At 47.5% G+C, this 57,671-nt stretch carries 58 protein-coding genes, 1 rRNA gene and 2 riboswitches (1 of these 61 running past the window's edge); of the genes, 3 read left to right on the top strand and 56 right to left on the bottom strand.

The window, feature by feature from the left end:
* The 26 genes from nadB to AC1TPC_RS22255 form a co-directional block, all read right to left on the bottom strand.
* On the bottom strand, positions 1-323 hold the start of the coding sequence (gene nadB, locus AC1TPC_RS22380) for an L-aspartate oxidase (RefSeq protein ID WP_482069013.1). The gene continues 1,291 nt to the left of window position 1, outside the view; 323 of the gene's 1,614 nt are visible here — the first part of the coding sequence; its start codon is at positions 321-323; the stop codon falls past the left edge of the window.
* Between the two features lie 130 nt (positions 324-453).
* Positions 454-1,392, bottom strand: coding sequence for a quinolinate synthase NadA (nadA, locus tag AC1TPC_RS22375; protein ID WP_482069012.1), 939 nt, complete (start codon positions 1,390-1,392; stop codon positions 454-456).
* Positions 1,393-1,714: 322 nt separating this feature from the next.
* Positions 1,715-2,677 (bottom strand): ABC transporter permease, encoded by a 963-nt coding sequence (locus AC1TPC_RS22370; protein ID WP_482069011.1) that lies wholly within the window; start codon positions 2,675-2,677, stop codon positions 1,715-1,717.
* 1 nt (position 2,678) lies between these two features.
* Positions 2,679-3,761 carry an ABC transporter permease gene (locus tag AC1TPC_RS22365; RefSeq protein WP_482069010.1) on the bottom strand — a complete coding sequence of 361 codons (1,083 nt, stop codon included), beginning with the start codon at positions 3,759-3,761 and terminating at the stop codon, positions 2,679-2,681.
* 5 nt (positions 3,762-3,766) lie between these two features.
* Positions 3,767-5,311: an ABC transporter ATP-binding protein gene (locus AC1TPC_RS22360; protein ID WP_482069009.1), complete on the bottom strand. Its 1,545-nt coding sequence runs from the start codon at positions 5,309-5,311 to the stop codon at positions 3,767-3,769.
* A 130-nt stretch (positions 5,312-5,441) separates the two neighbouring features.
* Positions 5,442-6,494, bottom strand: coding sequence for a BMP family lipoprotein (locus AC1TPC_RS22355; RefSeq protein ID WP_482069008.1), 1,053 nt, complete (start codon positions 6,492-6,494; stop codon positions 5,442-5,444).
* Positions 6,495-6,840: 346 nt separating this feature from the next.
* Complete coding sequence (ftsH, locus tag AC1TPC_RS22350) at positions 6,841-8,841, bottom strand: ATP-dependent zinc metalloprotease FtsH (RefSeq protein ID WP_482069007.1); 2,001 nt, start codon at positions 8,839-8,841, stop codon at positions 6,841-6,843.
* 106 nt (positions 8,842-8,947) lie between these two features.
* Complete coding sequence (hpt, locus tag AC1TPC_RS22345; protein WP_482069006.1) at positions 8,948-9,487, bottom strand: hypoxanthine phosphoribosyltransferase; 540 nt, start codon at positions 9,485-9,487, stop codon at positions 8,948-8,950.
* A gap of 51 nt (positions 9,488-9,538) precedes the next feature.
* The gene (gene tilS, locus AC1TPC_RS22340) at positions 9,539-10,951 is read right to left on the bottom strand and encodes a tRNA lysidine(34) synthetase TilS (protein ID WP_482069005.1); all 1,413 of its coding nucleotides are present in this window, start codon (positions 10,949-10,951) and stop codon (positions 9,539-9,541) included.
* 41 nt (positions 10,952-10,992) lie between these two features.
* Complete coding sequence (locus AC1TPC_RS22335) at positions 10,993-11,916, bottom strand: serine/threonine protein kinase (protein WP_482069004.1); 924 nt, start codon at positions 11,914-11,916, stop codon at positions 10,993-10,995.
* Entirely contained in the window at positions 11,900-12,625 is a 726-nt protein-coding gene (locus AC1TPC_RS22330; protein WP_482069003.1) for a vWA domain-containing protein, read from the bottom strand. The genes AC1TPC_RS22335 and AC1TPC_RS22330 overlap by 17 nt, the downstream gene beginning before the upstream one ends.
* 563 nt (positions 12,626-13,188) lie before the next feature.
* Complete coding sequence (spoIIE, locus tag AC1TPC_RS22325; protein ID WP_482069002.1) at positions 13,189-15,681, bottom strand: stage II sporulation protein E; 2,493 nt, start codon at positions 15,679-15,681, stop codon at positions 13,189-13,191.
* Between the two features lie 500 nt (positions 15,682-16,181).
* Positions 16,182-16,703 carry a S1 domain-containing RNA-binding protein gene (locus AC1TPC_RS22320; protein WP_482069001.1) on the bottom strand — a complete coding sequence of 174 codons (522 nt, stop codon included), beginning with the start codon at positions 16,701-16,703 and terminating at the stop codon, positions 16,182-16,184.
* 146 nt (positions 16,704-16,849) lie between these two features.
* A complete protein-coding gene (locus tag AC1TPC_RS22315; RefSeq protein WP_482069000.1) occupies positions 16,850-17,158 on the bottom strand; it encodes an FtsB family cell division protein in 309 nt (102 codons plus the stop codon).
* Positions 17,159-17,166: 8 nt separating this feature from the next.
* A complete protein-coding gene (gene yabQ, locus AC1TPC_RS22310) occupies positions 17,167-17,775 on the bottom strand; it encodes a spore cortex biosynthesis protein YabQ (RefSeq protein ID WP_482068999.1) in 609 nt (202 codons plus the stop codon).
* Positions 17,772-18,059, bottom strand: a complete 288-nt coding sequence (yabP, locus tag AC1TPC_RS22305) for a sporulation protein YabP (protein ID WP_482068998.1) — start codon at positions 18,057-18,059, stop codon at positions 17,772-17,774. Before yabP ends, yabQ begins: the two co-directional genes overlap by 4 nt.
* 165 nt (positions 18,060-18,224) lie before the next feature.
* Positions 18,225-18,971: a DUF7847 domain-containing protein gene (locus AC1TPC_RS22300; RefSeq protein WP_482068997.1), complete on the bottom strand. Its 747-nt coding sequence runs from the start codon at positions 18,969-18,971 to the stop codon at positions 18,225-18,227.
* 101 nt (positions 18,972-19,072) lie between these two features.
* Entirely contained in the window at positions 19,073-19,363 is a 291-nt protein-coding gene (locus AC1TPC_RS22295; RefSeq protein ID WP_169090051.1) for an RNA-binding S4 domain-containing protein, read from the bottom strand.
* Between the two features lie 3 nt (positions 19,364-19,366).
* On the bottom strand, positions 19,367-19,639 hold the full coding sequence (locus tag AC1TPC_RS22290; RefSeq protein WP_053373361.1) for an HU family DNA-binding protein: 273 nt from the start codon (positions 19,637-19,639) through the stop codon (positions 19,367-19,369).
* 180 nt (positions 19,640-19,819) lie between these two features.
* Positions 19,820-21,310 (bottom strand): bifunctional methyltransferase/pyrophosphohydrolase YabN, encoded by a 1,491-nt coding sequence (yabN, locus tag AC1TPC_RS22285; protein WP_482068996.1) that lies wholly within the window; start codon positions 21,308-21,310, stop codon positions 19,820-19,822.
* An 884-nt stretch (positions 21,311-22,194) separates the two neighbouring features.
* Positions 22,195-24,390, bottom strand: coding sequence for a polysaccharide biosynthesis protein (locus AC1TPC_RS22280; protein WP_482068995.1), 2,196 nt, complete (start codon positions 24,388-24,390; stop codon positions 22,195-22,197).
* A 153-nt stretch (positions 24,391-24,543) separates the two neighbouring features.
* On the bottom strand, positions 24,544-25,086 hold the full coding sequence (gene spoVT / locus AC1TPC_RS22275) for a stage V sporulation protein T (protein WP_482068994.1): 543 nt from the start codon (positions 25,084-25,086) through the stop codon (positions 24,544-24,546).
* A gap of 300 nt (positions 25,087-25,386) precedes the next feature.
* A complete protein-coding gene (locus AC1TPC_RS22270; protein WP_482068993.1) occupies positions 25,387-25,581 on the bottom strand; it encodes a hypothetical protein in 195 nt (64 codons plus the stop codon).
* 18 nt (positions 25,582-25,599) lie between these two features.
* On the bottom strand, positions 25,600-26,373 hold the full coding sequence (locus AC1TPC_RS22265) for an ABC transporter ATP-binding protein (RefSeq protein ID WP_482068992.1): 774 nt from the start codon (positions 26,371-26,373) through the stop codon (positions 25,600-25,602).
* A gap of 51 nt (positions 26,374-26,424) precedes the next feature.
* A riboswitch (guanidine-I (ykkC/yxkD leader) is annotated at positions 26,425-26,585 on the bottom strand.
* 229 nt (positions 26,586-26,814) lie between these two features.
* Positions 26,815-27,006 (bottom strand): type II toxin-antitoxin system antitoxin, encoded by a 192-nt coding sequence (locus tag AC1TPC_RS22260; RefSeq protein ID WP_482068991.1) that lies wholly within the window; start codon positions 27,004-27,006, stop codon positions 26,815-26,817.
* A 12-nt stretch (positions 27,007-27,018) separates the two neighbouring features.
* Complete coding sequence (locus tag AC1TPC_RS22255) at positions 27,019-27,891, bottom strand: SPFH domain-containing protein (protein ID WP_482068990.1); 873 nt, start codon at positions 27,889-27,891, stop codon at positions 27,019-27,021.
* Positions 27,892-28,057: 166 nt separating this feature from the next.
* On the opposite strand from AC1TPC_RS22255, the gene AC1TPC_RS22250 reads away from it, so the two are divergent.
* Positions 28,058-28,534, top strand: coding sequence for a hypothetical protein (locus AC1TPC_RS22250; protein WP_482068989.1), 477 nt, complete (start codon positions 28,058-28,060; stop codon positions 28,532-28,534).
* A gap of 205 nt (positions 28,535-28,739) precedes the next feature.
* Here AC1TPC_RS22250 and AC1TPC_RS22245 read toward each other — a convergent pair whose 3' ends face one another.
* The 19 genes from AC1TPC_RS22245 to AC1TPC_RS22155 all read right to left on the bottom strand — a co-directional run bounded on the left by AC1TPC_RS22245 (position 28,740) and on the right by AC1TPC_RS22155 (position 48,427).
* Complete coding sequence (locus AC1TPC_RS22245; protein WP_482068988.1) at positions 28,740-29,582, bottom strand: hypothetical protein; 843 nt, start codon at positions 29,580-29,582, stop codon at positions 28,740-28,742.
* A 464-nt stretch (positions 29,583-30,046) separates the two neighbouring features.
* Positions 30,047-31,096 (bottom strand): peptidylprolyl isomerase, encoded by a 1,050-nt coding sequence (locus AC1TPC_RS22240; protein WP_482068987.1) that lies wholly within the window; start codon positions 31,094-31,096, stop codon positions 30,047-30,049.
* Between the two features lie 71 nt (positions 31,097-31,167).
* A complete protein-coding gene (gene mfd / locus AC1TPC_RS22235; protein ID WP_482068986.1) occupies positions 31,168-34,695 on the bottom strand; it encodes a transcription-repair coupling factor in 3,528 nt (1,175 codons plus the stop codon).
* Between the two features lie 110 nt (positions 34,696-34,805).
* The gene (gene fin, locus AC1TPC_RS22230; protein WP_482068985.1) at positions 34,806-35,036 is read right to left on the bottom strand and encodes an anti-sigma-F factor Fin; all 231 of its coding nucleotides are present in this window, start codon (positions 35,034-35,036) and stop codon (positions 34,806-34,808) included.
* A 63-nt stretch (positions 35,037-35,099) separates the two neighbouring features.
* Complete coding sequence (gene pth, locus AC1TPC_RS22225) at positions 35,100-35,660, bottom strand: aminoacyl-tRNA hydrolase (protein ID WP_482069029.1); 561 nt, start codon at positions 35,658-35,660, stop codon at positions 35,100-35,102.
* Positions 35,661-35,837: 177 nt separating this feature from the next.
* Positions 35,838-36,488, bottom strand: a complete 651-nt coding sequence (locus tag AC1TPC_RS22220) for a 50S ribosomal protein L25/general stress protein Ctc (protein WP_482068984.1) — start codon at positions 36,486-36,488, stop codon at positions 35,838-35,840.
* A gap of 291 nt (positions 36,489-36,779) precedes the next feature.
* Positions 36,780-38,177, bottom strand: a complete 1,398-nt coding sequence (gene glmU, locus AC1TPC_RS22215) for a bifunctional UDP-N-acetylglucosamine diphosphorylase/glucosamine-1-phosphate N-acetyltransferase GlmU (RefSeq protein WP_482068983.1) — start codon at positions 38,175-38,177, stop codon at positions 36,780-36,782.
* A 175-nt stretch (positions 38,178-38,352) separates the two neighbouring features.
* A complete protein-coding gene (gene spoVG / locus AC1TPC_RS22210) occupies positions 38,353-38,634 on the bottom strand; it encodes a septation regulator SpoVG (protein WP_028609566.1) in 282 nt (93 codons plus the stop codon).
* Between the two features lie 130 nt (positions 38,635-38,764).
* Positions 38,765-39,163 carry a RidA family protein gene (locus tag AC1TPC_RS22205; protein ID WP_482068982.1) on the bottom strand — a complete coding sequence of 133 codons (399 nt, stop codon included), beginning with the start codon at positions 39,161-39,163 and terminating at the stop codon, positions 38,765-38,767.
* A gap of 52 nt (positions 39,164-39,215) precedes the next feature.
* On the bottom strand, positions 39,216-40,043 hold the full coding sequence (gene purR / locus AC1TPC_RS22200; RefSeq protein ID WP_482068981.1) for a pur operon repressor: 828 nt from the start codon (positions 40,041-40,043) through the stop codon (positions 39,216-39,218).
* A gap of 82 nt (positions 40,044-40,125) precedes the next feature.
* Entirely contained in the window at positions 40,126-40,980 is an 855-nt protein-coding gene (ispE, locus tag AC1TPC_RS22195) for a 4-(cytidine 5'-diphospho)-2-C-methyl-D-erythritol kinase (protein ID WP_482068980.1), read from the bottom strand.
* A 137-nt stretch (positions 40,981-41,117) separates the two neighbouring features.
* Positions 41,118-41,303, bottom strand: coding sequence for a small, acid-soluble spore protein, alpha/beta type (locus tag AC1TPC_RS22190; RefSeq protein ID WP_482068979.1), 186 nt, complete (start codon positions 41,301-41,303; stop codon positions 41,118-41,120).
* A gap of 206 nt (positions 41,304-41,509) precedes the next feature.
* Complete coding sequence (gene veg, locus AC1TPC_RS22185) at positions 41,510-41,785, bottom strand: biofilm formation stimulator Veg (protein WP_053373389.1); 276 nt, start codon at positions 41,783-41,785, stop codon at positions 41,510-41,512.
* A 228-nt stretch (positions 41,786-42,013) separates the two neighbouring features.
* Positions 42,014-42,898 (bottom strand): sporulation peptidase YabG, encoded by an 885-nt coding sequence (yabG, locus tag AC1TPC_RS22180; RefSeq protein ID WP_482068978.1) that lies wholly within the window; start codon positions 42,896-42,898, stop codon positions 42,014-42,016.
* A gap of 56 nt (positions 42,899-42,954) precedes the next feature.
* Positions 42,955-43,896: a 16S rRNA (adenine(1518)-N(6)/adenine(1519)-N(6))-dimethyltransferase RsmA gene (gene rsmA / locus AC1TPC_RS22175; RefSeq protein WP_482068977.1), complete on the bottom strand. Its 942-nt coding sequence runs from the start codon at positions 43,894-43,896 to the stop codon at positions 42,955-42,957.
* 3 nt (positions 43,897-43,899) lie between these two features.
* Positions 43,900-44,448: a ribonuclease M5 gene (gene rnmV, locus AC1TPC_RS22170; RefSeq protein ID WP_482069028.1), complete on the bottom strand. Its 549-nt coding sequence runs from the start codon at positions 44,446-44,448 to the stop codon at positions 43,900-43,902.
* Between the two features lie 124 nt (positions 44,449-44,572).
* On the bottom strand, positions 44,573-45,721 hold the full coding sequence (locus AC1TPC_RS22165; protein WP_482068976.1) for a ubiquitin-like domain-containing protein: 1,149 nt from the start codon (positions 45,719-45,721) through the stop codon (positions 44,573-44,575).
* Positions 45,722-45,969: 248 nt separating this feature from the next.
* Positions 45,970-46,154: riboswitch (cyclic di-AMP (ydaO/yuaA leader) on the bottom strand.
* Between the two features lie 183 nt (positions 46,155-46,337).
* Entirely contained in the window at positions 46,338-47,105 is a 768-nt protein-coding gene (locus AC1TPC_RS22160) for a TatD family hydrolase (protein WP_482069027.1), read from the bottom strand.
* A 23-nt stretch (positions 47,106-47,128) separates the two neighbouring features.
* The gene (locus AC1TPC_RS22155) at positions 47,129-48,427 is read right to left on the bottom strand and encodes an HD domain-containing protein (RefSeq protein WP_482068975.1); all 1,299 of its coding nucleotides are present in this window, start codon (positions 48,425-48,427) and stop codon (positions 47,129-47,131) included.
* 273 nt (positions 48,428-48,700) lie between these two features.
* On the opposite strand from AC1TPC_RS22155, the gene AC1TPC_RS22150 reads away from it, so the two are divergent.
* The gene (locus AC1TPC_RS22150) at positions 48,701-48,955 is read left to right on the top strand and encodes an AbrB/MazE/SpoVT family DNA-binding domain-containing protein (RefSeq protein ID WP_028609554.1); all 255 of its coding nucleotides are present in this window, start codon (positions 48,701-48,703) and stop codon (positions 48,953-48,955) included.
* 130 nt (positions 48,956-49,085) lie between these two features.
* Here AC1TPC_RS22150 and rsmI read toward each other — a convergent pair whose 3' ends face one another.
* From rsmI to AC1TPC_RS22100, 10 genes are all read right to left on the bottom strand, one after another.
* The gene (gene rsmI, locus AC1TPC_RS22145) at positions 49,086-49,967 is read right to left on the bottom strand and encodes a 16S rRNA (cytidine(1402)-2'-O)-methyltransferase (protein ID WP_482068974.1); all 882 of its coding nucleotides are present in this window, start codon (positions 49,965-49,967) and stop codon (positions 49,086-49,088) included.
* Complete coding sequence (locus tag AC1TPC_RS22140; protein WP_482069026.1) at positions 49,964-50,632, bottom strand: tRNA1(Val) (adenine(37)-N6)-methyltransferase; 669 nt, start codon at positions 50,630-50,632, stop codon at positions 49,964-49,966. Before AC1TPC_RS22140 ends, rsmI begins: the two co-directional genes overlap by 4 nt.
* Positions 50,633-50,796: 164 nt before the next feature.
* Positions 50,797-51,198 carry an initiation-control protein YabA gene (locus AC1TPC_RS22135; protein ID WP_482068973.1) on the bottom strand — a complete coding sequence of 134 codons (402 nt, stop codon included), beginning with the start codon at positions 51,196-51,198 and terminating at the stop codon, positions 50,797-50,799.
* Between the two features lie 62 nt (positions 51,199-51,260).
* Complete coding sequence (locus tag AC1TPC_RS22130; protein WP_053373398.1) at positions 51,261-52,064, bottom strand: PSP1 domain-containing protein; 804 nt, start codon at positions 52,062-52,064, stop codon at positions 51,261-51,263.
* 3 nt (positions 52,065-52,067) lie between these two features.
* On the bottom strand, positions 52,068-53,045 hold the full coding sequence (holB, locus tag AC1TPC_RS22125; RefSeq protein ID WP_482068972.1) for a DNA polymerase III subunit delta': 978 nt from the start codon (positions 53,043-53,045) through the stop codon (positions 52,068-52,070).
* Positions 53,046-53,078: 33 nt separating this feature from the next.
* Entirely contained in the window at positions 53,079-53,522 is a 444-nt protein-coding gene (locus AC1TPC_RS22120) for a YaaR family protein (RefSeq protein WP_482068971.1), read from the bottom strand.
* Between the two features lie 16 nt (positions 53,523-53,538).
* Positions 53,539-53,868, bottom strand: a complete 330-nt coding sequence (locus AC1TPC_RS22115) for a cyclic-di-AMP receptor (protein WP_056634702.1) — start codon at positions 53,866-53,868, stop codon at positions 53,539-53,541.
* Positions 53,869-53,932: 64 nt separating this feature from the next.
* Positions 53,933-54,601, bottom strand: coding sequence for a dTMP kinase (gene tmk, locus AC1TPC_RS22110; RefSeq protein WP_482068970.1), 669 nt, complete (start codon positions 54,599-54,601; stop codon positions 53,933-53,935).
* Positions 54,602-54,716: 115 nt separating this feature from the next.
* Positions 54,717-56,231 carry an aminotransferase class I/II-fold pyridoxal phosphate-dependent enzyme gene (locus AC1TPC_RS22105; RefSeq protein WP_482068969.1) on the bottom strand — a complete coding sequence of 505 codons (1,515 nt, stop codon included), beginning with the start codon at positions 56,229-56,231 and terminating at the stop codon, positions 54,717-54,719.
* Positions 56,232-56,334: 103 nt separating this feature from the next.
* Complete coding sequence (locus tag AC1TPC_RS22100; RefSeq protein WP_053373403.1) at positions 56,335-56,526, bottom strand: sigma factor G inhibitor Gin; 192 nt, start codon at positions 56,524-56,526, stop codon at positions 56,335-56,337.
* A 229-nt stretch (positions 56,527-56,755) separates the two neighbouring features.
* On the opposite strand from AC1TPC_RS22100, the gene AC1TPC_RS22095 reads away from it, so the two are divergent.
* Positions 56,756-57,286, top strand: coding sequence for a transposase (locus AC1TPC_RS22095; protein WP_482068968.1), 531 nt, complete (start codon positions 56,756-56,758; stop codon positions 57,284-57,286).
* Between the two features lie 113 nt (positions 57,287-57,399).
* Here the strand turns inward: AC1TPC_RS22095 and rrf are convergent.
* Positions 57,400-57,516, bottom strand: a 5S ribosomal RNA gene (gene rrf / locus AC1TPC_RS22090).
* Positions 57,517-57,671: the final 155 nt, after the last annotated feature.

The following is a 57,671-nucleotide window of genomic DNA, read 5'->3' as shown; positions in this document are numbered from 1 at the left end:
ATCAGGCTGCGAACGCCCTTTGGTCCTTCATGAACGAGCACATCAACCGCTTCGTTCGAGCACAGGCCAGCCCCTGCAACGAGTGTATCCTGCCTGTGGTAAGCGGGCGAATCCTCGTCCGATATAACAGCAGCGATACCGCCTTGCGCGTAGCGCGTGTTGCTGTCGAGCAGCGATTTTTTGGTAATCATAAGAACGGAATGATGCTCGGTTGACCGTATAGCTGTAAAAAGACCGGCAATGCCGGCCCCGATAACGATGACATCTTTTTCAATAACAGGCAGCTCACTCAACTGCACATCGACTAAATATCTGGGAATCATTATGGCTCCTCCAAGCGTAAACGGCAAAAGCCGGCTTTGGCTTTGTTGCTTTCGTTTCGTGGTGAAATATAAGCATAATAGGAAATGAGTACGAATAAGTCTTATATTTCAAACATAGGAGTAGCGCATACTACTTCACGAGTAGCATGCGCTCCAAGGACAAACGTGCTTGATCCGCAACATGCGGCGGTACATAAATTTGAGGCTGCATCGTCTCCAAGCATTTTACGAGCTTCTTCAAATTATTTACCTTCATGTTAGGACATACCAAATATTTAGATGCAAAATGGAATGTTTTGTCTGGGCTGTCTAGTCGAAGCTGGTAGCCTGTACCGTCCTCTGTGCCTACGATAAACTCCTGGCACTCCGATTCTTTACAATATTTGATAATTGCGGTTGTACTGCCTACAAAATCGCCAAGCTCGACAACCTCAGGACGGCATTCCGGGTGAACAACAAACTGTGCGTTCGGATATTTCGCTTTCATTTCTTCTACGTCTTTCACGGTAAGCATGTCATGCGTGTTGCAGTAGCCTTCCCAGATAATCATTTTCTTATCGGTGTTCTGCTGCACATAGTGACCAAGGTTTTTGTCCGGTACCCAGATGATCTCGTCACCTTCAACCGAATTAACAACCTTAACCGCATTCGCCGACGTACAGCAAATATCAGTCTCAGCCTTGATTTCCGCAGACGAGTTGATATACGTAACGACCTTTGCATTTGGATGCTGCGCTTTCAGCTTGCGCAAGCCGTCCACGCTTACCATGTCTGCCATCGGGCAGCCTGCACGCTCGTCGGGAATGATGACCGTCTTGTTTGGCGCCAAAATCTTTGCGCTCTCGCCCATGAAGTGAACGCCGCAGAATACGATAACATCGGCATCCGTTTGGGCTGCCTTCTGAGCAAGCAGGAAGGAATCTCCGCGGAAATCAGCTACCTCTTGAATTTCATCACGCTGATAATAATGGGCTAAAATGATAGCATTCCGTTCTTTCTTCAACTGTAACAACCGTTCACGCAGCTCACGGTTTTGCTCCGCCTTGCGTTCCAGTGCCAGTGCTTCCACAGTAAATCCTCTCCTCTTATGAGGGATGGGGGATAATGCCCATTCCGTTATACGGCAAGCTGAACTTTGTGAATTGATGCACAAACTTAGAAAGTCGCTTACCTATAGTTTAAACCAAAAGGGATAAATTCATTTGATTAAGATTTAATTTACACGTGGTAGATGCTACTGTCAATGTATTAAAGGCCATTTTCGGGCAGCAATTTAAAATTAATTAACAAGTAGGCTATCTGATAGCAAAGTTCAACTTCATTAGGTGTTCAAAAATGAATAAAAGGCCTCCATCCATAATGGAATAGAGACCTTTGCATCTTTAATGACACTACCGCTTAGCCGGATCGTAAGGCTGTCCAAGTGCTGAAGGAGCGTTCGAGCGGCCGACCGCGCCTGCCAGAACGATTAGCGTCAATACGTAAGGCAGCATGTAGAAAAACTCAACTGGAATTTGCTTCGAGAATTCAAACAGCTGCGCGAAGCTTCTTAGTGCTTGTGCAAGTCCAAAGAACATGGCTGCTCCAACGACGCCAAGGGGATTCCATTTGCCGAAAATGAGCGCTGCCAGCGCGATAAAGCCTTGCCCGGAAATCGTATTATGCGCAAAGCTGCTCGTCGTAGTCAACGTAATCGTTGCACCGCCGAGACCTGCGAGCGCTCCGCTGAGCAATACACCGATGTAACGATATTTCGTAACGCTGATTCCGACAGTGTCCGCAGAGCTAGGATGCTCGCCCACCGCGCGAAGTCTTAAGCCAAATGGCGTGCGGAAAAGAACGAAATAGCTGACAACTGCAAGAATGATGACGATATATGTTGTTGGATAAGCAGTAAAGATCGCTTTGCCAAGCAGCGGTATATCCGATAAGAAAGGTATTTTCATTTTGTGAAATACGTTTGCAAGCTGCGGCGTTTGTCCCGAACCGTCAAATAAGCTTTTGGTTAAGTAAAGCGACAAGCCTAGCGAGAAAATGTTAATAACGACGCCTACGACCGTCTGATCGGCCCTGAACGTGATGGTGGATACGGCATGCAGCAGCGAAACTAAGACACCATATATGGCTGCCGCTACGAGTCCGATCCAAGGAGACGCATTTCCGAGGCCAGCCTGAATGGCATATTCGGTCGCAACCGCAGCAGCGAACGCGCCGGATACCATCAAGCCCTCCAGCCCAATGTTGACGACACCTGAACGCTCGGAGTACATTCCCCCGAGTGCTGCAAAGATAAGAGCGGTGGAAAACACAAGTGTTGTATTAATAAGCTGTCCAATGACATCGATTACGTTCATTCTACACCGCCTCCTTCCGCTTGCTTGCACGTTTATTTAGAAAAGGCTTCAAGAACCACTTCACCAATCCATGCGAAGCAACGAAGAAAATAACGGCGCCGATTACAATGCGCACAACCTCTGGCGGAACGCCAGCGCCAAAGCTCATGCCTGCCGAGCCGTAGCTGAGGCCGCCGAACAAGATTGCACCAAGAAGTACACCAATTGGCGTATTGCCGCCAAGCAATGCTACCGCAATGCCATCGAAACCGTATCCCGGTGAAGCAGCCATAACCGTCTGGTTGCCGAACACGCCCAAAATTTCAAACACGCCGCCGAGGCCGGCAAACACACCGCTTATAAACATCGATTTAACCATCGTTAATTTAACATTCATCCCCGCATACAGTGCCGCATCGGGATTATGTCCAACGGCGCGCAGCTCATAGCCTTGCTTCGTACGCCAAAGCACGATATAAAACACGACGATGCAGATGAGTGCAATGATCGTTCCCCAGTGCATCCGAGCGTTGTCCGTCAATTTAATAAGCCAGTCAATCTTCACCATTGCCGATTCATGAACGGCCATCGATTTCTGCTGACCCTTCTCGACCAGAAACTTCGCAATAATAAAATTAGACAAGAACAAGGCGATCCAATTCAGCATAATGGAAGAAATAACTTCGTTGACGCCGCGTTTTGCTTTCAAATATCCGGCAATTGCCGCCCATAGCCCACCGAATACAGCTCCCGTAATAATGGCAAGCGGAGCATGGATATACCAAGGCAAGTCGAGCAGAACGCCTATAATCGTTGCGCCTGTCATGCCCATTACAAATTGTCCCTCTACCCCGATATTGAAAAGTCCAGTACGGAAAGCGAACGAAACCGCAAGACCCGTAAAGATCAATGGAGTAATCGCCCGAACGGCTTCGCCCATGTTGTAAGGCGTGCTAAAGAGCTTGTCCAGCAATGAGCTGTAAGCCAGAATAGGATTGTAGCCTCCAGCTAGCATAGCAATAGCGCCGATCAATAGCCCGAGTATGATCGCCACACCTGGAATAAGGATAGAAGATTTATTAAATATTTTCTTTAATGTTTCCATATACGCTATCCTCTCCCCTCTGATGCAGCAACGGCCGACTTATTGCCAGCCATCATCAAACCAAGCTGTTGATCATCTCTGCGCTCAGCGTCAACCTCGCCCATTAGCTTGCCTTCGTACATGACCGCTATCCGATCGGATAAAGCATAAAGCTCATCAAGCTCGAAGGATACGAGCAAGATCGCTTTCCCCTCATTGCGGGCTTGTACCAGCCGCTTATGCACATATTCAATTGCGCCAATATCGAGCCCGCGTGTCGGCTGCACAGCAATAAGCAAATCAGGATCCTTATGCAGCTCGCGTGCGATAATCGCTTTTTGCTGGTTGCCCCCAGAGAGTGCGCGCGCATGAGTATGGATACCTGACGAGCGTACATCAAATTCCGTTACGAGCTTGTCAGCCAGCTTGTCCATCGCATCGTAGTCAATAAACATCGAGCGGCCAAATTCCGGCTCAAAGTAAGTATTTAAAATCATATTTTCACTAACCGAGAAATCAAGCACCAAACCGTGCTTATGCCGGTCCTCCGGAATGTGGCCTACGCCTGCAACTGATATTTGGCGGGGGGACAGATTCGTCATATCACGGCCATTCAGCTTCACGCTGCCGCCATCTAGTTTTCGCATGCCGGTAATCGCATAGATAAGCTCGCTTTGACCGTTGCCGTCAACACCGGCTATGCCGACAATTTCTCCGGCACGAATGTTAAAGCTGGTGCCGTTCAATGCATTTTTGCCATGCTCGCCCTTCATTTGCAAATCATCAACCGAAAGGACAACCTTGCCTGGCTCGTTTTTCGTCTTCTTGACCTCGAAGGACACATCCCTGCCTACCATAAGCTCAGCAAGCTGCTGCTCATTCGTCTCATCTGTACTGACGGTTTTGACAACCTTGCCTCGTCTTATAACCGTTACAGAGTCGGCAAGCGCCATAACCTCTTTTAATTTATGCGTGATAATTATAATCGACTTGCCTTCTGCAGCCAGATTGCGAATGATTTCGATCAACTCTTCGATTTCCTGTACGGTTAGAACGGCAGTCGGCTCGTCGAAAATGACAATTTCCGCACCACGATACAACGTTTTCAAAATTTCGACCCGCTGCTGTGTACCTACCGTAATATCTTTAATCCGCGCCTGAGGATCTACCTTTAGACCATAACGTTCGGAGATCGCCCGAACCTTCTCATTTGCCAGCTTATAATCGATTTTCAAACCTTTGACAGGCTCATTGCCAAGGACAATATTTTCAGCAACTGTAAAAGGCTGTACCAGCTTGAAATGCTGATGCACCATGCCGATGCCTAAATCAATGGCTTTTGACGCGCCTTCTATGACAGTCTGCTCGCCATTAATCCAAATTTCACCTTCATCCGGCTGATATAATCCGAATAAAATGTTCATAAGCGTCGACTTACCCGCGCCGTTCTCACCTAGAAGCGCATGGATTTCGCCCTTTTTTAATTCAAAATTAATGGAATCATTTGCAACGAGGCCTGGGAAGCGTTTTGTAATACCCTTCAACTGTACTGCTGTCAAACTCCGGTCCATTCTCATCATCTCCCCGGTTTTCTAACGCTGACTAAACCACAAAAAAAAGGACAAAAACCGGCCGAAGCCGGTCTTGTCTGATACATCGACATACGAACCTTAATCAAAGGATACCTTTGGATAAAGGAAACTATTCAGTCGGTACCTTAATGTCGCCGCTAACGATTTTTGCTTTATATTCATCTACTTTTGCAAGCACATCAGCAGGAACGTTCTTGCTTGTTGCCGGCAAACCTACTGCATCGTCTTTCAAACCAAGCTCTTGAGTTGTTCCGCCAGCAAAGTTGCCTGCAATCAGGTCTTTAGAAACTTTATGAACCGCTGCATCTACGCCCTTCATCATCGACGTAAGCGTGATTTCATCACCGAATTCAAGCGATTGGTCTTTGTCTACGCCGATAACCCAAACGTCATCGCCGTTATCTTTACGAGCTTTTGCTTCATTGAACACACCGTTGCCTGTAGCGCCGGCAGCGTGGAATATGATGTCAATTCCAGAGTCGTACATAGTCGCTGCAGACAATTTGCCAAGGTCAGGCTTACCGAAGTCGCCAGTATACTCAGCTTTTATTGTCGCATCTGGCTTAACTGCTTTTACGCCCGCTGCGAAGCCTGCTTCAAAACGTTTGATAACCGGAATTTCCATGCCGCCTACAAAGCCGATTTTGTTTGTTTTAGTCATAAGACCTGCAACAACACCTACTAGGAAAGAGCCTTCATGCTCAGCGAATGTAATCGAAGCAACGTTTGGCGCTTCAATTACGCTGTCAATAACAGCCAGCTTTGCATCTGGGTTCTCTTTTGCCACTTTGCTAAGCGCGTCATTGAACAAGAAGCCAATACCCCAAGTCAGGTTGTATCCTTCTTTAACGAAGCTGTTCAAGTTCGGCTCCATGTCTGCTTCGCCTTTGCTCTCCAAGAACTTCGTTTCTGCGCCTGTTTCAGCCGTTACTTTCTGTAGAGCTTCCCATGCGCTTTGGTTAAACGATTTGTCATGAACGCCGCCGACGTCAGTTACCATACCGATTTTAAAATCTTTACCCGTACCATCGGATTCTACTTTGGCACCCTCATTTGTGTTTGTGCCTGCGCCGCCCTCATTGTTTTTCTTCGCTCCGCAAGCTGACAACACAAGTGTCAATGCGATCATCATAACGAGCATAAAGCTAAATGTTTTTTTCATGCGTGTTCTCTCCCTTGCTCAAATTTAGGTAAAGCCTTGCAACCCCTGAATACTTTCTTATTCTTGCTGTTTCTGGCCGCTATTATTTCATTATAGTTACAAAAAAATATACGTCAATGATTTGGAGTCAGGTTATATAACATTAAATCACTGATAAGGATATTACGTAACATATATGTAACATATTGGCCAATAACAGCAAACCTTCATGTTAGATTTTCCAATTTAGGTCAAAGGTTTATACCCGTATTATAGGCTAAATCCGAACATTAATAAAGAAAAAAAAGTCGTACTGCTACTCTTTACAAGTAGCAGAACGACTACAGCACGCTTCAATATCAAAAATCTACTCGGTCTTATCCGGATCTTTCGGGTTGTCGCGTTTCTCAAGAGAAGGAGCTTTAATCTCATCCTGCTCACGAGTCTGAATGCGCACCTTCACATCGCCAACCGTCTCCACGATAGGTTCTACCGTTGATTCCGTTGTTGTTGCCGCTCCGTCAGACGACGGGCCGCCCTCCAAAGAACCAGTCTCAACCAATCGTTTAATTTGCTCGAGCTCAAGCGTTTCTTCGCTAAGCAGCGTTTGAGCAATCAAATGCATTTCCTTGCTCTTCTCTGACAATAGCGTCTTTGCACGGTCGTAACAGCCGGTAATGATGGATTGCATTTCTTGGTCAATCTCGTAGGCAATCGCATCGGAGTAGTTCTGTTCATGACCGATATCGCGGCCTAGGAACACTTGGCCTTGCGAGCTGCCGAATTGCATCGGTCCAAGCTTATCGCTCATACCGTATTCCATAATCATTGCACGAACGATACTAGTCGCTTGTTTAAAGTCGCTGTATGCGCCCGTTCCGATTTCACCAATAAACAGCTCTTCCGCTACGCGACCTGCGAGAAGGCCCGTAATTTTATCAAGAAGCTCCTGCTTCGTTACAAGCATACGATCTTCCTTCGGCAGCATAATGACGTATCCGCCAGCGCGGCCGCGAGGAATAATAGTAACTTTGTGGACAATATCCGCATGCTCCAAGAAGTAGCCTGCAATGGTATGTCCTGCCTCATGGTAAGCAACAATCCGTTTCTCGCGATCACTGACAACACGGCTCTTCTTCTCCGTACCGACGATAATCCGATCAATCGCATCATCAACCTCAACCATAGCGATATCCTTTTTGTTGCGACGAGCAGCTAGAAGAGCTGCTTCATTGAGCAAGTTCTCGAGATCAGCACCGCTGAAGCCAGTTGTACGCTTCGCGATAACTTCAAGCTTAACGTCCTTCGCAAGCGGTTTGTTGCGAGCATGTACTTTAAGAACCGCCTCACGGCCTTTCACGTCTGGACGATCAACCGTAATTTGACGGTCAAAGCGGCCTGGGCGAAGAAGTGCCGGATCAAGAATATCCGGACGGTTCGTTGCTGCAATAATAATAATGCCTTCGTTAGCGCCAAAGCCGTCCATTTCAACGAGCAATTGGTTGAGCGTTTGCTCACGCTCATCATGACCGCCGCCAAGACCGGCGCCGCGCTGACGACCTACAGCATCAATCTCATCGATAAAAATGATACATGGAGCGTTTTTCTTCGCATTCTCAAACAAGTCACGCACACGGGATGCGCCGACACCGACGAACATCTCTACGAAGTCGGAACCGGAAATGCTGAAGAACGGCACGCCTGCTTCCCCTGCTACTGCGCGAGCAAGCAATGTTTTACCTGTACCTGGAGGACCAACGAGCAATACGCCCTTCGGTATGCGAGCGCCTACCAGGTTGAATTTGCGCGGATCCTTCAAGAAGTCTACAACCTCAACGAGCTCTTGCTTCTCCTCGTCTGCGCCAGCGACATCTTCAAATGTAATCCGCTTCTTCTCATTATCATAAAGCCGCGCTTTGCTCTTGCCAAAGTTCATCACTTTGCCGCCGCCGCCCTGAGCTTGATTCATTAAGAAGAAGAACAGGACAAAGATAATGACAAACGGGATGATGGAAGTGAGGAATGTAAGCCAAATGCTTGGCTGATCCATTTCCTTGCTTTCAAGCTTAAACCCGAACTGCTCCTGCCATGCGAGGATTTTCTCCTCCGCTTTGACGCTGACCCTAGATACAAATTGGTCGCTTTCCGCGCCTGCAGGCTTTGTATTATATTTACCAGAAACAAAATAAGTTTGATTCTCATACTTGACACTCAGTTCTTTCACATTGCCTGATTCAACTGCAGCACGTAGCTCGTCATATCGCAATCCAACTGTCGTGTCATTTTGGCTGCTGATAAATTGAAAAATCCCAACGGTCACCAAAAAGATAATTAAATAAAAACCAGTATTACGGATGATCCGATTCATCCCCAACCTCCTCTCAGACGCTTAAAATATTTTACCATAGCATGACTTTCCATAACAATAGAGGTGTACGGAGAAGGGCATGTACGGGTGAATCGCTATTATTTCTTTATTTCTCATAAACCTGCGGCTTCAAAATGCCAATGTAAGGAAGATTGCGATATTTCTCTGCAAAATCCAGTCCATAACCGACAACAAACTCGTCCGGCAGCGTAAAGCCCTTGTAATCCGCTTCTAGTTCCACTGTACGGCGAGCAGGTTTATCAAACAATGTAACGACGGTGACCGACTTCGCATTGCGACGCTCAAGAACATCGATTAGATAGCTAAGCGTTAGTCCGCTGTCGATAATGTCCTCAACGATCAGAACATCGCGGCCTTCGACCGAAACATCAAGGTCTTTAATGATTTTGACAACGCCAGACGATTTAGTCGATTGCCCATAGCTTGATACGGCCATGAAATCAATTTCAAGCGGTACAGTCATTTCCTTCACCAAGTCCGCCATAAAAATAAATGCGCCCTTAAGAACGCAAATAACGAGCGGATTGCGTCCGCTAAAATCTTTGCTTAGTGTTTCACCAAGCTCTTTTACCTTGTCGCCAATTTGCTGCGCGTCATACAATACTTCTTGAATATCGTTCTGCAAAGTAGAAATCCCCCTACGCCTTAACTATGTTTATGAGTGTACCAGTGCTTCTTATTCGTTGCCTGCCCTTATGAAAAGCACACCTTCTGTGTGCGCCTCCGTAAGCGCGTGACTTGATCTGCGAATGCCCGGAATCCAGAGCAATTTCCCTGCTGCATCGAACAGCAATGGATACGTCTCCCGCTTCAGCGGAGCAACTTTCTCATCAACGAACATATCTTGCACTTTTTTCGAACCATTTAATCCTAAAACCTGAATTCTGTCGCCCGGCCGCCGATTTCGAATGACGAGCGGAAACATTAACTCTGAAACATCGAAGCAAGCTTCATAGCGTGAAGCAGGCTTGTGGCTATCTTCTGCAGATGCATGGAAAAACGCAAATGTCCATCCGCTTTGCTCGACTTTCAAGCTGGCTGTATCTCTTCCTACCTCACACGAATAGGCGCTCGCATCGTCTGACGAATGCTGCGGGACTTGAAGCCATCGCATCATATCGTACTCACGAGCGCAGCGAATACCGGCACCGGCATCAATTCGCCAAGTTGTTGGCGCATTAGCGGAAGCAGCAAGCCGCATCGTCTCAATCTGCTCGAAGGATATCTTTTCCGTTTCTTTAGAAAGATAACTTAATATTAGTTTAATCAATCTCCTTTGTAAAGCGACGTGGAGACCGTGCAAATCGATGCAGCTAATCGAGCATTCATTGGGGGATAGCGTAACGAGCTGCGCGAATAACGCTTCGGTTTGTTTCTCCATCCACTCGTCTTCCGCCCCTGCTACCTCAGCAAGCCGCTGAAGCGATTGGGATAGCTGCGGATTATGCCGAGATAAATACGGTAAAATATCTAACCGAATAATATTTCGGAAATAATGGCGTTCTGTGTTACTGCTATCCGTGCAGTACGGGATATGATGTTCTTCGCAGTAACGTAGAAGGTCTGACTTCTTCATACGCAGCAGCGGTCTGATAAGTTCCACGTTTTTTTCACGTCTTTTGCTAAGAATTCCAGCTAGCCCGGTTAAGCCTGTCCCCCGTATAACCCTCATAAGCACGGTTTCTGCTTGATCGTCAGCATGATGGGCCAGCGCAATTCGCGAGGCTCCGTAACGCGCTGCAATCTCATGCAGAAATGAATATCGTCTCTCGCGAGAAGCAGCCTGTCCGTTCAAACGTGTTTCTTCTATATAAGTAGGCATGTCGAATGTGACCGTTTCGCAAACGACTCCAAGCTCCTCCGCGAATGCCCGAACGACCATCAGCTCATGCGCCGACTCTTCTACGCGAAAACCGTGATTCACATGAGCCGCAATGATCGTTAATTCGTTTTCCTTCGCAGAAGCGGCCAGCAAATGGAGCAGCGCCATGGAATCCGGACCGCCGGATACCGCTACTACGATGCAATCGCCCGTTGACCATAGCCCGCGCTCCGCTGCCGCTTTCTCAAGTTCGTTCCCCAGATTCATATGTATTACCCTCACCTTCACTTCCCTGCTCATGGCTGATCTCACAGCACATTTCGCAGCAACCAATAAACCGATGTTCCGAGCAGCACCGCTGATGCGGCAACAAGCCCTTTCAGCCACACCGGCGTAGCGGAAGGCCTGTGCGTATCCCGTCTATGCATTAAGGATCGCCAAGCTTCAGATGCCTCGCCGGCATCGGCGAACTGGCCTGCAAAGGCTTTGCGCAGCCATCCGGCTACCGGCTTTAGTGCCGGGCTGGATTCCGCAATCTGAATCAGATCGCTCTCTGAACGATTTTGCGGCAAAAGCTCCAATGTCAGCTGATGGAGCCGCTTCGATTCATGCAGCTGAATACACAAAACGCCGAAGGAAAATAGATCGTACCTCGGGTCAGCCGAACGCGAGCCTCCGTTCCAGTAGCCGCGGTCATAGATTTCCGTAAACTGGCGAATCGCTTTGCCTGCCGCTGTTACGCCGCCATAATCAACCAGCTCGACATGCCCGTAATCGGCCACCATCACATTCTCCACCTTTAGATCGCCAAACACCCAGCCCGCCTGATGCAGCTTCGCCAGCTTGCCGAGCAGGTTGAGGCCCACAAGCGGAAACCACTCCGAGCCGTTTTGCTTCAAGTAGTCGCCAAGCGTTGCGCCAAGCACATACCGCATAATATAAAAAGGATATTCCCGTCCATCCGGCCCGTACAAATCGTCCACGTCAAAAAGAAAGGTTTCGTGCCCGTGATGCTTCTGCTTGGCGATCGACTGCAATACGTTAATCTCGGATTGCAGATCAATCGCATCGAGACCAAGCTTCAAGGCATACCAGCTGCGATCGCGCTGTACGAGATATACTTTACCGTTTGCGCCCTCACCAAGCAACCTCTCAACCCGGTACCGTCCCTGCTTCCACTTGCCGGTCACCACCATGCCGCGGCGAAGATCAACCTTAAACGACGTAGTCACTCATCATCCCATCCGTTTCATCTCTGCTCTTCTTACCATAATCTCCCTTGCGGTAAAAATCAATCACTTGCATAATCGCAGGACCCGTAGGTGTCGTTCCGCCCATTTGCAGCCTCGGGAAAATGCCCTGCACGCCATTAAGATGACTTGTCCAGCCTAGATCCATCACGCAATCATCCCCATGTCTTGAGCCTGGAAAATGAAAGACCGAAATCTCGCTTTTTCCTTGCCTAGCCTGCAGACTAAGCATCAAATCGCGTATGGCCTCCTCAACCGCAGCCAGCTTTGGCTTCATACTTGCGCTAGCATCAATAAGGAGCGCCACCTGCAAGCTTGATGTCTCCCCCAGCTCATCGATTACGCGAACGACATCGCTCCGCTTATCAGGCGGAAGCGCCTCAATCGATCCATTGCCCAGCACCTGCTTGAGTTCCTTTTGCACCGCCAGCTGAATCGTCTGCACAACTGTCTTGCGCGTCATCATCTGCACCGTCTGCGATAGCTGGCGCGTATTCACCATTCTGCTTAGTCCGCCGCCTGCACGCGCAATCTCATCAATTTCCGCAGCACCAAGCTCGCCCACATCGCCATGATCCAGCACACCTACCACATTAACGGAAATGCCATCCGAATGCGCATGCGCAGCCGCTACGACCGGACTCAGCCCCACATTGGAGCAGCCATCCGTTATTAATAATATTTGCTTCATAATTGTTTACCCTCCTCCAGTGTTTGTGTAACAAACACTGCTTCGTAAGCGTAGGCTCAAGTGTTTGTGTAACAAACACAGCATCGTAAGCGTAGGCTCAAGTGTTTGTGTAACAAACACAGCATCGTAAGCGTAGGCTTCGCCTCAGCCTTCCTATTAGCTTTGCCTTTTTTGAGAGGGATAAACAGCTAGACTAGTAAAAAGATCAATACTTGCAAGCAAACGGCAGACAGCATTACGCCACCATCGCATGATGGCAGGTATTCACTTCCACTATATCATTCATCAGCTAATTCTATAAGGTCAATAAATAGATGAAACGCTTCTGTTTCAGAGATGGAAGATATGGATATATACACCTTACAGTGAGATAACCACCGTGTGCAACGGTTGTTGTTTCATTTCCCAACTTCAATTAGGTCAAACAAGCAACAAAAAGAAGCCGTTTGGCCGCCAGCTGCAATTGAGCTGACAGACAAAAGGCTTCAGCTTGCTTAATGATTAGATCCGATATCCGCCCACCTCTCTACTTAGGATTACTTAATATTACGAAGTAATACTTTTTAGCTCACCGTCCTTGGGCGCTCCATGCGCGTAATGCCAGGAAAGCGGAAGGACGCCCACTCCGGCAAATGCTTATCGATCCGCGCTACGAGCACCGTCATATCATCAACGATCTCGCCATTATGATGGCGAACCACCTTCTCTAGCAGCGCGTCCGCCATTTCCTGCGGATCATCCGTTTCCAGCTCGCTTATAATGCGCTTCATCCATAGCTCCTTGTTAACGGCAAGGCCCGGTGCATCATAAATGCCGTCGCTCATCATAACGAGCGTATCGCCGGACTGCATTTGCATGGATACAAAATCGACGTCAATATCTTGAAGAATGCCAATAGGCAAATTGTTTGCCGTGACCGGAATGACCTCACTTCCTCGTTTAATAAAGCTTGGGGTTGACCCTATTTTCATAAACGTCGTCTGCGCCGTATACAAATCAACGATCGCCAAATCGACGGTAGCGAACACCTCATCGGAAGAACGCAATAAGAGCACGGAATTGACGGACTTCACTGCCAGCTTCTCATCCATGCCGGACTGCAGCAGCTGCTGCAAAATAGACAATGCCGCGCTGCTTTCCTGCCGCGCCCGCTCGCCATTGCCCATGCCATCGCTAATCGCAACAGCAAATTTACCATTTCCAAGCTCAACCATGCTAAAGCTGTCTCCAGACAGCAAATCGCCTCCTTTAGCCGCTCCTGCAATGCCAGTCTCCACCTCATACTGCTTAGCCGAGCCGAAGGCAACAAGCGTTGGCTCACCGTTTCTCGTTGGCGGACTCTCTGATTTAACCGCTATATGCTCGCCCAAAATATCGCTAAGCAGCGGCGCGATAATTTTGCGGCACTCATCATACCCTTGTCCAAACGAGTGATAGACCTCTATATCTACATTTCCCTCCTCCAGACTTACAATATCGATCCCTTGCACCGATAAGCCTAGTCCCTCCACCGCCTCTCGAATTTGCTCCTCCTGCAAATGCAGCGTCTGCCCCTCTCGTTTAATTTCTTTTGCCAAATCCTCCATAACCTGCGACACGCCCTGCAATTGATCTGCAACAAGTCTGCGCGAGTCGAATATTTGCTTCTTCCAATGCATATTATTTTGATAAAGCTCGTACTGCTGCGTCATATCCGTTAGCACCTGTGAGGATTTAACACAGTGCGCTGACCAAGCCCGCGGTATCTCCTTGGCAGATGGTACACGATCCTCCTCTACTGTGGTCATCATATCGGTCATCATTTTGTACGTATGGAAAAACTTGTCCTCCCAGCATGCGTTTTGCCTATGACAGCTGGAGCAGCTGCGCTCGGCAACCGCATTCATAAAATGGCTGATCTCATCCTCTCTGTTCAAGGTCGTTGCACTGCTGTTAAGCTGGCCGAAGCTCCGCGACAGCTGGCTGAACACGTCCGAGTATTGCGATACGCGGTCCGCTGTCACCTCACGCACCCGCTTCGCGTACTCATGCTGTGACTTGGCATGCTCATTCGTTCCCGGCACATAGCGCGAGATCGTGCGAATCATGCTTCGCGGCGTCAGCATAAGCAGCATGGCTGCCGATACTGACTCCCAGGTGGAGCTCATCACATCAGCCTGACTCCCTACATATATGGATAAAATCGATGTCCCAAGCAACATTCCAAATGCCGCTGCCATTTTGCCGCCCTCACGCAGCAAGCCAGCCAGCAATCCCGCAAACGCGAGTAAGCTCATTTGAACGACTGCACCAAAGTCAGCCAAGCTTAGAATGAGTCCTGCAACAACACCGACCGAAGCGCCAAGCGGGGCGCCGCCTGCCAAAGCAAACAGCAGCAGCATATATCTGGACATGACATGTTCTGCCGACAGGCCGTAGAATACCCATCCGACCGCCCCCGTCATGACAGAAGCGAGCAAAATCATCAAACATATAATTTCTTCGTTTTTGAGCGAGGCAGATTTTTTAGTCATCGTTAGAACGGGGATCGCTTGTATAAACACGAGCGTAAGCACAAATCCGAGTGCTGCTTCCACGACGACGAGCATAAAATTATACCAGCTAAGCTCGTCCCCTATAAATACGCTGAACATCTGCACCAATAGCGTTGAGGCGAACACCAGAATCGGCGCCGACGACAGCTCCGCCTTCTCATATGCCTCCAAGCCCTTCAGAAATAGAAACAGCACCGCGATTTCCATCGCAATCCACATCGGCGCCGGATCGGCGGCCAGCCAGCTTCCTGCAACCAAGGATATCGCCACCCATGGGTAAATATCCCTTCTCATAAAATAAATAACTGCGAAATAAGCGATAGCAAAAGGCATAAGCGATTCGAGTATAACCGCCCTTCCGAGCAAGAAGGCTACACCTACAAGTAAGAATGTCCACTTTTTGGCTAAAATGACTTGTATGAATCGCCGTGCGGCGGCCCATTCCCGACCTTTCTGCAACATCGTTTGAGCCAGACCTGTCCGTTTCACACCTGGAAGCACAACCGCGTTTTCCTTTTCCATGAGCAGACACCACCATTCCGAATGTAATGTGTTTTTCATTATAGGAGGTTGTCCGCATGAAGTTTGTCAGTTAACGTAATACGCTTAAATTTTTTTTCCGACAAAAATAATTGGCGCTCCTGCCCTTGTCAACAAGCGGTCAAACATATGCCCCGTATGGATTTGCCTCGTCTGGACCGCCGCCTTGAAGCAATGAGCCGACAACAAAATATGTGCTGTTTATCATCCAGATATTGGCGAATTCACGTAGTAACCTGTCGGTATTGATGGAGTATACGAGAAAAGTATTTTTTTCCAGCTTCTAGCAGGCTCACAAACGACAATGACCGTGCCAATCAGATGCTTTACCATTTATTCACCAGCATTTATCAGGATTAACGTTCCGCTTCGACAGCAAATAGTAAGCGCTTACCATCTGAATGTCAAAATCCGTTCATTTGCACGCAAAAAAAGCAGAACCTATAAGGTTCTGCTCTTAAATAATGTTATGACGATTCAGCTTATACTCGCTTGGCACCGCGTCCGCCGCGTTTGCCCTCCGTATTCTTCTTCAAAGAGGAGATCCGCTCTTCGCTGTCTTTCAGGAAACGTGACACTTTATCCTCGAATGACGGTTTACCGAATGCCGGTCTGCCAGACGATTGCTTGTTGAAGGGACGTCCGCCGCCACCACCGCCTCCGCCGCCGCGGTTGAAACGTTCGCCACCACCACCACTACCGCCAGTGCTTCCACCGCCGCCTCCGCTGTGACGCTCGCGTTGTTGTGGCGCTGGTTGGCCTTCTGGCCGGTCAATGGCTTGCTTAATGGAAAGTCCGATCTTTCCGTCTTTGTCCACGTTGATCACTTTTACTTTCACGACATCGTCGATTTTCAGGTGATCCTTCACGTCTTTGACGTAATTATCAGCAATTTCCGAAATGTGAACAAGACCCGTGACACCTCCCGACAAGTCGACAAATGCCCCAAAATGCGTAATGCCTGTCACTTTTCCTTCTAACTTAGCGCCCACTTCAATTGCCATAAAATAAAATGTTCCTCCCTAAAAGTTATGCGAAGCAAAACTGAGTTCATAAGCATATGCTATGTTTTGCGAAAACGCTATTAACGTGATTATAACCGAACCGTTCAAGTAAGGTCAACAGACGTTCACCCGATTTGAAGCCCTATTTAATCACTGAAAATTTGCTGCTCGCCTTCCTTAACCATGCCCTGCTCTTTCGTTGCTAGCTGTTCGATATATTCTGGATCGTTCAATCGTTCAATTTGACGTTTGAGTGCCTCTGTTTCTTTGGAAGACGCTTCAATCTGCCCTTGAATTGTATTTAGATTAACGCCAGTGGCGTTTTTCTGCTGCATTTGGCCAAAAATAGTATACGCCGCCCAGCCCATAAATAACACAATAAACATCATCCATAGCTTGAAGCGACGTTTCGTGCCAGCATTCCCTTGCGTCTTATTTACAGCAGCTGTTGCCATGAGCGGTACTACCTCCTAAACCATTTGCTCCACAATTGGGCAATTAGTAGTCCGATTTTGCTAAGCCTCCCGGCTAATTGCCATTTGGTTATATAGGGCGACAGCCAGCGTCCAAGCGGACGAATAGCTGGCCTTGCCATCCAAACAAACAATTTCCAAAATGGACGAACCAATTGTACCACAATTTTTAATACGAAAATAGTGAGCGCAGACCCAAATGCAAAAATAACCATAACCAGCTTGTAGAGCAGCAAAATCGGCTTCACGATAAGGATCTCGAGACATTTGAGCACAATAGCAATGAGATTTCGCACTGCTCCGATGATCCATTTAACGACAACAATAACGATTTTGCTTAATAATAGATAATAAAGAACGACTCCGATGGCCAGTCCAATAAAAACGTACGCCCGCACCTCGCCATTGTTGCTAGCGTACAGCACCCGAAAGACGACTAAAGCCGCCGCCATCCAATAGATGACATCAAGCACCGGCAGCCACCAGCGCGGGAACTTCAGCTCATTCGACACGACCCGATAGCCATCGAACACCGTTCCCATGCCAAGGCCCGATAACAGCATGACTGCCATCGTCAACCATTGCATACTAAGCGTCACTTAAATAGCTTCCCGAACAGCCCTTTTGATTTTGAAGAGGTATTATTTCCATCCAAATAGGCGAGCGAATGGACGAGCCCTTCAATTGCCACCTGACCTTGTTCGAGGCTAAGATGCTTCATATGCAAATTTTGGCCCTTTACCGCCAAGAAGCCAAGCTCTGTCTCAAGTAAAAATTCCTCGCTGTCGAAGCTTTCCACGTTCACGACGCCTGTAAGCTCCAGCAGCTTGCGATTTAGCATTTTCACTTCCTGATACTTCTGCCCCTTGCCTTGGTCAACCATAGACTCGTCCTCCGCTTCGTTAACATGTCTAGGCGTAAACGGCTACCGCCGTCCAGTGGCGGCGCGGCATACGTTTCGCATTTAATATAAGCAGGGCATAAGCGCGAGGCTTATCCTGTCTTATATGTTTAGACTAGCTTATGGGGTAAGGACGAGAATTAGAACCTATTCTGCTAGATCAGCAGTTTCCAGAGACAAGTCGCGGGTTTCTGTCTTCACTTGCAAGTAGACCAGCAGAAAAACGACTGTAACAAGCTCACTGACCCAATCGACCGCTACATCAAATATAGTGTTAGTGATCCAGGATTCGTTCGGTATGACTAATGAGAGTAAAACAATGAGCATGCTGATAACGAAGGCTGACGCGTAACCGCCCAGCGCATACCCTGCGAATTTAAAAAAGCGCCCGCGCGCCATTCGCCGGCATTCCATCAGCGGATTGCTCCTCGAGGTATCCTCCACCGATACAAAAATAGGCATCAGCATCAGCCATACTGCAAATATCAAGCCAGGCACAACGAGCATAATAATTCCTGCAAAAAAAATGACATTTTGCAAAAAGCTGTTCGTAATCATTCGTGCCCATTTGCGCATACCCCACAGTATAGAAGTCTTAATACCGGTGCTTGTCGCTGTCATTTGGCCGAGTAAGTAGTGGACAATCATTGGAGTAATGGCGCTCAAAAAGATAAGCCCAATAAAACCATCCCATCGCGAATTCGAATCAAGAAAACCATAATCGCTTTCGGGATCAAAATAATAGTAGTTTTTGATCGCCTCGACCGGAACCGCCATAACAGCAACAAAGAAAAGAATAGGAGCAGCATGCTTGAAAAAAAGAGCGAACGCGTCGCCAAGCAAATAAAAACCTTTCCGTCGATACTCCGGAATAGGGAGCTGAAGATGATTCATGGATTAGTCCTCCGAGTATATAAACATTAATAGCCATTTTGAAACAGATATGTACAAAAAAAGGCTGCCTACAAGTTTTTATCTTGCAGGCAGTCTGGGTTTTATTGCTGCTGTTCCCACTCAAGTGTGTTCTCGCGCGGGCGTTGCTCTTCTTTCACCAAGGTATACAGCTCTCCGGCTTCATCCTTACGGGTCGTCTCCGCAATGCGCTCAACGCGCACGGTTACGATTTTTTGACCGTATTGGATTTGGAGCTCATCACCGACTTTTACGGCGCTGCTTGCTTTCGCTTCGCGGCCGTTGATCCATACGCGCCCTTGCTCGGAGACATCCTTCGCAACGGTACGGCGCTTGATCAGCCGGGATACCTTAAGAAATTTATCTAATCGCATTGATTATTGGATAGCTTCTTTCAATTTGTTGCCTGCTTTGAATGCAGGAACTTTTGCTTCCGAGATTTCGATTGGAGCGCCTGTTTGCGGGTTGCGGCCAGTGCGTCCAGCACGTTTACGAGTTTCAAAAGTACCGAAGCCGATCAATTGTACTTTATCGCCACCTGCAAGTGCATCTGTTACTTCGCCCAAGAAGCCGTTAAGAACTGCTTCTACGTCACGTTTAGTCAAACCGCTTTTTTCTGCAATGTTGTTGATCAAGTCTGTTTTGTTCATTATAAAATCCTCCTAATTCGTTACCGTTATTTGTGGTCGACGCTAGCAGCGCCGCCTTTACTTTCAATTCTTACTCTCACGAAGAATACTTATTCTGCCTTCTAGCAAATAAATCCTGCCGCTATTTGAAATTTTTTTGCGATTGTTGCGGAAAAAAGGCGATTCATGACGAAATGACAGCTACAATTGACGTTTAGCCTCTTCCCACCAACGATCCATTTCTGTTAAATCAGTCTGGTCAAATTGCTTCCCGCTTATACGAAGCTGTTCCTCAATATATGCAAATCTACTGCGGAATTTTTTGTTCGTGCGAGAAAGCGCCTCTTCCGGGTCGGCATGGATGAAGCGCGAGGCATTGACGACCGCAAACAGCAAATCGCCAAGCTCCGAGGCTTGCTCCTCCTCGGACTTTGAAGCAATCGCTTCGCGCAGCTCTGCGAGCTCTTCTTCTATCTTGCTGAGCACGGGATCCAGCTCGTCCCAATCAAAGCCTACCTTAGCAGCTTTTTTCTGAAGCTTATAAGCTTTCATAAGGGCTGGCAGATCGGGCGGAATGCCATCGAGTACCGAAGGACGGTTCACATCGGTTCCTTTCAAGCGTTTCTCCTCGGCCTTCATTTGCTCCCAGTTGACTAATGCCTCTTGCGAATTGCTAGCATCCTGATCCCCAAACACATGCGGGTGGCGGAAAATAAGTTTCTCGTTAAGTGATTGTATCACATCATAGACAGAAAATGCGCCAGTCTCTTCTTCCATTTGGCTATGAAGCATCACTTGCAGAATAACATCTCCGAATTCTTCCTGCATACCGTCCGGATCATCGTTATCGATCGCTTCCAGCGCTTCATAGAGCTCTTCGATAAAATTTTTGCGAAGGGACTGATGTGTTTGCTCCTGGTCCCACGGACAGCCTTCCGGGCTGCGAAGGATCGCGACAATCTCGTGCAATCGCTCGAAAGAGCGGTTGCGCAGCACCGCATCGTCAGAGCGCGGCACCCAGATAAGCGATAGATTGCCATAGCCCGGCGTACGATCAAGCTCGTATAGCGGAACGCGAATGATCTGCTGCTCGTTAGCAACGCCAAGGGCATGTCCAACAACAACCTCGTAGTCGTCGGGATAGCGCTCCATAAGGGCGAGCTTAACATCCGATGCCGTGAAAGCATCATACACTTGGCCAATTAAAGTATGCAACTGCGGCTGAAGCAGAGATGACTGAAGGTCTGCCGCATCAAGCAGCGCAAAGCCCTCGATCGGGTCGATGCCGAGGCTGACGAATGCTTGATCAAGGAAGCTCTCGCCGCCGATAATTTGCAGGTCAATGCCCAAATCCGGACATTGCTCGCGCAGCAGCTGTACCGTGCGCTCGGCTACCATCGGGTGGCCGGGAACGGCGTAGATGAGCGACTCGTCAGGACAGGTGTTTTTTGCTTCGGCAATAAGCGCCTCCGCGATTGCTTTGTATACGTCTGGAAAAGACTCGAACTGCTCGTATAGTGTGTCGAATGAAGTATAGGCGATGCCATTTTCCTGAAGCATCGACATCGCGGGATGCTGCGCCGTACGCACGAATATGCGCTTCGCCGCCTGCAGTCTGCGCCATACGCCAAGCGTCAACTGATCGGGATCGCCCGAGCCTAGTCCGACGATAGTAAGTTGTGAAGCTGCCATGTGAGATAGGCCTCCTTTGAGAGTAAATACATGTAAGGCGTGGACTAGAGTAATAAAGATGTGCTTTGAGAAGAAGCACAAGTAAAGACGAACATGAGAGTGTTATACAAAAGCAAAATCCTACAAGCTTGAAACTAGCTTAGAGCAATCGTTATGTAAGCAGCATCGTTGAATGCGAGTGAAATAGCAAATACCAAAAGTAATAATGGACCAAATCGTACGAAACATCAATATCCTCGCGTGAAAAATGTTTCGTATGGAGTAGGCTGGGCCTCATTTTGGTGATTATTCGATGCTTTAAGAGCGTATTTGTGCTTATAGGCTGCAAATTCTTGCTAAACCTTGGCTGTAAGAACGTATGTGTTCTTACGGCGATTTTGTCGCCATGTTTGGGTGATTATTCGGTGCTGTAAGCACGTATCCGTGCTTATAGGCTGCAAATTATAGATAAACCTTGGCTGTAAGAGCGTATGTGCTCTTATGGCGATTTTGTCGCCATGTTTGGGTGGTTATTCGGTGATTTAAGCACGTATTTGTGCTTATAGGCTGCAATTTACGGCCAATCCTTGGCTGTAAGAGCATATGTGTTCTTATGGCGATTTTGTCGCCATGTTTGGGTGATTATTCGGTGCTGTAAGCACGTATTTGTGCTTATTGGCAGCAAATTCTAGCTAATTCTTGGCTGTAAGAGCGTATGTGTTCTTACGGCGATTTTGTCGCCATGTTTGGGTGATTGTTCGGTGCTGTAAGCACAAATTTGTGCTTATAGGCAGCAAACTCTAGCCAATCCTTGACTGTAAGAACGTATGTGTTCTTACTGATATGTCTGTGGTGCTAGACTAAAAAGTGGACACACTGCATGCTCAAGCGCTAGCAATCCTATACTAGCGCTCATCCCTCGCTGGCGGAATAAGCCGCCAGCGCCGCAGTCGGGCGGCCAATACGCCGCCGCCCGGAAGCGCGCGCAATTCGCGCGCGCTAACAGCGCCGCCGCGCAAAGCCGCGGCGCCAAAGGCGCAAGCGCCGACGGCTACGCACGTCAGCGCAAGCGCAGCTGCTGCCGCCCGAGGCGGCAGTCCGCCTAGCGCAGCGCTCAGCGCTCGCTCGGCGACAACAAGCACCGCGGCCATCACCGCGAGTGCAAAGCCCGTGCCTATGGCCGCGCGACCAATCGCCGGCCCTCGCCCTTGCATCCTCGCAGGAGCTCGCCCGTTCTCACGCTCACCCTCGCTCACTCCTACAAACGCTCGCCCTTTCTCCTGCTCGTTCGCCTTTTCAGACGCACGCTCTTCCTCCCGCTCACCCTCGCTCACTCCTACAAACGCTCGCCCTTTCTCCTGCTCACTCGCCATTTCAAACGCTCGACCTTCCTCCCGCTCACTCACCTTACCAGACGACTTCTCTCCTACACTCGCATCCACACTTTCTTTCATTTCCCTAGAAGCTCGCTCAACACTCCGCTCCGCTCCCCAGCTCCCTGCAAGTGAAGCCCCTGCTCTAGCCGCCATATACCGCACCGCGATCGAGCCCAGCAAAGCTGCCGCGCTTAATGCCGCTACGCCGGCAATGGCCGCTCCTTCGATGCCGTACGCAGGAACGAGCGCTGCGTTAAGAACACCCTTGAGCAGCGCCGCAACAAGCAGCAGCACTGCCGGAATTCGCACAGCGCCAAGCCCTTGCAGCACGGGCGCTGTTACCGCGTTCACACTGCCGGCAAGCGCGGTGCAGCCGACCAAAGCAAACGCTATCGTACCCTTTGAATCGGCATACAGCATTACATTAAGCGGCTCAGCAAGAAGCGCTAAGCCGGTAGCTGCCGCCGCGCCGATTGACCATGCCGCTCGCTCGGCAAGTGAAAGCTGTACGCGCAGCTGTCCATAAGCACCGCGCATTCGCGCAAGCGCAATGCCAGGCACAAGCGCAGCAGCTGCCGCTCCAGCCACCATAACGACCAGTTGCACAAGCGGCTGCGCACGGCTATATACACCAAACAACGCCATCGCGTTAGCTTCGGATGCTCCCGCTGCCTGAAGCAATCTCGGAACCGTAAAGGCATCTACGACTCCTAGAACAGGAACAACAACCGCCCCAAGTGCAACCGGAAGCGCGATAGCTGCAAGCTTTTTCATTTCAGCTCGGAGTGCCCCAGCTTTAGGTGCATCCCGCTTACGGCGACGATTCCGCCATACATATAAAGCAAGGACGAGCAAAGCAGCGAATGCCCCAAACGCCGAGCCGCTCATTACACCAGACGCGACGGAAGCGTCTGCCCAACCCGCCGACCAACTCATCGCAAGCACGAGCAGCATAACGCCAACTCGCATCATTTGCTCCACGATTTGCGAGGCAGCGGACAGCCCCATCCTGCCTAGCCCCTGCACATAGCCGCGCAATGCTGCTACGAACGGTGCCAACAGCAGCGCAAACGAGACTGAGCGAATGGCTCCAGCCGTATGAGCATCGCCGATCCAGATTGCGACATGTCCCGCTCCCGCCCACATGAAGCCAAAGGTAACGATTCCCGTTATCCCAAGCAGCAGCAATGCCGCAAATAACGTTCGTCTAACGCCTTCAGGATCATTTCCTTTCCGCAGCCTCTCTGCGATCAGGAGAGACACTGCCGTTGGCAAGCCAGCCGTCGCTAGAACAGCCGCCAGCTGATAGAACGGGTATACGGCATTGTAGATGCCAAATACACGATCTCCGGCCAAATTTTGCAGTGGAATTTTTTGAAAAACGCCAATTAGCTTAGACAATAAAGCCGCACCCGCCATAAGGACAACGCCGTTCAGCAGAAGCCGTTTTGAGCCGCGGCTAGCCTGCACTCGCCCTTCAAAGGGCAGCTCTTCCGCTGCTCCAGTCAATTGTTTTCCCTTCAGCTGCAGCCCTTCCGCTGCCCCAGTCAATTGTTCAGCCTCAGAAGGCAATCCTCTATCCCCAGCCGTACTCACTTCATGCCCTGTCGTACTTGCTTTACGCCCACTTGTACTTGCTTTACGTTCAGCCATACTCGCTTTACGCCCGTCCACAAGCTTGAGCAACTCCGCTGCATGCTCTTTTCCCCTCGGCTTGCGGCTCATCCTCCCACGCTCCTGCCTATCCATCGATTGATTTTGGTATTATTATACCTTACAATCGCAAACCTTGAAAAAGCTTCCTTAATCGAGATTTCTCTCGATCAAAGAAGCTGTCATATTCCTCGCTATTGCTGCTTTCATTTGCTTGCACTTGTGCTATTGTTCCATCTGCTTGGCCAAAAATCCTGCTGCCGTCTCGGCCATCTTCGTTTCCATATTAGCCATTTTCACTGACTCATCCTTGCTGAGCAGCACAACGGTGCCAATAGGGTCGCCGCCGGCGATGATCGGTGCGATGACGAATGAGCTGTACGTTTCCTGCAAATCCTTAACTATCTCGAATGCGCCGCCGTTTGCTTCTGCCATCGTCCTGCGGTTTTCCATACAGCTCTCCAGAACTGCCCCCACCTGCTTATCGAGCAGCTCTTTCTTGGAGGCCCCGGCAACAGCGATTATCGTATCCCGGTCCGTGATCAATGTAACATGGTTCGTACCCTCAAATAACGACTCTGCATATTCTTTGGCAAAGTCGCCAAGCTCGCCGATAGGAGAATATTTTTTCAAAATCACTTCGCCATCACGATCTACAAATATTTCTAGAGGGTCACCCTCGCGAATACGCAGTGTACGGCGGATCTCCTTCGGAATCACCACACGCCCGAGATCATCAATGCGACGTACAATTCCAGTTGCTTTCATTTCTTGTTGCCCCGCTTTCCTAGAGGATTTTGAATCGACTGGATACTCAGACTGAGCTTTTTTATAACGAAGAAGAAACATCCTTCAAAAGATTTTGAATCTGACCATAGTATTCATCCGCTCCCAAATTCTTATGCACGGACAACAGTTTCAGCCAAACGTTCCATCTCTTTGTGAAAAGGCATCATGCATCATCACGCCTCCATGTTCCCGCTTCCTTATTATCCTTTTTCAGCATGCCCCATTTCCTCCATTTGCTTGCATGTTGACAAGAAGCTTTTGATCAAAGCTAATGACCGCTCAGCGCTTCGGCACTTTAATTAGAAAACATCCTGCCGCTCCGGAGAGAGCTGCAGGATGTCGAAAAAACATGGCGGTTGCGATGATGCCAAGCACCATTAAAAGCTTTGATCTCGATTTAGGGATGGAGGTCGCGGCGGTTTCAACACTTTCTTGCTCGAAAGATTTTTTGTTCATGTCAGCTTTAGTCATCATTATTCCCCCTATGTCTAATTAATGCTTGAGCAGTTGTGCAAGCTCACGCTTCAAGGACAGAAAATCAGGATGCTCGCGCACCTCTGGTGTGCGTCCTTCCGGCAGCTCCACGCGGAACTCCTTCAAAATACGGCCAGGGCCTGCTCCCATAACGACAATGCGCTGCGATAAAAAAATCGCTTCATCAATATCATGTGTAATGAAGAGAACCGTTGTCTTCTCCTTCTCCCATACCTCCAGCAGCATCTCCTGCATCTCGAGCTTCGTCTGCGCATCAAGCGCGCCGAACGGCTCATCCATTAAGAGCACCTTTGGCCTATTGGCTAACGCGCGAGCGATCGCAACCCTTTGCTTCATTCCGCCCGAAAGCTGCTTTGGATAAGCCTTGTCGAATGACTCCAGCCGGATGACCTTTAGAAAATAATTCGATATTTTTCGGCGGTCCAGAATGGATACTCCTTTGAGCTTAAGTCCGTACTCAATGTTTTCACGCACGGTCAACCATGGGAAGAGGGTGTAGCCTTGAAACACCATGCCACGGTCGGCGCCTGGCCCTATTATGTCTTCTCCATCTACCGTGAGTGATCCGCCGCTTGGCTCGTCAAGACCTGCCACCATCCGAAGCAGCGTCGATTTGCCGCAGCCGGATGGCCCTACAATCGTAAGAAATTCATTTTCTCCGATGGTCAGATCGATGTCGCGAAGCGCCTCAAATCGACTTTTTTTCGACTCATACACTTTTTGCAATCCCTGAATCTCAATGGTTCCGTTTGTCGATTTCGCAGCCAGCATAAGATCACTCCCAAAATTTGTTATACAAAAAAATGAATAGCCTGGGAGAGATTCTCCCAGGCTTTTATCCTTCCGTGTTATACAGCCTAGGCGCCGATTAAGGAAACCGCTTGCTATACGCCATCTCTCGGACCAGAACTCAAACTTGTATGCCCACCCGATACGCTTCGAGTGCTGCAAATCGTTCGAACGGAACCCTAGACAGCTTGTTGCTCCCGCGTCATTCTTCTGCGAGAGTCGATATTCTTTTGTTATAAAACCTAACGTTAATTCGTAGTATAGTGCCGATTGCACGGGTTTGTCAATTGGTATGTTAGGTTTAATCACATTAAAAATATTTTCGTTTTATTCGCAGCCTATTTTAACGTGGTGATCATCAAAAAAAGCGATTATCGCCCTATGCACGATAATCGCTCGCTTTTTACTTTGTCAGGGTTAAAATTAAGGATTGCCCTCTTCGTTGCCGCCAGCCTTGTTCGGCTTATTAAGCCTTCCTGCTTTGCTTAGCGCTTCTCTTAGCAAAAATTCAATGTGCCCATTGACGCTGCGAAATTCATCTGTCGCCCATTGCTCCAGCGCACGATGAAGATCAGGATCCAAGCGAAGCGGAAATGCTTTTTTCTCTTTTGCCATAATAATCGGCCTCTAGCCGTAAAGGGTTCCCGTGTTAATTACAGGAGTTGCGGCACGATCGGACACGATCGCTACCATTAAGTTGTTCACCATCGCGGCACGACGCTCGTCGTCTAGTGTGATCCCATTTTCCGCAAGCTGGCGCAGAGCCATATCTACCATCCCAACAGCACCCTCGACAATTTTGGAACGCGCCGCCACGATTGCAATGGCCTGTTGACGTTGAAGCATTGCGCTTGCGATTTCCTGGGCATACGCCAAATGGGTCAGACGCGTCTCAAGTACCTTAACCCCCGCAACTGCAAGTCGATTTTGGAGCTCGCGGTTAAGCTCAGATGCCACCTCATCCGCATTTCCTCTTAACGACAAGGCATCGACATCGGAGAATACATCATAAGGATATTGAGCAGCAATATGACGGATTGCCGTCTCGCTTTGAATTTCTACAAATCTTTCGTAGTTGTCGACGTCAAAGCTCGCTCTTGCCGTATCCATGACTTTAAACACAACAACCGCGCCAATTTCGACAGGGTTTCCTTCCGCATCGTTTACCTTAAGCGTCTGGCTATTGAAATTGCGTACTTTTAACGAAATATTAGCCTTGCTCGTTAAAGGCAGCACCATCCACAAACCGCTCTCCAGCACAGAGCCCATATACGTTCCAAAAAACGTAACAACCTTCGCCTCATTCGGCTGCACAATCGTAAGAGAGGATAGACAAATCGCAGACAGCAGCACCAGAAAGGCACCGACGCCGATCATAAGTCCCGACCCGCTTTCCTTCGATGCTTCCGATATAATTAGAAAAATACCTCCGCCAGCAGCGATTACAGCTAACAGCAACGCCATATACCCACTCACATACCAGGCTTTCTTCTCGTTCATCCGACCCCGCTCCTTCATCTTCAGCTATATATTATTATGATATAATTATGATATCACTTTTTACAAAAATAAGCAATCTTTGTTCAGTTTTTCATTCTGCTGTTCGCAACAATACAAGGTTAGGTTTCGTTACAAGAAAGAAGAGAAGAAGACAGGGGTGAATGCGTTGAAATATCTTTTAATCATGCTAATGCTTACTTTTTCAATTGGCTGTAACGATGGAAAGGACGCGTCGATCGAGCGCTCCGAATCGCAGAACTACCTGGAGCAAAAAGGGTACCGCATCGTTTCAGACGAAGGCATTGCCGAGAGCTACGTGCTGTCTAAGCAGAAAATAATCGAGCTGCCTTATATGATCTATTGGGGCTTGCAATCCGCCAACCCCTCTGACTTTTTCGGCAAAACAATCCAGGTCCAAAAGTTTATCGTAACCAAGCATCCGCTCAGCAAAAAGAAAGTCGACGTTTATGTCTATTTAGCAGATGGCCAGCCTATAGGCGGGACCTCGCATCCGCACGGTGACACATCGGACGGCGGCTACTGGTCGATAGACGGCAAAACCTTAGAGGAGCTTCAAGATAAACCTTTTCAAGAATGGCGTAAAAATTGGGTTGAAAAATATTCGGATATTTCACAAAAATAATCGTTGGCCATTCGATTGGAGGCTTTAAACATGACTATGAAATTTAATATTCACGAAATCGTTCAAGATCTCCGCGGTTTTTTAATTCTGCTAATTACCACGGTTCTAAGCGAATAGCAAAAATGGCTCTCAGACAAATACCTGAGAGCCATTTGATTAATTTATTTATTGATTTTGATTTACTCACATCCATCAAGACAATTAACTATTGATCATTAGGAAGCTCAGGTCGTTTCGGTCCTTCAACTCCAATAGTCGGGTCATACGTTGCTTGTATTTTCTCTTTTGTTGCCGGATCTTTAGGATCTTCCGGTTTTGAATTCGTCCATGTTTCATCATCAAGGACCGGAGATTGCCACCAATAAAAGTCGCGATACACCAAATCAACTGTTAAATATACGATAGTATCTTTATTTTTATCGTTGATAGTTAGGTCATATTGTGAAATACCTGTCCCTTCCTTTTCATTTAGTTCCATGATCCATTTTTCAATTTCCGGAACCAGAGAATTGACTTGAGAAACTTCTTCCGTTATCAATAACGTAGCCAGTTTTCCTCCCAGGCTATTATCCGTTATAGTCACGGAATCTAATAATACATTTTTCGACTTCAGATCCTTTAACAATACTTCTTTTACTGTTTCGGAATTGAGCTTCGCTACTGGCTTTTTTGAAAATTTCGGTATTTGAGTGATGTCATTCATTTTACCTTCGTAGATAGTTTGATCATTTTTACCGGTAATAGTCAAATCAAGGCTTTTAATTTTAATTGTATTACTATTTCTCAATTCATTTCTAATATTTCGAATAGCTTTAATATCCTCTGGGGTCGCTTTATTTTCACCTGCGTTTGATTTGAGATTCATTTTTACACTTGATCCAGCTGCAGAAATATTAGTAAAAATAACCCCTTCCTTTGCAAGATTAGTCTTAATTTTCTCAATTTCTATAGGACTTCTTGCAGAGATCGAATCTAGAATAATCATTCCACTTAGTAATGCTGTTACGGCCGTTCCAATAAGTAACCATTTTTTTTCATTATTAATCACTCCCTACTATTTATGGTCCATAACTCTGTAATTAGCATTATCGGTTTTACTAGTTAAATATGGACTATCTGACGTCGGGGCAGTATTATTTGCCTGTGCTTGAACATTATTATATACCCCTAAACTCCAACTTCCTTTATCTACGCCAGCGATATAACGCGCCTTGCAGGTCGGACATCTCTTTCTGGATTCTCGGCGCCAATCACATTCATTTTCATATATGATTAAAAGCTCTATTCTATGATAGATTTTATAACATATAATTTCCTGGTTTACAAAAAAAGTCCATTTCAAGGCTTGCACCTTGAAATGGACTTTACTCAAACGGTAGCTCCATTCATTTTTAATCTCATCCGCACGCTCCCGGTTCATACATTGTTAGATATGCATATTTCAGTTTTTTAGCAAAAAAAAAACCCTTAACCAGCAGCTGGTTAAAGGGTCTAAATCAGGAGTCCTTACATTTATTTCGTTGCAGGTGCATCAGTAACAGGTGCATCAGTAGCCGGTGTTTCATCGCCAGCAGGAGCATCGCTTGCCGGAGTCTCCTCTTCCGTCTTAGGAAGCTTGATAACGATCTCTTGCTTAGGAAGCTCGTCCGTCATGAACTTGTTCATAAGCTCATAAGAAACGGTGCTCTTAACTTTATCCTTGACTGCATCCGTTATCTTATCGAAGGCTGGTGAATCACGCTTCTCTACTTTAATGACATGGTAGCCGTACTCTGTTTCTACCGGATCGCTAATAACGCCGATCTCTTGCTTGTATGCAGTTTGTTTAAAGGCTTCAACCCAATCGCCGTTAAACTTGTCTGCATAAAGCCCGCCTGTATCCTTGGAGCCTGTGTCATCCGAATAATCCTTGGCAAGGGCTATCCAGTCGCCGCCAGCTTCAAGCTTAGCTTTCACTTCTTTGGCACGCGCCAAAGCTTCCTCAGCTGTGCGAAGCTCTTTCCCCTCTTGGGATGACGGGTCCTTGGTCGCTACCAGAATATGACGCACCGTAACCAGAGCATAGTTAATGGTGTTCTTTTCATATTCGGTTTTTATATCTTCGTCTGTTACTTGGGAGTTCATATGTGCGACAACCTTCGATGTCAGCAGCAAATAGTCCTCCATATCTTTGTCTTTCAATTTCTTCGCGTCAATGGCCGTTTTCAATTCTGCATTTTGTCCCAATGCGTCTTTATATTGCTTCATTTGCTCTTTTACATCTGCTTCGGCTTTCTTAATCGCTTCCTCAGAAGCGCGGCTGCCTAATATTTTGTAAGAGATATACTGCTGGAGCAACTGCTCCTTAAATTGCGGTATTTCGATAACTTGTGCATAAGTCGGCTGCATAACCGTAAATACATCCAAATACTTGTTGAATTCCGTATCTGTCACATTGCCGCCTTTATAGGTAGCAATCTCTGTCTTTTTCGCGCCGCATGCCGCCATCGTCATGACCAGCACAACTGCCACGATAAGCAGCGCGCCTTTGCGCCATGCCGATTTGCGTGAACTGTGTAACATGTTGAATCCCCTTTCATCTTTTGAACTTGTTAGTATTGTATCAGAAAAGGGACGCATAAAGCGAATATTGTCTATGGCGATACATTTTGCAATTCGTCCTTAAATAGAAGAACATCCTTATAGGCCTGCAAAAATTGCTCGATCATATAAATCTTTTGCTCCATATTCAATCCCTTGCCTCGCAGCAAAACCGTTGGATTCGGCTCCTGCTCGCTGCCCTGCTTAAAGCGGTTCTCATGCTTCAAGCACAGCTGATCCACCTTTTTCCGGTCAATCCGGCGCTTCTCAGTGGCTGCAAAACGAAGCAATAGGTCATCACCCTTGCCGCTAAGCTGCTCAATGCCATACATCGTGCCGTAAACCTTCAGTCTAGCTACTGCAAGCAAGTTGCTAACCGCCTGCGGCAAATCGCCAAAGCGATCCACTAGCTCATCGATCACATCATCCGCCTCATCAAAATTGCGAATGGCAGCAACTTTCTTATAGATCTCGATTTTTTGGATACTGTCATAAATGTAATCCGAAGGCAAATAAGCGTCGATACTGACATCAATAAGCGTACTGACAGGCTTCTCTTCCTGAATCTCCTCGCCGCTCATCTCCGCTTTGCGCTTCGCAATCTCATCAGCCAGCATTTGCGAATACATATCGAAGCCAACCGAGGCAATAAAGCCATGCTGCTCCGCGCCTAGCAAATTACCCGCTCCACGAATCGATAGATCACGCATCGCGATTTTGAAGCCTGAGCCAAGCTCGGTGAACTCTTTGATAGATTGCAGACGCTTCTCCGCTACCTCTGTCAGCACCTTATCCCGTTGGTACGTAAAATACGCGTAAGCGATGCGGTTCGAACGCCCTACGCGGCCGCGCAGCTGATAAAGCTGGGAGAGCCCCATTTTATCCGCATCATGCACGATTAGCGTGTTGACGTTCGGAATATCGACGCCTGTCTCAATGATGCTCGTGCTGACAAGGACGTCAGACTCGCCGTCAAGAAAGTCGAGAATCGTTTTCTCAAGCTCCTGCTCCGACATTTGGCCATGGCCGACCGCAACTCTAGCACCTGGAACGAGCGCATTGATTTGCTCCGCCATTTGGTAGATACCCTGAACCCGATTATATAAATAGTAGACTTGGCCGCCGCGCGCAAGCTCCCGCTCGATTGACTCGCGAACAAGGGACGGGCTGTATTCGACCACATAGGTTTGCACGGGGAACCGGTTCTCCGGCGGCGTCTCGATAACGGACAGATCGCGTACGCCAAGCATGGACATATGCAGCGTTCTCGGAATCGGGGTTGCTGTCAGCGTAAGCACGTCGACGTTGGTTTTCAGCTTCTTCAGCTTTTCCTTATGGGATACGCCAAAGCGCTGCTCTTCATCGACAATAAGAAGCCCTAGCGATTTGAAAATGATATCCTGCGACAACAAGCGGTGCGTGCCAATAACAACATCGACCGTCCCCGCCTTCAGTCCCTTCATCGTCTCATTCTGCTCCTTGCGGGAGCGGAAGCGGCTAAGCACCTGAACGTTAATCGGATAACCCGAGAAGCGCTCGCGGAACGTCTCGTAATGCTGCTGCGCCAGAATCGTTGTTGGCACAAGCACGGCTACCTGCTTGCTGTCCATCGCCGATTTGAAAGCGGCACGAATCGCGACCTCAGTTTTGCCATATCCAACGTCTCCGCATAGAAGCCGGTCCATCGGCTGGGATTTCTCCATATCCTTCTTAATCTCTTCAATAGCTCTGAGCTGGTCGCGCGTCTCGTCATACGGGAACATCGCCTCGAATTCATTCTGATACGAGGTGTCTTGTCCGAAAGCGTAGCCTGGCGCGGTCTGGCGCTCCGCATACAGCTTGATCAAGTCATCGGCAATATCTTGTACTGACGCTTTTACCTTGCTCTTCGCCCTTGTCCATTCGCTTCCGCCGAGCTTGTTGACCTTCGGCTCCTTCTCTTCGTTGCCGACATACTTCTGAATCATGTCAACTTGTTCAATGGGAACAGATAGCTTATCTCCGCCAGCATACAGAATATGCAAATAATCTTTATGAATGCCTGCGATCTCAAGCGTGCCGATACCTACGTATTTACCGATACCATGGTTATGGTGGACGACATAATCGCCGACCTTCAGCTCCGTATAGCTCTTGATGCGCTCTGCATTATCGACCTTCTTATCTATTCTTCTTGCCTTGCGCTGCTTCTGCGTGAACATCTCGCCTTCCGTAATAATGACGAGATGAGAGGAAGGCAGCTCAAATCCGGACTGCAAATTACCTTCAAGCAGGGTAGGCATCTCAATGCTATAGTCATCGAGTACGCGGCGCATTCTCTCCATGCGCTCCGCATTGCCGGCCAGCATCATAACGGTAGCGCCTGTCTTGCGCCAGCGTTCCATCTCGGCCTTGAGCACATTCATTTGTCCATGAAAGTTTTGCATCGAGCGGCTAGTCATGTTCAAAATATTTTGCGGCTGCGAATGCGGAATTTGTCTCAGGAACAAAGATAGAAACAGCGTCGGAAACGGACGATGGTGCAAAATCTCCTCCGTATCGCGCGCCAGCGAAAGAGCAGGCATCGATTTGCCGTTTTGCATCAAATGCATCGACCATTCCCCCTCATCCCGCTCGAGCTGCTTAGCAGTTTCTATCAAACGGGTTGGCTCGTCTAGTATGAGAAGCGTATCGCTTGGCATATAGTCAAGAATCGTCTGCCGCTCGGGATATAGAAGTGAAATATATTTATACATTTCCGGAAAATAAACATGCTCGCGCAGCCGTTCAAGCTCCCCGCCCAGTTCCGTACGAAGACGCTCCTTCGCAGTTCGATCGGTCATTTTGTCGAGCTGCTTATCGAGCAGCTGCTGTGCATGATTAGCCGCGATCTCCATGCGGCTGCCGTCTGCCATCAGCTCCTGGCATGGCGGAACCACATAGGACTCTAAGCGATCGGAGGAGCGCTGATCCGCAGGATCGAAGGCGCGTATGGAATCGACATCATCGCCAAACCATTCGATTCGGTACGCCGTAGACGCGGTTAATGGATAAAAGTCGACGATACCGCCGCGAACGCTCATATCGCCGCGCAATTCCACCCGATCGGCTCTCGTGTAGCCAAGCGCTGTCATTTGGCGCAGAAAAGCGTCAATCGGCAGCGAATCGCCAACGCTGACCGCAATTTGCGCCTCTGCCATCACGCTGCTTATAGGCAAATAGCGCCGAACCCCCGAGAAGGGCACGACAACAATCCCGCGATAGCCCTTGGACAGCTTGATCAGCACATCCATTCGCTGCGCAAGCGTCTCGGGACTCGAAATCGCCGCCTCGGCAGCAACCAGCTCATTCGCGGGATATAATAAAACATTTTCTGGTGAAAGACATTCCTGCAAATCCTCTGCAATCTTCTGCGCAGCGAACATATTATGCGTCACGACAAGCATCGGACGCTCTACATCCTCCTGCAGCGCTGCAATAAGCACTTGCCTGGATGAGCCTGCGAGCCCAGATATCATCTGTTCACGCATGCCTTTACGAATACCGGATATAACGGACTGAACGTCCGTATCCGCGGCAAAAGCATTAATTAAAGCTTTCAACGTTTGCGACACCCCGTTTCTATACACAATCGAAAGAATAATACGATCGTTCCCTGTACATTGAAAATAAGCCTCAGCCATCCGCTAAGGCTCATACTATTCACTTTCCGTCATTGAAGAGGATTAGCTACCAAATGAAGCTCCGGGTTCGCATCAATCGCCTCGCGGCAATAATCGCAAACCACTTTTACCGTTACATCTCCACTTGGGTCATACGCTATTATATCGCTGCGCTCTTCGGGGGTCAAGAAATGGAAACCAAGCTGCTGCTCGGTTATATTTGACCCGCTAAGGGATCCAATTGACGTTCTGCAATGCCGACAAATATAGTTTACAGCCATATGTATGCCTCCTGAAGGGTCGTTATACCCTTCAGTATGCCCATAATCCCGTAATCTAACAGATTATCGGTTAAACTTTGCCATCGTCTCTTCAAATGGCGCCTTCAGCCTGAACTCAATCGCATCACACGCATCCATGATCATCGCATCCAGCTTCTCCTTCTCGCTCTTAGGAAAAGCAGACAGTACATAATCCGCAATGTTCATACCGGGCTGCGGACGGGAAATGCCCATCCGAACGCGGTCGAACGTCTGTGTGCCCAAATGCTGAATAAGCGACTTGATACCGTTATGTCCGCCTGCGCTGCCTTGGTAACGAAGCCGCAGCTTGCCGATCTCCGTATCCAAATCATCATATACAATCAGGCCATCTTGAACATTAGCTTTAAAATAATCAAGAAACGACCGAACAGACTCGCCTGACAAATTCATATATGTCATCGGCTTAATAAGGACAACCTTCGTGCCCTGCACGTTGCCCTCTCCGATTAAAGCCTTGCATTTGCTTTGTGTAACACTGATGCCCCAGCGCCTTGCCAGCTCATCAATAACCATAAATCCAACATTGTGCCGGGTTCCCTGATAAGCGGTTCCGGGGTTCCCGAGTCCTGCAATCCACCTCATTGCTAGCTTCACTCCTTTACCGACAAATGTATCATAATCTATTGCTAGCGTAAACGGCTTAAGCTTCGTAAGGAAGGAGAACATGAAGCAGCACAGCTTGCGCCAATCACAAAACAGCGCCGCCCTTTTAAAGGACGGCGCCATTCACATTTATGACTGCTTTGCTAGAGGATGGAATTACAGACTCTTAGTGCCTTCAAGCTGCGCTTCCTTGGAACGTGATTCCGCCTCCGCAAGCTCCACAGCCGCATCCGCTGCTTCTTCCTCCGTAAGCTCCTTCTGCGGCGCAAGTATCGTCACCACGACCTGCTCCGGCTCTGCGACCGACTCGACGCCTTTAGGCAGCTTCAAATCGCTTACCAGTATACTCTCGCCTATTGCTAGCGAGGAAATGTCTACTGAAATGGAATCAGGAATATTGCCAGGCAAGCACTGCACCTCAAGCTCATGCAAAATCACTTGGAAGATGCCTCCCTCTCTTACGCCCTGAGAGTCTCCCTCCGCTTGAATGCGAACGTTAGCCCGCACGTTTTCGTTCATATTAATTTGATGGAAGTCGACATGAAGCACTTGACGGTTCAAGGAATCACGCTGAATTTCTGATATCATAACCGACGTCTTGCCATGCGATGGAATATTTATTTCAAGCACCGCATTCGGATTGGACCGCAGCAGCGCCTGCAGCTCCTTGCTATCTACCGTTACCTGAGCGGCATTGTCTAATTGTTTTCCGTAAACAACGCCCGGAATTTTCCCTTGGAGCCGCAATTGGCGCAACTCACCTTTCGTCGTGCCAGTTCGTTGATCCGCGTTCATAGCTATCGCCATATTGATTACCTCCTAAAAGTTTTGTGAAGCAAAACTTGCTTCGTAAGCATACGCTTAGTTTTGTGAAGCAAAACTTGCTTCGTAAGCATACGCTTAGTTTTGTGAAGCAAAACTTGCTTCGTAAGCATACGCTTAGTTTTGTGAAGCAAAACTTGCTTCGTAAGCATTTCCCTATAACTTACCCACTGCAGCCAACAATTAAACAGCAAATAGAAGATTACAAAAAAAAGATGCAGCAACGAATTCTACTTTCTGAATTCGTCCTGCATCTTAATAGCAGCTAGACTTCACTTATTGCTGCTTCTTTTCCTTCTTCGCTTTGGCACGGCCGCGAATCTTCTCGGCATAGCCCGGTTTGTTCACTTGACGCTCGCGCGCTATGGCGAGGTCGCCGGCTGGAACATCCTGCGTTACCGTAGAGCCGGCAACCACATACGCCCCGTCGCCAATCTTCACAGGAGCAATGAGGTTGACGTTGCTGCCGACAAACGCATTATCGCCAATTTCCGTAACAAATTTATTATAGCCATCATAATTGACTGTAATGGCGCCGCAGCCGATGTTCACATCTTTGCCTACCTTAGCGTCGCCAACGTAGCTCAGATGCGATACTTTGCTTCCATCATCGAGCGATGCATTTTTGAGCTCAACGAAATCGCCGATTTTACAGCCAATGCCAAGCTTTGAACCCGGACGCAAATTCGCATAAGGTCCAACTGAGCTGGTATCGCCAACGATAGATTCTGCAACTACCGAATATTTAATCGTGACGCCCGCTCCGATTGTACTATCCGAAATGTCAGCTTGCGGTCCAATAACACAATCCTCGCCGATAACCGTTGATCCGCGAAGCACCGTTCCCGGATAGATTACCGTATCGGAGCCGATTTGGACTCCTGCTTCTATATAAGTCGAAGAAGCATCAATCAGCGTAACGCCGCCTAGCAAATGGTTGCGGTTAATACGCTCGCGCATGAAACCCTCTGCTTCTGCAAGCGCAACGCGGTCGTTCACACCAATTGCCTCTGCCAAATCCGTAGTGCAATAGCCTTGAACGGATTCACCCGCCGCGCGGAATATGCCGATGACATCGGTCAAATAAAATTCACCCTGCACATTGTTGCTCGTGACCTTCGCAAGCGCTGCAAACAGCTTCTTATTGTCGAAGCAATAAGTGCCTGTATTGATTTCCTTCACTGCAGCCTCCTCTGGCGAGCAATCCTTTTGCTCCACTATGCGCTGAACCGTTCCATCCTCACCGCGAATGACGCGCCCGTAGCCGGTAGGATCATCAAACGATGCCGTCAGTACGGTAGCAGCCGCGCCGCTTGCTGCATGCAGCTCAAGCATCGCGCTAATCGTCGAAGCCTGCACGAGAGGGGTATCCCCGCAAATAACGATTGTTGTGCCCTCTTCCCCGCCAAGCAAGCCTTCGGCCTGTCGTACCGCATGGCCCGTACCTAGCTGCTGCTCCTGCAGGACATATTCAGCGCTATCGCCTAAATACGATTTAACCATCTCCGCTCCGTGCCCAACGATCACAACGGAACGCTCCGCTTTCGATTCCTTCACAACATCAAGCACATGGCCAACCATCGGCTTGCCGCATACCGGATGAAGCACTTTATATAATTTCGATTTCATACGCTTGCCCTGTCCAGCAGCAAGCACAATCGCCATAACTTTCAAATAAAAGACCCCCAAATCTACTTTGAATAATAATTACAGTTAAACCCATCTGCATAAAAATACTAGCTTTATTATATTCCATTATACGATTATGTATCTATATTTCAAAAAAAAAAGAAAAGAGAGCCAAAGCTCTCTTCTCCAAACAACCCCAAAATTCATGAAATGCTTTTGGTTAAGCTCCTTCTTCAATCGCAACTTCTTCTGCTGCACGTTCATATTCTGCGAGAACAGCAGCCTGGATTTTCTCCCGGGTGGTTGAAGAGATCGGATGAGCGATATCCCGAAATTCTCCATCCGGAGTACGTTTGCTTGGCATTGCAACGAACATACCATTGTTTCCGTCGATGACACGAATATCGTGAACAACGAATTCATTATCAATAGTAATGGATGCGATCGCCTTCATACGCCCTTCGGAATTTACACGGCGGAGTCTGACATCAGTAATTTGCACTTGTGTTCACCACCTTTGTCTATCAGAGACTTGGTGTATACTTCCACGTTTTTGTGCCAATTCCTTCTACATTTTTGGAAAAATCATGCTGTATTTAAAATATTTTTTTACAATTAAATCTTTTTCGTTTTCATTCGACAAGAGTCGATGCAATGACCTCTATTTCGACAAAAACATCCTTTGGCAGCCTCGCAACCTCAACGGCTGATCGAGCCGGTTTATGCTCTCCGAAGTAGGAGGAATAAATGCCGTTTACCGTTGCAAACTGATTCATGTCCTTCATAAAAACAGTCGCTTTTACAACATCAGCAAAGCTGGCACCCGCAGCCGCAAGAACGGCTTCCAAATTGCGAAACACCTGATGGGTTTGCTCCTCAATACCGCCTTCTACTAATTGTCCAGATGCATCTAACGGAATTTGTCCCGATGTGAACAATAATCCTCCCAGTTTGATCGCTTGCGAATACGGCCCGATCGCTGCAGGCGCTTTATCCGTTGCGATAACCTCCAGTTGTTGCTTCGTAGTCATTAAGGTCCCAGCCTTTCTTATAAGAAGTATACGACAATATTTCCAGACACTTTTATGCTTTAAAATAATTCCCAGGAACAACAGTTGTTTGCTTTGTTTTCATATCTACGGCAGTCAGCTTAGCGAGCGACACATAATCCTCAAGAAGCCGCTCTTCCAATTCCACCTCGCCGGACTCGACAAATACGCCAACACCCGCAACGGTAGCTTTGAATTCGAACAGCAAATCCATCATTCCTTGAATTGTTCCGCCAGCCTTCATGAAATCATCAATAATAAGAACGCGTGAATGCTCCTTCAGCGCCCTGCGTGCCAGTGACATCGTCTGTATCCGCTTCGTTGACCCCGACACATAGTTGATACTAACCGCAGAGCCTTCCGTTACCTTGTTGTCGCGCCGCACGATAACAACCGGTATGTTCAAGCAGGATGCGGTTGCGTATGCAAGCGGTATCCCTTTTGTCTCTACCGTCATGATGACATCGATCTTGCGATCAGCGAACGCAGTTGCAAACATTCTGCCGACATCGGCTAGCAGCTCTGGTTGACCCAACATATCCGTTATATACAAATAACCGCCCGGAAGAACCCTTTCAGGCTGCTCTAGCTGGCGGCATATGCTTGTCATAATGGTAAGTGCCGTTGTTTGCTGCATTTTTGGCGTATACTTTACTCCGCCAGCAGCACCAGCAAGCGTATGAAGCTCACCAATTCCTTCTTCCTCAAACACTTCTTTAATAATTGCCAGGTCCTCACTAATTGAAGACTTTGCCGATTGGTACCGATCAACAAATGCTGTCAATGAAATTAACGTGTGGGGTCGACTTAACAGGTATTGGGTCATTTCTACCAACCGCGAGCTCCGTTTCAACTTCTTCAAACACATCTCCCCCCACTAAATCCGAATAATATAATGTCAATATAACATTTTTATACGGATTTAATCAAGAAGTACGTCAGACCTATGTCAGCATTCTTACCACATAGACCTCTTTGCAGAAACCTCGGAGCCCATTGTAAATGCGCGGAAGCTTGGCTTCCTTCGATACAAGGCCAAAAACAGTCGGTCCGCTGCCCGACATCAAGACGCCATCAGCGCCAAGCCGAATCATGCTTTCTTTCAACTGCATCACCTCAGGATACAAATCCAGCGTAACCTTCTCCAGCACATTGCCTAGCCCTTCACAAATATCGGTAAAGGAGCCACTCTCCAGCGCGCTGACCATATTGGGGATCGAAGGATGCTCCTTTAGCTCATTAGCTCGGAATCTACCATATACGTCGGCCGTTGATACATTGATTGGCGGCTTCGCAAGCACGACCCAGCACTGCGGAGGACCTGCGATATGCTCAAGCTGCTCGCCACGGCCGCGAGCTATCGCAGTGCCGCCTGTCACGCAAAAAGGAACGTCAGAGCCAAGCTCAGCGCCGAGGCGGCACAGCTCGTCCTCTGGGATCTGAAGCTTCCACAGTCGATTTAGCCCTCGCAGCGCAGCAGCAGCATCGCTGCTGCCCCCAGCGAGTCCCGCAGCGACTGGAATCTTTTTGTCCAAATGAATATATACGCCTTGCTTCACATCGTAGCGTTCTTTAATAAGCCTAGCCGCCTGAAAGGCCAGGTTCTTCTCATCTAGAGGTATGTAGCCTACTTGGCTTGAAATAATGATTGTATCTCTAGGGAGTTCTTCCATTTCAAGTCGGTCAGCGAGGTCAACCATCGTCATAATCATCTCGACTTCATGGTAGCCGTCATCACGCTTGCGGAGTACATCTAGCACTAAATTAATTTTGGCAGGAGCTTTTTCATAAATTTTCATCCGATAAGTTCACCCGTTCGTTCATAAGCTTAAGCATCATTATATCAAACGAACGCAATAAAAGCTAAGAGATGACAATCGGCTATTTTCCGACTGCCAACACCTTAGCTTTTGCCTGCACAAATACGACGTTCTGCTTATGGCTGATTCGACTTTGCAGCGGCTTGCTCGGCAAGCTGTATCGCACGCTTCACCATATTGCCGGCATCCTTCGAGCGAATGCTGCCCCAGCCTTCCTGCTGCACGGTATCGTAAAATCCAAGGTCCTTTGCAAGCTCGTATTTCAATTGCTCTGACATTACTCCACGTCTTCTGCGACTCATTTCATTACCTCCAACTCCAAATTAATGATAAGCATGTAGGCTGTCACTATTGCACAGGTAGTATGCTTCAATTCGGATAAGACCATGCACATTGGAATGGTTACATGCTCGAAGCCACTAAGAAAAAAACGGTTTTCTTGCTTTCGTGCAAAAAAAAAAAGCGCAGATTTCTCTGCGCTAACATGCCTCACTAGGCGATGTATAATCTATTGTTGCAAATGGGCGATACGGACTTGACCTTCATCATTGCATACGGTCACTTCCACCGACTCTGTCAGTATATCCGCATAACTGTATGAGACGCGCTTGAACGCATGCTGCTCTTCATCCAGCTTGACAATGAAAACAGAAGGGTAGGTTTCTTCCAACGTACCGGTTCGTTCGATGGTCTTTCGTCGGCCACCGTTCGCTCGAAGACGGATTTTGGAGCCAACATGAGCTTCCAAACTGCGTTTAATATCCAATAGCGCATTTTTTGCCATTGTCCACTACCACCTCTTTCCTTGTCCATTATAACTAAAAAGAGGAGGGTTGTCAAACAAAGCAAAATATTATATCAGCCAGATTATTTACTTGTCAACGGTGATTTCACCCATTTTTTAAAAAACCGTGCATAGATTAGCAAATAATATACATATTAAGAAGTTGCTTCAACTTTCACAAACAAATCCACGCCTTTTTGCGTTGATTGTTTACTAATTTTAACAAAATTATTGCTTTAAAACAGAAGAGGATGCCGTTATTTTAGGCTTTGGCAAGCCAACACGGAAGCGTCCCATCGTTTCAATGCCGCCAACACCGTCAATTCCGCTTATCGTGCCATGTATAACATCAGCTAAGTTGATCGTGTCCTTAATCGATGTATAGCTTGCCTTAATGGCTATATACACAGGATCGAGCGCATGAATCAAAATACGTCCCGGCGAGCTCGCAAAGTTGGAGCCTACTTGAAGCAATGCTTCAAAATGCGATTGGCAAGCACCCGCAATAACAATTAATCCGTCACGATTCTTCTCGTATTCACGAGCAACGCGAACCGCATTAACAAAATGCTGTGAGTTTTTATAGCTGCTCAGGCTGTATAAGTCCATCTGCGCGCGGTTTTTCAATACACCGTCATGTCCGGTAATGACGACAATATCCGGCTGGATTTGAGGCAGCAGTCGGTACAGCACATCAGCCATTTGGGATTCATGCACATGGAGGCCATGAGAAGGAACATGCATCGTGTTGTATAACTGCATACTCTTCTTCAAATAGTTACCATCGCCATCGAGATGAAGAACCTTTCCTGGCACTTCAAAAAATGGCTGGCTCTGCTGCAGCGCATGCCGTATATTATCCTCGTTCTCAACCGCTTGACGTTCTCGTTCAGAGTGCATACGTCTTAAGGAATCATTGACTTTAATTCGAACTTGCTGAACCGCACTTGTCGATTCTGGATCGCGTACGACCGACAGATCTGGAATCGGAGCATCCGCAAGCAATCGGTAGTCCGTGCCTTTCAGAACAGCAGTTTCTGTACGAACAGCTTCAACCTTAAATAGCACGTCACCGCCATACGATTTGCGGACGACCAGGTCCCCTTGCTTCATGGGTAAATCACCTCTTCGTCTATCCTATGGGCAGATAGAGCGAATGGTGAGTATTTTTATGACTTAACCGTCTGAGCTCCCCAGCCCGCTTCCAGCATGCTGCGGCTAATACGCGCAAATTCCTCAAGCGAAAGCGTCTCGCCGCGCCTTATAGGGTCAATTTCGTTCTTCAGGAGCATCTCCGTTAATGCCTCGCGCCGTTCCTTGCCTACAAAGGCAGTCAGATTGTTCGCAAGTGTCTTCCTTCGCTGCGCGAAGCTCGCCTGCACGACACGGAAAAAATGATCCTCATCAGGCACATCCACGGCAGGCTTATCTCGCAGGGATAGCTTAATAACAGCCGAATCGACATTGGGCTGCGGAATAAACACCGTATGCGGCACCGTACAGACAAGCTTAGGCACGCAGTAATACTGAACGGCTACGCTTAGGCTGCCGTACTCCTTGCCGCCTGGCTTTGCAGCCATCCGCTCAGCCACTTCCTTCTGAATCATGACGACGATGTGCTCAAGCGGCAGCTTCTCCTCGAGCAGCTTCATCAAAATAGGCGTAGTCACATAATACGGCAAATTGGCAACGACACTTACGCCCGTTACCCCTGCAAACTGCTCTTCGAACAGCTGCTTCAAATCAAGCTTGAGCACATCGCCATGTATGACCGTGATGTGCTGCTCTTCAGCCAATATGTCCTTTAAAATTGGAATAAGCCGATTATCGATCTCCACAGCCGTCACCTTGCCAGCAGCTTGTGCAAGCCGCTGCGTAAGCGCGCCAATCCCGGGACCAATCTCAAGCGCTCCCTTCGTCTCGTCCAGCTCGGCAGCAGCCACGATGTTGTTCAAAATATTTTGGTCAATCAGAAAGTTCTGCCCGAGGCTTTTTTTGAAAGAGAAGCCGTATTTGGCAATAATCTCTTTGGTTCGCTTTGGCGTTGCCACCTCGAAGGATGCAGTTTTCACAGATGCCTTGCTTTGCTCATTGTGTTCGTGATCGCTCAACTTCTATCCCTCCAGTTCCTTTTCCATTTGTCTGAACGCTTCTGCAAATTCCACCTTGGAAATACGGAAGCTTGTACAACGCTTATAGAACTGCTTGCCGTTCGCATATCCGATCCCGAGCAGCTTGCCCATAACAAGGCGCCGATTGGAAGCGTCAGGATGCACGATAAGCCCCGCTTCCATCAAATCCTCAAAGCTTATCTCACCCGATTCGAGAAGCGACTCTGTACGGAGCTCTGAGAGTGCCGTACGAATCGCATCCGGACTTGCGTTCTCGATGCCGATATCCCCTTTGTACAACGCCTGCTCCTGCGGCAAAAAAGCATGCTTGCACCCGGGAGCGTGCCTCGCAACGATTTTGCGAATGCGCTCTCCCGCATGGTCGGGATCTGTAAATATAATGACGCCGCGGCGCTCGTTCGCCAGCGCTATTCTTCTTAATACATCCTCACCGATAGCCGAACCATTCGTCTCTATAGTGTCCGCTTCAACCGCCCGTTTTATCGCTGCGGTATCATCTTTACCCTCAACGACAATGATCTCTTTGATCATCAAGACCATTCCCTTCAACATAAACTCTTATAAGCCCGCAAACATGCAAAAAGAAGAGGCAGTGCCTCTCCTTATGATGGCATATTTAATTGAATATTACGATAAGATGATGGTAATCCTGCAATTAGCTTGAAGAAGGTTTATTTGGCCCGAGCACGTAAACGGTAAAGCCTTTCTTCCTGCCAAACTTATTTGCCGTTTTGTTGCTATCGAAGTATACGTCGATTTTTTTGCCCTTCACCGCGCTGCCCGTATCCTCTGCCCGGCGGAAACCGATGCCTTCAATATAAACCCACCAGCCGATCGGAATAACCTTCGGATCAACCGCTATGGTCCGTCCTTCTTTTACACGGGAACCGGATGCCGTAATTCCGTAATCCGGATGATCCGAATCTTTACCTGTAGAAGCGACACCTGCAGAATAAGCAGTCAGCGTGACGTTCTTAAGTACGGTTTTGGCCTTAAATGTTACACCGCTCTTTGTCAGCATGGCAACACTCGGGCTTTTGTTTGAGAGCACAGTCACTTTAGGCTCAGCCTTCTTCGTTCCGATCGCGATAACATGGTCCACCGCAGCGGTCTCGACAACCTTGCTGACCATCTTCTTCGAAGTGAGAATTCCGTCCTCGTACTGCTTCTCGATATGTTCAACAATAAGGCCTTCCTTGCCGGTTTGCACGAGCTTTTCCTTACCCGCTTCCAGCGTAGGATCTTTCTTCTTTACGATAGAGTACGGCATGGCACGCTCGGATTCAGACACCTTCGTGTCAACCCGTACAACCGTTACCGTTAATTCCGAATCAACTACCGTATTAAGCGGAGGCATTACTTTATCATGATTACGAACTGGAATATTTAATTCCTCGATCGCTGCCTGCACTGTTCTCTCTGTCGTATATACAGTAGAGGTCTTGCCATCAGCTTTCACAATTACCGGAATCGCTTGAGTTACCTCAATTCGATCTCCGTCCTTTATTGCCGCATTAAGCGGTATGGACACCTCATCAAGTGGTCCAATTGCGATAGCTTGTTCATCCAGTAGGCGTTGCAGGACCCATTGCTTCGTTTCCACAACGGTTTCTTGTCCATTCACTACTACGGAGACGCTTTTGACAGCCGTTCCGTACAACAACACCAAAAACATGAAAGTCATAGCGATTGAGATAGTAGCACTCAAAAGAATCAAACGCAAGTTTTCACGCTTCCATCGCAATGCGAAAGACATGCTGGATGATCGTTTCCCATGGGTGTCCTTAACCTGGAGTATTCCCACTTCATCGGTCCTCCTTCATAGCCCCGCCGCCAAGTGTTACGCATGATACAACTGACGCGACTATAGTATATTGGCGTGCAAGCACGCAATCCAGTACTGCTATCGATCCTCCCACCCCCATCTTTTATCCCTATGTCGACAAATTCCCGTTTATTCGAAAATAAAAAGAAGCCGTCGACAGAGGATCTGTTTCGTGGCTTCCCGGTAAATGACTACGCTGGGATACAGAAAAATGGATGCACGAGGTTGATCACTCTCTATGAACGCTTACGAGGTTAGCTGACGGATTCGGGCAAGAGAGACGCCCTATTCGAAAACGCAATGCTCATGGCAAAGGTTCCGAAATTCACCCCTTGAAGAATTCAAAACACGGTACATAAAACCCGTATTTGGTTCCCCCGCTCTCCAGATGGAGATTAAGCGCAAACTGGAAATCCAATACAAAATGTAATGCTCTGAGTTGAATCATAACCTCATACGAGGTGAATTGTAAAGATACGATAAAAGACGATTTAAGCTAAAATGGTGGATAAAGACGGAAAAATTAAGCGATAATCGCTATAAAAATTAGTTTTTACGCGATAAAGGTCTTAAATTCTCTCTGTTTCTCTCGTTTTTATACAATACCAAAACATTTTTTACCGTTTTCGGTCGTAATCGCACCTATTTCTTCTACCGATTTGCCTAATAATTCGGCTGCCGTCTGTGCGACTAGTGCCACATAAGAGGACTCATTTCGCTTCCCTCTGAAGGGGTGGGGAGCCAAATACGGAGCATCGGTTTCAATCAAAATTTTATCGAGCGGAACCTGCTTGAGCACCTCTTTGGGAACCCTTGCATTTTGGAAAGTGACCGGTCCCCCGAACGAAATATAGAAGTTCATATCGAGGCATTGCTTCGCGGTTTCAGGGCTGCCGGAGAAGCAGTGCATGACCCCGCCAACCTCGGCTGCATTTTCCTCCTGCAAAATTCGAATAACATCCTCATGCGCGTCACGATTATGAATAATGATCGGTTTGCCTACTTTACGGGCAAGACGGATTTGCTCGCGAAATACGCGCTGCTGAACGTCTTTGGGCGAGGTATCCCAGTGATAATCAAGACCGATCTCACCGATGGCAACAACCTTCTCATGCGCGCATAAACGCTCTATCCACTCCAAATCCTCCGGAAGCATGTCAATGCTGTCAACCGGGTGCCAGCCGACAGCCGCATAAATAAATTCATACTGCTCAGCAAGCGCTATCGTCGTTGGAATGGTCTCGCGGTTAAAGCCGATATTAAGGAGCATGTGCACGCCTGCATCCTTTGCGCGCTGAATAACTTCGTGGCGATCCTCATCGAACTTATATGAGTCTAAGTGGGTGTGGGTATCAAATAGCAATGTCATGTTAGTGTCAGGCTCCTTCAGTCGAGTTTAAATAATTTTTTTAATGAATCAGGTATTTGTGAAATATTTTTTTTGAGCGGCTCTTCCGGATAATACAGATGATATTGCCCCTGATGCAATCCGGTTATTGAACGAACGATGTCGGATTTGGCAGATATTTCACTTATTTCATCCTGACCGTCCAACAACAAAATCGGCGCTTTTTCTTTCTTTTCTCCTTCTTTTTTATCCGGTCGATATACGTCGTATGGCAGGTCAAACGGGAAGTCAATTTCCATATGATAATCGGGATTCATTCCTATAGAAGAGAAGCAATCGCTAATCTCATTTAAAAGCTGATCATCAGGGTTATCAATCGTTATGTACTTATATAAATGACGGTTCATAAATCGATCGCAAAGATCGCTTAACAGCGAATCCTGCTCCTCTGCCCATTGCGTGAAAGCCGTTTGAACTAGCGCCTCATCCAGTTTCAAATAATCATTCACCGTCATGTTGTTATGAAGCAGACATTTAAGAGGGTTCGGCAACCATTCAAATGTATAGCCACCCACATAAAGCTCCTGTGCTCTACGAAATATTTGACGTAAAATAATCTCAGAGCTTCTTGTTACTGGATGGAAGTAAATCTGCCAATACATTTGATAGCGAGACATCAAATAATGCTCTACGGCATGCATCCCGCTCTCTTTCACTACAATTTTCCCTTTATAAGGTCGCAATACGCGTAATATGCGCTCTAAATCGAAGGTTCCATAGTTTACGCCAGTATAATAAGCATCTCTAAGCAAATAATCCATGCGATCAGCATCCATTTGGCTAGATATGAGGCTTACAACGATGGGCTTTGGATATGTTTTCTGGATAACTGCAGCAACCTGTGAAGGGAAATCTTCCGATACAGCTCGCAGCACATGATTGATTTCCGAATGCTCAAGAATAATTTTGCAGGTCCACTCTTCGTGTTCCGTGTCGAATACTTCTTCTAAGGAGTGGGAGAACGGGCCGTGACCGACATCATGCAGCAAAGCCGCACAAAGCGAGACCAGCCGCTCCTCGGCAGGCCAATCAGGATAGCCGTTGCGCTCGAATTGAGAAATAATTTTACGCGTTATTTCATAGACTCCCAGCGAATGCGAGAATCGGCTGTGTTCCGCGCCATGAAAGGTCAAATACGAGGTTCCTAATTGGCGTATTCTTCTCAAACGCTGGAACTCCTTCGTATTAATCAAGTCCCAAATGGTCTGGTCCTGCACATAAATATAATGATGGACAGGGTCTTTAAAAACCTTCTCTTCGGTCAACTGCTGCTTCATCGTCTCTCATCTCCTTTGTTCATATTTTCGACACAAAATGTTAAACTATTGTCGAATTGTGTCGTAAATCAGTTTCCAAAATGTCGAAGCTGTTGTATTCTATTACAGAGTAATATGACCCTTGTGTATAGTCAAATACTTAACCCATCGAAGTATAAAAGTCAATTTTATTGGTTGACTATTATGGTAATCGTTGGTATTATAGTAATCATAAAAAGCAAAATTTATGTCGAACGATGACGAATCGTATTTTGAGAGGGGCAATGATATATTATGATGAAATCTACTGGTATTGTTCGTAAGGTTGATGAGCTAGGTCGTGTTGTTATTCCAATCGAGTTACGCCGTACGCTAGGGATCGGCGAGAAGGATGCACTTGAGATTTACGTTGATGGCGAGCGCATCATGCTTAAGAAATACGAGCCTGCATGTATCTTCTGTGGCAATGCAGAAAACGTATCTTACTTCAAAGGAAAAATTGTTTGTCATATTTGTTTGTCTGAAATGCCAACACCTGTGACAAAATAAAAAAAATCGGTTATACTGGACTTATCAACTTGTTAATTCTAACCTTTTTTATACTCCTTGATGCCTTCCTGCGCTTGAACCCGGCCAGGAAGGTCTTTTTTTTGTCTAGTTAATGGTTATCTATACATCTTTATCTATTAACCTCGTTATATACATCTCGTTTTGGCAATCCTCGATCTACGGCAACCATCTTTATCGCTTCCTTTCGATCGTATTGCTCCTCGTAATGAGCAACATGAGCAGCAAGGTCAAGCTCAGACCACCAAATTTCAGCAATTGGTTGCTCGATAGCGCCAGAGCCTTCTGATCCTTCCACGACGATACAAAACTCACCCAGCGGCGGATGCTCCGAAAACCATTCGATACATTCCGATACCCGGCCGCGCACAGCCTCTTCATGCCGCTTCGTTAGCTCTCTAATGCATGCAATATGACGATCACCCAAACATTCCAAAACAGCTTCCAATGTCTTAACAATACGGTGTGGGGACTCGTAAAAAAGAAGGGTTCCTTTCTGAGCCAGCATATCCTTCAGCCATTTCATTAACGATTTTCGTTCGCGCGGCGGAAACCCGGCAAATAAAAATCGTTCTGTCGGCAAGCCTGATATAATCAGCGCAGATAATGCGGCATTTGCACCAGGAATAGGAATTACAGGAATATTATGTTCAACAGCTTCTTTTACGAGATCGGCGCCAGGATCGGAAATCGCCGGCAACCCCGCATCGCTAACGAGTGCAATCGATTGTCCCTCTAGCAGCAATCGGATAAGCTCAGGTCCGCTTGCTCGCTTATTATGTTCATGATAGCTAACGATACGCGTACCGATTTCAAAATGTGTAAGCAGCTTGCGCGTTTGCCTTGTATCCTCAGCGGCAATAAGCTGCACTTCCATCAGCGTGCGAATCGCCCGGAAGGTCATATCCTCTAAATTACCGATTGGCGTCGCTACTAAATATAGGCTGCCTGTGTTTTCTTTTGCAGCATCTGAGAAGCTTTTCTGTATGTTCAAACGATCTGCACCCCGTTCTCATAAACCATAATAGGCGGAAGAAGCTTAATATCAGGCTTTCCATCCCGCATCGCTTCTATTAATACCATATTGGCTTCCGCATTCGCATGAGGATGAACAAATTGTATCCGCTTAGGCTCTAGCCGCCATTTGCGCATCGTTTCTACGATATCCAGCAAGCGTGATGGCCGATGAACCATGGACACCTTCCCGCCTGGACGTACGAGCCTTGAGCATGCTTCTGCTACATCATCAAGCGTACAGTGTATTTCATGCCTCGCGATCGCATAATGTTCATTTTCATTTTGTTCGCCTGCTGTCATCGGCATATAGGGCGGATTGACTGTTACCGCGTCATAAACGCCATTTCCAGCAAGCTTCGGATATAATTTCAAATCCTGCTCAATAACTGTAATTTGCTCTGTGAGCTGATTGAGCACTACGCTTCTTCTCGCCATATCCGCAAGTCTCGGTTGAATTTCAACCGCATCAATCCGTGCATTTGTTCGAGTTGTGAGAAGCATGGGAATAACGCCGTTTCCTGTACATAAATCGACGATTCGCCCATGCTTCGGTATGCTTGCGAACCGGGAGAGCAGCACGGCATCAAGCGAGAAGCTGAATACTTCTCTGCTCTGTATAATTTTTAGTCCCGATTCCGTCATTAAATCATCAAGCCGTTCGTTAGCTGCTAAAGTTATTTGTTCAGACACGTTTTAAGCCGCTCCTCTTCATTAATCGGTAATGACTGCAATCTTTTTTTGACAAGACCCTAGTTAATAAAAATACCGCCCTTTGCGGCAAGGACGGCATGTCGATACGGATTCCATTATTTATTTAGAAAGGATAGACAGAATAAACAGTCGCCCTCCGTCCGCAAATGCCCGTAATATACGTTGCATATGTGGAATCCTTCGTGATACAGCCGGGTCAAATTATCATGGCCTTCTCCGATTGCTACATTCTCTTCCGTGAATGCATGATCGGGCAGCACCTGTACCTCTTGAGTCGCACCCGGTTTTTTGTCTTTGGCTGGAGCTTTAATTGGTTCGCGCTCTAGCTCCGCTTCTCTCTTGAACAGTTGACGCAGCTGGTTATTCTCTTCACTTAGTCGCTTATTGTCTTCTAACAGTTCTTTTACCTTCTGCTTCAAAGCCGTCAGCTCCTTATGGAACGTACCTACTTGGTTATCCAGCTCGTCCATTTTTACAAAAATATCGTTCTTCTCCAAGTTCCCACCCCAGAGCTTCAAGCGTGAGTGTAACCTCACCCGTGAGAATCGCACTCTGCCGCTTATTTGATGACGACATCATCCATCGACAGTTCTTTCGGTTTACCTGGTGTATCAAATAGTTGCACATACACGCTTTTGGTGGATGTGTTTATTCCAGTGACCTTACCTTCCCCATATGAGGTGACAACGAATTTTCCAATCGCAGGAAGCTCCTCGCGAATGCTTTCGTAATTGTCATGCTCATATTTCAGGCAGCACATCAGACGTCCGCATAAGCCGGATATCTTAGTTGGATTAAGCGATAGGTTCTGATCCTTGGCCATCTTAATCGAAACGGGCTCAAAGTCACCGAGCCAAGAGGAACAGCACAACACTCGTCCGCATGGGCCAATTCCGCCGAGCATTTTCGCTTCATCCCGTACACCAATTTGCCTAAGCTCAATTCGTGTACGAAACACGCTAGCTAAATCTTTAACCAACTCACGAAAGTCGACTCGCCCTTCTGCCGTAAAGTAAAAAATAATTTTGTTGCGGTCAAACGTAAATTCTACGTCTACCAGCTTCATGCGAAGCTGATGACCTTTAATCTTCTCAAGACAAGTAGAGAACGCATTTTTGGCAGCAGCACGATTTTCTTCGACGACCTTAGCGTCTACGTCGCTTGCAATGCGAATTACTTTCTTAAGAGGAAGAACGACATCCGATTCACCGACTTGCTTCTGTCCCACCACCACTTTACCATATTCGATTCCGCGTGCTGTTTCAACAATGACATGTTGCTCCTTATCCACGGGATGCTCGACCGGATCAAAGTAATAGATCTTGCCCGCTTTCTTGAAGCGAACACCGATGACATTATACAAGAATTAGCCCTCCTGTAAGTTTACCAATAGTTGCTCAAATGCGAGCTGAGGCGTTACATTTGCACGCATACGCTTACTTGCTTCAAGCGTATGCTCTATGCAGGACACCCAGCCTGCGAACGATCGATCAAAAGCGTGCTTGCTTATCCATTCCAACTGATCTATAAAAACGATGTTGTCCTGCCTTCCGGCCTGGAACTGAATCAAATCTTTAAACCATATAACTAACAACGACAACAGCAATTGTGTATGCTCTACTAAATCTGTCTTAAAAAGCTGTTGTCCAGCAGTGATCATCGCCGCGGTGAATCGGGTCAAACTCTCCTTGCCTAATTGTATCACTAGGCTTCTGATTTCTGCAAACTGATTCTGCTGGAGAAATTGTCTAGCGCCGTCCAATCCCGAGGTCAATTGAACAACAGTCCGGGCAATCGTTGGCGGCGCTCCTTCAGCAATTAATGTCTCCAGCATGCTCTCAGGCGACATGGGAAGAAAGGGCACCCACTGCGTACGAGAGCGAATGGTAGGCAGAACAGCTTGTCCATTATCGGTAATCAAAATAGCTACGACCGGCGATAAAGGCTCCTCCAAAAATTTAAGCAAGCTGTTTGCAGCCTGCACCGTCATTTTATCAGCCTGCTCGATCATATATACCTTGCGCTTCGTCCCGCTATTTCGGTAAGAAAAATCGCGCTGCAGCTCGCGAATTTGGTCGATCTTTATCGATTGGCCATCGGGTGCAATTGTCGTTAAGTCCGTTTGATTGCCATGCTCGAACTTTCTGCACTCCAAGCATTCCCCGCAAGCATCGGCACCGCCTGCAGTACAGAACAGCGCCTTTGCAAATTCGCGCGCCATTGCCATTCTACCGGTTCCCGAGGGTCCGTTAAATAAGTACGCATGTGAGATTTTACCGCTCTGCAGCGCATGACCCAAAATCCGCTGCGCTTTCCATTGCCCTGTTATTTGTTCAAGGCTCATAGCCGTTCCTAACCTTTCCCTGCCCGTTACTCATCAAAACAATAAATTGATAAGGAGGCCTCGTATCTCGCCGATCTTGTTGAGCAAGTCAATTCTGCCTTGCTCGCTATCGAGCAAATCCTCGGCCATCGAGACGAGTGTCGCATCAATCTCATCCAGCAGTTTATATCTTTTAATTCGTCCTCTGCGATCAAAGCCTTTGACTTCCTTCAGCACGACGCCGCGCCTGATGGTATCCTCCAAAAATTGCTTGAGCATCTGACGATATAGCTTCAGTTCACGAACGGTCATCACTTTCGCAAGACGATCGCCTTGTCTGTGAATGTCCTGCAGCTTCTGCTGCAGTTGCTCCTGCGTACGATCAGCATCTTGTTGAACCATGACATCGGCAAAGCTTCTAGGCTGAATCTGCTTGCTGGAAGCCTCGTTGCCTGCACGATTTTGGCCTAATGGCCGAAAGCCTTGATCAATTTTCATCGATTGTCACGCCCATTCAAAAATGCTCAAATCTCTCGACTGGTACTACGAATACGGCTGCGCCGCCAACCTGTACTTCAACAGGGAATGGGATATAGGAATCCGTTGATCCTCCCATAGGAGATACAGGAGTAACAAGCTGGTCACGCACCTTGCAATTGGCATTAATCACTTGCAGAACCTCATGTACCCGCTCATCCTCAATACCAATCATAAAAGTCGTATTTCCTGCTCTCAGAAATCCACCCGTACTTGCAAGCTTTGTTGCTCTAAATCCTTCACGCACAAGAGCGTTGGAGAGTCTGTTGCTATCCTTATCTTGAATAACCGCAATTACTAATTTCATCTTCATTCCCCCTTGACTACTATTAGAATAGGTTATTGAGAGCTTGCTTATTGTTGCTTAGAAATTAATCCATACCTTTAAGTTTGACATCAATTGCAAAAAATCCTGCAAAACGATCATCAATTGCCTGTAAAACGTCAGTAAACACCTTTTTCTGACTTTGTTCGGCATTTACAAGCACAATTCGATCAGGATTTTGCTGCAGCAGCTGCATATAGCCTTCTCGTACCTTCTCATGGAAGGAATGTTTTTCAAGATCTAGGCGGTTGATTTCTCTCTCTGACGCCTGAGCAATTCGACCAAGTCCCACGTCTGGAGACACATCCATATAGATGGTCAGATCAGGCATAAGATCTTGGATGGCAAATTGATTAATAGCCCATACCTCATCCATTCCAAGCCCGCGTGCATGCCCTTGGTAAGCTAGACTGCTATCGACGAAACGATCACAAATGACAATATGGCCCTGCTCAAGTGCCGGTACAACCTTTTCCACTAAATGCTGTCTTCTTGCAGCCGCATAAAGCAGAGCTTCTGTTCTTGCATCCATGGTGACATTGCTGCGATCCAATATAACGGCACGTATTTGTTCAGCAATGGGGATCCCTCCGGGCTCTCTCGTCATAAGGACCGATTTCCCCCGTTGAAGTATCTTATTCGAAAGCTGATCAATCAGTGTCGATTTGCCGGCACCTTCGCCGCCTTCTATGGTAATGAAAACACCTTTTTTCAAGCTAAGGCTTCTCCTAACGTTTATGTTAACTATACTTTCTTCTATATTAACAAAGCGATACCCCTTGTACAATGAAGATTTGCCTCAAATGCTAAATCCCATAGGCTATTCGTCCTTAAATTCCGTATATCGAAATCGTCGCCATCGTTGGATCAACTGCTCCTTGAAATTTCGCCCCCATTGCAGAGAGATGCTGAATATGCGAGATCATAGCCGCTGTTATCCTTTCTCCTGGATATAAAATGGCTATGCCTGGCGGATATGGCGTAACCATCTCAGCCGATAGATGGTGTTCAGCTTCGCTTAATGGTACGCGCAAGCTTGTTTTATTCTTAAACCTTGCTCTAGTAAACGAAACAGGCTCGGAATTGGTTATTTGCATGGTCTCGTTTATATAGGCCGTATTGCTTGCAACAGTGCTTTCAATGCTTTGAAAGCTTTGTTCCCTAACCTCGCCGCTAATTGCGACAATAGCCTGCTGGAGCCTCTGCGTATCGTGTATGGAGGTCTGAATGCCGAATACGAGTACAACGTAACAGGGATCAGCCATCTCAGCAAAGCAGCCATACGTCTCCAAATGCTTCTGAAGCTCATAGCCTGATCGAACACCGCTCCTGTCGTACAGCACGACTCGCAATGGGTCCAAGAGCAGACCGTCGCGCCTTGCGGCTTCTGTTTTCATTTCGCATATTACTGTATGTTGCTGCTGCAACCAATCTCGGAAAGAAGCTGCCGAAAGCAAGCTTTGTTCAAACAAAGCATCTCCCAAAGCGTCAATCATTGCTCGGGAAATATCAATGGATGCAAGAATGGGAAACGAGGGGCTTGAGCTTTGAATCATCGCAAGTGACTGACGCAGAATATCCCTTGGTATCCTGTCCCCTTGTATATGAAGCAAGGCACCCATCGTTAAGGTTGGCAGCGTCTTATGTGCCGACTGTACTACTGCATCTGCTCCTTCGGACAATGCCGATTGTGGAAACAATGAATGAAGACCATAATGTGCTCCATGTGCCTCATCGATCATAATTGGCTTATCGTACCGATGGACAACCTCAACATAAGCTGCCAGCTTTACACCCATACCGTAGTAATTTGGATTAGACAAAAAAACAGCCTTAGCCTCTGGATATGCTGCAAGTGCATCTTCTACCTGCTGCACCGCAGGAATGGTTGCCAGTCCCGTTTGCGGTTCGATTTGTGGAGATAGAAATACCGCTTTAGCACCTGCAAGCTTCAAACCGTTTATTATCGACTTATGTACATTGCGCTGCACGATAATGACATCATCCGGCTCGCACAACGCAAGCAGTAATGCGATGTTGCCACAGGTGCTTCCTCCCACTAGAAAAAAAGTGTCCTCTGCACCAAATGTCGCGGCCGCTAATTGCTGTGCTTCCATTATAGATGCTTCAGGATGATGCAAATCATCGGTCGGCGAAAGCTCTGTCACGTCAAGCTGCATAATCTTATAAAAATACTCAAACGGATTATTATTCATTTGATCCATCCATATGTCCTGCTTCAATGCTTGTCCACCATGATGACCAGGAACATGAAAGCTGACCGGATTTCCATTAGCATGGTCAATAAGTGCTTCGAATATCGGAGCATTAAAAAGTTTCTTCATACAAAGGCATTCCTTTCAAAATAAATATCCACTTTTTTCTATACCATCTATTGTACCCGATATAGGCAACAAAAAAAGAGCAGCTTCTGTAGTCAGAAACCGCTCAAGCATTTTCACCCAAAAAGATTTGCTTCATTTGATGAATGAAAAAGGGGTATTTCGCATCTTTCACATCTGTTCGTACCATTTCTTCTTCACAGGTCTCGCAAATAAAGCCGCTAACAATCCGAATGCCTTCGCCTTCGGCTTTCTGTTCGTTGCAAATATTGCATTTATGCTCGCGATTATCGTTCATGACAATCCCCGCTTTCTGTTCGTTCCTATATAGCTATTATTATGACACATAGTCTATCTATTTATACTTGTTTCATAGCTCATTTCAAATATTTATATATCGTATGCTGCATCTGGGCTAATGGTTACAAAACACGCAAAATTGTTTAGCCGAAACTATGGACAGATTGTTATTTAATACCGATATAGTTAACGAGAGTTGCTTAATTCATACGGAAGGACGTTTATACATGCGCCAAAAACTATCCGAACAAAAAAATGCTACCATTTATCAATACCAGCTAGTCAAAAGAAAAATCATTCGTCCTGAGCTTATCCAAAGCCACTTGCTGATTGCAGCTATTTTGCTTGCTTTTCAAATGCTCATGTATCAAATGGACGGCTTGTTTTCTTGGTTATTTGGTTTTGCCGTCGTCCAGGTCATACATATCGCGATCATACTGCTGACATTTATCCGAGTAGACGAAGCAGCTGATCGAAAATGGATTTGGCGGATTACACCTCCCTGGATCGGGTTTAAGCCTGCCAATGATATTAAGCTGCATTTGTTCCGACGAGTTCATCGCCATATGTTCTGGATCGGCCTATGCGCCATCGCGCTTCTATATCCATGGATCAAAGAATCACTGATGATCAGCATCGTTAGCTGGCACCTCTGGCTTCTGATTCCGCGCTTGCTTCTCTCCTTCACCTTCCGTAAGGAACAGAAGGACGGCGTGCTAAGGTTAGAGTCTAGGGAAGCATCTTATTACCGCCGATAAATGAAAGGCCTTAGACGCTCAATTAGAGCGATCTAAGGCCTTTTTATTTGAACTGAATTATTGGACTAGATGAAACAAAAAACCTATCGCATCACATGCGATAGGTCTCTCGTGCTTGGCGACGTCCTACTCTCCCAAGACCCTGCGGTCTAAGTACCATTGGCGCTGGAGGGCTTAACGGTCGTGTTCGGTATGGGAACGCGTGGTTCCCCTCCGCCATCGCCACCAAACGTAGCGTGTTTGCACGCTGAAAACTGGATACGAAAGATTAGGTTTGCTGAAAACCTCTTTAACTGTTGTCTGCCGGATGTATGGGTCCATGCAAACCTTAAGCGTATGCTTACGATGTAGGTTTGACTTACAACCTTTTAGCGTATGCTTACGA

Source organism: Paenibacillus sp. Y280 (genome assembly GCF_056786335.1).
The sequence above is the reverse complement of the archived record's forward strand: the minus strand, read 5'-3'. Positions and strand labels throughout refer to the sequence as shown.

Coding starts and splice junctions, on each gene's coding strand:
- AC1TPC_RS22370 (WP_482069011.1), bottom strand. CDS start 2,677: ATGAACGTAATCGATGTCATTGGACAGCTTATTAATACAACACTTGTG.
- AC1TPC_RS22365 (WP_482069010.1), bottom strand. CDS start 3,761: ATGGAAACATTAAAGAAAATATTTAATAAATCTTCTATCCTTATTCCA.
- AC1TPC_RS22360 (WP_482069009.1), bottom strand. CDS start 5,311: ATGGACCGGAGTTTGACAGCAGTACAGTTGAAGGGTATTACAAAACGC.
- AC1TPC_RS22355 (WP_482069008.1), bottom strand. CDS start 6,494: ATGAAAAAAACATTTAGCTTTATGCTCGTTATGATGATCGCATTGACA.
- ftsH (WP_482069007.1), bottom strand. CDS start 8,841: ATGAATCGGATCATCCGTAATACTGGTTTTTATTTAATTATCTTTTTG.
- tilS (WP_482069005.1), bottom strand. CDS start 10,951: ATGAATCTGGGGAACGAACTTGAGAAAGCGGCAGCGGAGCGCGGGCTA.
- AC1TPC_RS22330 (WP_482069003.1), bottom strand. CDS start 12,625: ATGAAGCAAATATTATTAATAACGGATGGCTGCTCCAATGTGGGGCTG.
- spoIIE (WP_482069002.1), bottom strand. CDS start 15,681: ATGGAAAAGGAAAACGCGGTTGTGCTTCCAGGTGTGAAACGGACAGGT.
- AC1TPC_RS22320 (WP_482069001.1), bottom strand. CDS start 16,703: ATGGCAATTGAAGTGGGCGCTAAGTTAGAAGGAAAAGTGACAGGCATT.
- AC1TPC_RS22315 (WP_482069000.1), bottom strand. CDS start 17,158: ATGGCAACAGCTGCTGTAAATAAGACGCAAGGGAATGCTGGCACGAAA.
- yabP (WP_482068998.1), bottom strand. CDS start 18,059: ATGGTTGACCAAGGCAAGGGGCAGAAGTATCAGGAAGTGAAAATGCTA.
- AC1TPC_RS22300 (WP_482068997.1), bottom strand. CDS start 18,971: ATGAATCATCTTCAGCTCCCTATTCCGGAGTATCGACGGAAAGGTTTT.
- AC1TPC_RS22295 (WP_169090051.1), bottom strand. CDS start 19,363: ATGCGATTAGATAAATTTCTTAAGGTATCCCGGCTGATCAAGCGCCGT.
- AC1TPC_RS22290 (WP_053373361.1), bottom strand. CDS start 19,639: ATGAACAAAACAGACTTGATCAACAACATTGCAGAAAAAAGCGGTTTG.
- yabN (WP_482068996.1), bottom strand. CDS start 21,310: ATGGCAGCTTCACAACTTACTATCGTCGGACTAGGCTCGGGCGATCCC.
- AC1TPC_RS22280 (WP_482068995.1), bottom strand. CDS start 24,390: ATGAGCCGCAAGCCGAGGGGAAAAGAGCATGCAGCGGAGTTGCTCAAG.
- spoVT (WP_482068994.1), bottom strand. CDS start 25,086: ATGAAAGCAACTGGAATTGTACGTCGCATTGATGATCTCGGGCGTGTG.
- AC1TPC_RS22270 (WP_482068993.1), bottom strand. CDS start 25,581: ATGATGACTAAAGCTGACATGAACAAAAAATCTTTCGAGCAAGAAAGT.
- AC1TPC_RS22265 (WP_482068992.1), bottom strand. CDS start 26,373: ATGCTGGCTGCGAAATCGACAAACGGAACCATTGAGATTCAGGGATTG.
- AC1TPC_RS22260 (WP_482068991.1), bottom strand. CDS start 27,006: ATGGCAAAAGAGAAAAAAGCATTTCCGCTTCGCTTGGATCCTGATCTT.
- AC1TPC_RS22255 (WP_482068990.1), bottom strand. CDS start 27,891: ATGAACGAGAAGAAAGCCTGGTATGTGAGTGGGTATATGGCGTTGCTG.
- AC1TPC_RS22240 (WP_482068987.1), bottom strand. CDS start 31,096: ATGTTACACAGTTCACGCAAATCGGCATGGCGCAAAGGCGCGCTGCTT.
- fin (WP_482068985.1), bottom strand. CDS start 35,036: ATGGCTGTAAACTATATTTGTCGGCATTGCAGAACGTCAATTGGATCC.
- pth (WP_482069029.1), bottom strand. CDS start 35,660: ATGAGGTGGATTGCAGGACTCGGGAACCCCGGAACCGCTTATCAGGGA.
- AC1TPC_RS22220 (WP_482068984.1), bottom strand. CDS start 36,488: ATGGCGATAGCTATGAACGCGGATCAACGAACTGGCACGACGAAAGGT.
- AC1TPC_RS22205 (WP_482068982.1), bottom strand. CDS start 39,163: ATGACTACGAAGCAACAACTGGAGGTTATCGCAACGGATAAAGCGCCT.
- ispE (WP_482068980.1), bottom strand. CDS start 40,980: ATGAAAATTTATGAAAAAGCTCCTGCCAAAATTAATTTAGTGCTAGAT.
- AC1TPC_RS22190 (WP_482068979.1), bottom strand. CDS start 41,303: ATGAGTCGCAGAAGACGTGGAGTAATGTCAGAGCAATTGAAATACGAG.
- veg (WP_053373389.1), bottom strand. CDS start 41,785: ATGGCAAAAAATGCGCTATTGGATATTAAACGCAGTTTGGAAGCTCAT.
- yabG (WP_482068978.1), bottom strand. CDS start 42,898: ATGAAGCAAGGGGACCTGGTCGTCCGCAAATCGTATGGCGGTGACGTG.
- rnmV (WP_482069028.1), bottom strand. CDS start 44,448: ATGATCAAAGAGATCATTGTCGTTGAGGGTAAAGATGATACCGCAGCG.
- AC1TPC_RS22155 (WP_482068975.1), bottom strand. CDS start 48,427: ATGAAGCAGCAGTTGACCGAAGAGAAGGTTTTTAAAGACCCTGTCCAT.
- AC1TPC_RS22150 (WP_028609554.1), top strand. CDS start 48,701: ATGATGAAATCTACTGGTATTGTTCGTAAGGTTGATGAGCTAGGTCGT.
- AC1TPC_RS22140 (WP_482069026.1), bottom strand. CDS start 50,632: ATGACGGAATCGGGACTAAAAATTATACAGAGCAGAGAAGTATTCAGC.
- holB (WP_482068972.1), bottom strand. CDS start 53,045: ATGAGCCTTGAACAAATAACAGGGCAATGGAAAGCGCAGCGGATTTTG.
- AC1TPC_RS22120 (WP_482068971.1), bottom strand. CDS start 53,522: ATGAAAATTGATCAAGGCTTTCGGCCATTAGGCCAAAATCGTGCAGGC.
- AC1TPC_RS22115 (WP_056634702.1), bottom strand. CDS start 53,868: ATGAAATTAGTAATTGCGGTTATTCAAGATAAGGATAGCAACAGACTC.
- AC1TPC_RS22105 (WP_482068969.1), bottom strand. CDS start 56,231: ATGAAGAAACTTTTTAATGCTCCGATATTCGAAGCACTTATTGACCAT.
- AC1TPC_RS22100 (WP_053373403.1), bottom strand. CDS start 56,526: ATGAACGATAATCGCGAGCATAAATGCAATATTTGCAACGAACAGAAA.
- AC1TPC_RS22095 (WP_482068968.1), top strand. CDS start 56,756: ATGCGCCAAAAACTATCCGAACAAAAAAATGCTACCATTTATCAATAC.